This is a genomic window from Paenibacillus massiliensis subsp. panacisoli DSM 21345 (genome assembly GCF_000426545.1).
GTDB lineage: Bacteria > Bacillota > Bacilli > Paenibacillales > Paenibacillaceae > Paenibacillus > Paenibacillus panacisoli.
The window spans coordinates 288,356-346,026 of the sequence record NZ_AUFO01000010.1 but is presented as its reverse complement, the minus strand read 5'-3'; the positions used below and the strand labels follow the sequence as shown (position 1 = coordinate 346,026).

Genomic DNA, 57,671 nt, shown 5'->3' with positions numbered 1-57,671 from the left:
CACCAAAAAAATACCCGGCATGATCGCCAAGAAGCTGTATCCGATCAATGCGACTATGAATATTGTCGGGGAGGGCATTAGCCTCGCTGGCAAAATAAAAAATGGCACCATCACAGGTACTGATGTTGCCGTGTCCGCTTCGAATGTAGCGATTAAGACTGTCTCTACCTATGGTGGTGCGGTTGTCGGCGGCAGCATTGGCGCTGCTATTGGTGGCCCCATCGGTGCTGCTGTAGGCTCCTACGTCGGGGGTACAGTTGGCAGCTATTTGGGCGGCAAGGCAGCGAAACTAGCGGAAAGTGGCATTCGCTGGGCCAGCAAGCTGTTCAAATAGTGCAAGGCAGCTCTAACCTCACATTTGATATACAAATGGCGACCATTTACCTGTTTGAATAAATCGAAAATGTATGAAGGAGAATGACATGGAGAATCCAACCGTTGTACTCACACTGGAGGAATTAGGGTTCATGTTGACTGCGCTTGGCGCAGAGGACATGGCTTCAGGCCTGCTCAAATCCTACTATGGTGACCTGAGCGAGGACCGCTGGGAACTGCTCTTTCAGGCAGCTACACACAGCTTGATGTCCAAGGGCTTCATCGCAGACCTGAATGAGGAAGAGCAGCAGATCGAATTCGATCCTGAAATCGTCGGGATGCTCGCTCATATGGCCCAGAGCCGGAGCATGCTGCGGGGACATCGAGACAATCAGACGAAGGAACATACTTTGACACTTCATGAGCAAGAGGGCAAATACCTCTATCATGTATCCAGCAACAATGAGCTGCACTTCTTCCGGTGGTCCTCTCCTGACGAGTGGTATGGCCAGATTAATGAAGTGTTTGGGCTCCGCCCTCTTGCCTTCAGATCCGATAGCCGAGGCGTGAGTCTTAACGAAGCACAATGGGAGCAGCTAACATCCCCTGGATTTACGATGAAGCTGACCTCCGATTGGAATGTTGGCGAGCAGGGTGAGCAGGTGCTATTGAATTGGCATAAGGACTTTCACAACAATGGGAATAGTCTCGATAATCTGAGCCGGATGATCTATGATGATTCAGATACAGATGGCCCAACGGTCACGGGGCTACTCTTCCTTCTGCAAGGAAGCAATGATATCTGGGTGGTACGCAACACCGAGTCTGACATGCAGGCACCTCCAGCACTTCGCATCGAGAGCGTCACGGAGCGGGAGTGGAGGGCGCTGATCGCTGATTTCACCGAGCCATTCCGGCAGAAAACAGAGCTTCATGGATAATATCAGCTATCGCAAATCGCTAGCATTTTGGAAAATGATGGGCAGCCTGCTATTCGTGGTTGTCTGTATATTACTTGTGCTGATTGTATTTTGGGATCGTGAAATATCCAAGATCCAGATTTTCTTCTGCATTAGCTCAGCGATGCTAGGCATTCCGTTCTTTGGCGGCTATCTTGTCGCATCAGCCAGCAAATGGCTACGGAAGGATACCCGTCTGCTCATATACGATCAGCATCAGATCACAGACGGTGTACGCTCCGTCCCTTGGAATGCTGTGGCCAGACTCGATTACAGAGGAGCGTCCTTCCAAAAATGGATGCTACCGAGGTTTCCCGCTTATATTTTTCATTTGAAGGATGGGAGCAAGTGGGAGGTCAGCACGTATTACATGCTGAATGATGAGGAATTCGCCAGCAGCATCAAGCTACTGCGCTCACTGATCTCACGCAGCAGGCAGAAAAGCAAGAAATAATCGGATTGCACTCGTGCTCACACAGTAGCTTGCAAGTTAGCTATGCACCTCTCCCTCTCACATGGGTCCTGCATCTAAATCTTACACATAGACCATTCACATTACGCTCATTTCCTGACCAACACACACATGCCCGCAGCTGGACTTTATTCCAGACTTGCGGGCATGTCTTGTCTTATGTTATTCAGTCTTCCTCTATGACACCCAGCAATCTATTCTTCTCCTTGAAGCGCTCATTATGCGAGGATACATAAGCCTTCTTCGGGGCCTCCGGGTCGATGAACAGCTTGGCGCTGTTGACGGCCAGTACAGCATCAGTGATAGCTCCCGCAATGAGGTTAACCTTGCTATCGTAGACAGCAAAGTCACCTGCACCGAAAATCCCAGGCAGATTCGTATGCAGCTTGGCGTTCACGTACAGGAACCAATCATCCATGTTCAGCCCCCAATCTCGAATGCCACTAAAGTCGGAGGCTAGACCATGATTGACGATCACAGCATCTACCTGCAGGCTTGTCTGATCGCCGGATTCTTTGTGCTTAATATGGACCTGATCTATTGACTGACCATCTGAGCTGCTTAACTGGGTCACCTCATAGGGAGTAAGCACGGCTACCGAGGAATTCTTCATACGAGCCACCTGCTTCTCATGGCCGCCGAATTCGTCGCGACGATGGACAACTGTAACTTGCTCTGCAATGGGCTCCAATTCGTTGGCCCAGTCTACAGCCGAGTTGCCGCCACCAGAGATCAGCACCTTTTTATCACGAAAGCCTTCCAGCTCTTCCACTGTATAATGCAGATTCGTCACTTCATACCGCTCAGCCCCGTCCAGCTCCAGCTTGGCCAGCTTCAGAATTCCACGTCCGATTGCCAGAATAATCGTCTTGGTCCAATGCCGTTCCCCTGCTTCTGTGACGAGAATATAGGTCCCGTCTTCACAGCGCTCCAGATGCTTGACATGCTGCCCAAGCACAACCGTCGGCTCGAAGGTCTCCGCCTGCTGACGCATTTGTCCTATAAGATCATTGCAGAGGATCGGCGGAACACCACCCACATCCCATATCATTTTCCCCTTGTAAATGAGCATCCGTCCGCCCAATTCCTCCTGAGCCTCCAGCAACTTGGTCTTCATATCTCTCATTCCGCTATAAAAAGCCGCGTACATCCCCGCAGGGCCGCCGCCAATAATGGTCAGATCGTATAACTCCAGATTCTCCGTCATGATGAAAGAGTCCTCCCCTGAGCAAATGTTCAATCCAGTTGATATTGATAATTATTATCATTGTCATGAACATCATATAGGGGATTTGGTCCATTCGTCAATTATTGGATGAGACAGCTCTGGCAAAATAGCACTTATTTGGCACTAATCGTACTATCAGCATAGGCAAAGGACTGCTCATGCTGCAGGAGCCATTCCTTGCGCCACAATCCTCCAGCATAGCCTGTCAGCTTACGGTTCGAGCCGATAACCCGATGACAGGGAATGATAATGCTCAGCCGATTCTTGCCATTCGCGTGGCCAACAGCACGGTTCGCCTTGGTGTTGCCGATCTGACCGGCAATGTCCTGATAGGAGCATGTCTCGGCGTAGCCAACCGTACCCAGTGCTGTCCACACCTTTTGCTGAAATTCTGTCCCTTGCACCCTATAGGGAACAGTAAAGACTTGCCGCTGCCCCTTAAAATATTCATTAAGCTGGATCGCGCATAATTGCAGTGCCCCTGGCGCTCCCTCCATCCCGCTCATCATATCCATCGACGCAGGTTCATCAACGAACATAATGGAGAGCACCGCCTCCTCTGTACCTTGAATCTCAATAACACCGAGCGGTGATTCGTAATATAGCTTATCCACGTTCATCATATAGTGACCTCCAAAGGTAAAATGTAGCGTAGGCCTGCCAGCCTGTCCAGCGGGCGCCCCATGCCTCAAGCTCGACCATTTCAGGCTTATGCGGCAAGTTCAACTGGGCTTTCATTGCCTGATGCAGTCCTGCATCCGCTATGGGGAAGGCGGAAGGATCTCGCAGACATTTCATTCGCACATAATCTGCTGTCCATGCACCTACTCCCCGGATCGCCAGCAACCTGTCACGTGCCTGCTGTGGGCGAAGCTGTAGCAGCTCCGTTTTGGACAATGAGCCTTCTGCGAGCTCCCGGGCAATTCCGATAATATATTCGGCCTTGCGGGTCGTGAACTTCAACGGACGTAGATCCCCCGGCTCCAGAGCGGCAATCTCCGCTGGTTCCGGGAATAACCAGCACTGCTGATCATTGAAGTGGATAGCTCTTCCATACTGTTGTACCAGATTCCGCTTCATTCTATAAGCAAGTCCAAGGTGAATCTGTTGACCAGCCACTGCCCACACCAAGGCCTCGAACAGCTCCGGAATGCCAATAACTCTCAAGCCGCGATAACGCGCGACCAATGGGGCCAGCAGCGGATCGTTGGTACACAATTGATAATACGCAGCCAGATCCTTGTCCAGATCGAACCAATCCATGACATACTGCGCGGCTAGTGCCCGCTCAACAGCGCTCGGCTCCTGCTCTGGGAACGTTATATGAAGTGTGCGGTCGTTCGAGTAAGTAATCTTCAATAGCAGTATACTGTCTGCTTTACCAAGTCCTGACCGCTCTGACAAGGGTAGTGCCTTATAGATGCATTCCCCCTGTATCGTATGCATAATCTCTTCGTCCGATCGACTTAAGAATACAAGGCATTCGCTATAGCTGAAATCCAGCGGCGGTATAATCTCGATATATTCCTGTCTATCAATCCATGAGGGTTGGGTTGCACTCATTAGAATTCCTCCTGTATTCGCCTGGTGAGCAATGCTTCAGACGACGAAATGCCTTGTAAAAATGCGATGTGCTCTGAAAGCCGCAATCGTAGCCAATCTCCAGATTGGAGCGCTGCGTATGCCTTAGCAGATAAGCCGCCTTATCTATTCGTATCTGCTCCAGATATGTCCTTGGTGTCTCGTCCGTCTCCAGCTTGAACACTCTGTCCAGATAAAAAGGGCTCACCCCAACATGTGCGGCTACATCCTCCAGCAGGAGCCTCCGCTTGTAGTTCTGTATCAGAAATGCAGAGGCTTGGCGGACAAGAGTGACGCTTGGTGAATCCGCCTGATCAGGCTGACATCGCTTGCATGCACGATAGCCTGCTTGCTCTGCCTGCTGCATATTCGTGTAGAATTCCACATTCATTTTCTTGGGCTTTCGGGAGCGACAGGAGGGACGGCAGTATATTCTGGTAGTCTTCACTGCCGTATAAAAGATGCCATCATAATGACGGTCACAAGCCATAATTCGCTCCCACATCTCCTCAAATGACAGTACAGCCTCTCCCATGGTCCCCCTCCTCTTTGTGTGATGATTGATCCATCTGATGTGTCTATTCTAGCAGGGATGAGCGCCGCGTGTGTCCTCATTCTTGCGCTTATGGTCTAGACACCTCATGCTCAAGTGGCTGCCATCCGTCTTCCTAGCTCTTCCATGATTGACTTGATAAAGGAACGTGTGTTCTATATAATATACTAAAAAACTACACCGATTCCAGAATAGAGATCGGTAAGCGTTGCAGAGGCTACCGCGTTCATGTTACCAAGAGATATGCAGAGCATGTTATTGTTATTAAGTTGTAAGTCGAATTGAAGTCGGATAGCAATTCTATGTCTGATTGAGTCCTCACGCTGACATGCACGCCGATATTCTTATCGATAATCATATGGAGATGATGATGAGATGGATGACCAATTTATTAGACAGCTGCGTAATACCGGAAGGCAGGACAAGGAGAGATCCGAGCTGCTGATTACAGGCCTGAAGGAGGAGCTAAGGCAGCGCAAGCAGGAGAATCCACTCCAGCGCTGGCTGCGCAGCCGTAAGCGGCGGAAGAATATAGAGCACACCTTCAGGCAATGAACCCGTTACAGCGCAGCCTTTTCTATCTTAAAGTAAGAGCATAATTAAATAGTGACATGTCCATGATGAGGCTTCCCATACAGGGCGGATTGGATTAGTATAATCAGGTTCATGGACGATTTCCAATCACTTTTGCCACAGGAGCTGATTCAGTATGTTCAGTGAACAAGAAAAGGAAGCATTATACAAGGTCATCTATACCCGAAGGGATATACGAACGTTCGTGGATAAGCCTGTTCCCTCAGAGGCAATTAGCCGCATATTAAATGCTGCTCATCACGGCCCATCGGTTGGATTTATGCAGCCCTGGAATTTCATAGTCATCACTAACGAAGCTGTCAAAGCTCGTCTCGCCTGGGCAGCAGACAAGGAACGCAGAGCATTGGCCATTCATTATGAAGAGAATCGGAAGGAAGAATTTCTGAATCTGAAAGTGGAAGGTCTTATGCAGGCACCACTGACCATCTGCGTGACCTCCGATCCTACACGAGGCGGGTCTCATGTGCTGGGCCGGAATTCCATACCCGAGATGGATCTGCTGTCCACCGCTTGCGCGATCCAGAACATGTGGCTGGCAGCCTGTGTCGAAGGCTTGGCTCTTGGCTGGGTAAGCTTCTACAAGAAGAACGACGTTAGAGACATCCTGAGCATTCCACCTCACATTGAGCCTGTTGCCCTGTTGTCTATCGGATATACAGACCACTATCCCTCCAAGCCGATTCTAGAGTTGTCCAACTGGGCCAGTAGAAGGGATCTGCAAGGACTGATTTTCCATGACACATGGGGTCAAGGCCGAGCAGAAGACCTGATATAATCAGCATCCTGCTCAACTCGCTAGTACGCTAAGTCGCTGAGCGCTTCAGGATGTTGGATGTATGGCGACTAGACACTTCTACGTTCACAGTGAGCAGAGAAATTTAAGTGTACATAATTACAACAAGACCAGTCACGGAAGTCCATGACTGGTCTTTGTAGTGTGGACAAGCCTTTTGCGTAAATTCCACTCGAATTAACCCTTTATCGCTCCCTCAGCAATGCCATGCATAATGAATTTCTGGAAGAAGGAATAGATAACAATTACGGGAATCGCCGTCAAGACAAGCGCCGCCAGAATAAGCGACCATTCCTTAGTGTACTCTCCAAATAACGCATTGGTAGATAGAATCAAGGTGTAGTCATTGGAATCGGTCAGCATAAGCAAAGGTAGCAGAAAGTCATTCCATATCCACAGAAAGTCCAGTATGGCGATCGTCACCGAGATAGGCAGCAGTAGCGGGAAAATGACGCGGAAGAAGGTCTGCAGCTGATTACAGCCATCAATCACAGCCGCCTCCTCCAGCTCACGAGGAATCGACTTGACGAAGCCATGATACAGGAAGATCGCCATATTCACGCCCAGTCCGATATAGATCAGTGCCAGTCCGTAGGTGCTACCGCTAACATTCAACGTCTTGGCCATACGAGTCAACGGGATCATCATGGAGTGAAACGGTACGAGCATGGATGCGACGAACAGCGAGAAGATAAAGGCGCTTATTTTTCCCGGTGTTCGTGACAGCTTATAGCCCGCCAAGGAGGAGCACAGGATAATTCCCCCAATGCCTAGTACCGATACCACCGTCGAATTAATCGTGCTCTGCACCAGTTGGATTCGTTCGAAGGCTTGAATGTAATTATCAAAATTCAGTGTTGTAGGTAGAGAAGTAAAGGAAGCGAACATCTCTCCCTGGGTCTTGAACGAGTTAATAATTGCCATATAGACCGGGAAGAAAGAGATCACAGCCCCCACACTCAGGAATACGCTGATCAGTATGGAAGACAGTCTGCGAGCCTTCATGCCTCCACCTCCCGCTTCTTCATGGCACCAATCTGGATGAAGGTAATTATTAATACAATCACGAACAAGATGACAGACTTGGCACTTGCATAACCATATCTGAAGTTGTTAGAGAAGGCCTCCTCATAAATGTTCATCGTAATGACCTGCGTGCTGCGTCCTGGTCCACCACCTGTCAACCCATACACGACCTCGAATACCTTAAAGGCACCATTGAGTGTCAGGAAGAAGCAGATCGTAACAGCATGAGAGATCAGCGGCATCGTAACATGACGGAAGCTCTGCAGCGGTGTCGCACCGTCAATCAGTGCTGCTTCCTTGATACTTTGCGGTACACCCTGCAATGCTGCCAGATAGATAATCATCATATAGCCTACACCATTCCAGAGTGAAACGATGAGAATCGAGTAGAAGGATACGCTCGGGTCACCAATCCATAGCTGATCGAGTAGTGCCAGTCCTGTCTTCTCCGCCAGCTGTGGCAGCACTTGCGAGAAGATAAAGGTCCACATGAAGGCACTGATAATGACACTGATCATATTGGGCATGAAGAAGATGGTGCGAAAAAATCCTTTCGAGCGGGTTCTCGTCTCGATTAATGTCGCCAGCAGCAGTGCAAAAGCATTCTGAAGCACGACCATGAACAGTACATATTTCAAAGTGAACCATAGTGAATTCACGAAATCCGGGTCCTCGCGCAGTGCCTCCGTGAAGTTCTCCAGACCGATAAAGGAATAATTCTGATTCAGTCCGTTCCAATCCGTAAAGCTGTAGTACATGCCTCCCAGCGTAGGAATGAGCAGGAATAAGGCATAGATTACAAATGCGGGCGCCACGAAAGCGAGCAAGGAGAGTAAACGGCGATAGCTACCTCCAGTCACACAAATCCCTCCTTCTCACGATTAACGGTTCACCTTATTAAAGGATTTCCAAGCTTTGTCCAATGCGCTAATGACGTCATCCTGATTAATCTGTCCTGCATAATAAGACTGCAGTGCTTTTCCGGCCTCATCCTTTACAGCTTGCGGAATCGTAGGGTCCTGTACAGACTTGCCTTCCTTCACATAGGCTGTTGCTTCATCCACCCACGGGAAGTTCTTATACGTGTGAATCGTAGCAACTGGATTGAACTTCACGGATTCGAAAAAGGAATTCGACTCTTTGTCATCCAGCATAAAATTCAGGAATTCCTTGGCGAGCTCTTTATTCTTGCTTGCAGACGAGACAGCCAGCGATGTCGATGCACTCAGGTTAATCAGCGTTGCGTCCGGATTATCGTTCAGTGGCAGTGGAGCTACGCCAATCTGAAGATCGGGATTGGATTTGAGAATCGTCTCGGCGTACCATGGACCTTGCAGCCACATTGCCGTTTTACCTGCGGCGAAGGAGGCGGCACCGTCATCGGCGCTAGCTTCAGTAGCCTTCGCTGTTCCATTTGCATTAATCAGATCGAACACATCGAAGATTGCGGTCTTCATTTCGGCAAATGAGCCCTCATCCTTGCCCATCCGATCTACAAAATCAGGATTCTCTGTCTTCACCATCCCACCTACAGCCAACGGTAGTATGAGCTGAGGAACCCAAGCCTCCTTGTACGACAGCTCAAATGGAGTGATGTTGCTAGCCTTCAGCTTCGCAATCACCTCTTTCATTTCGGAGAGAGTCTGCGGTGGAGTTAAGCCTTGTTCCTCGAAAATTTTCTTATTATAGAGATATCCCCATGACAGCGTTTCCAAAGGAAGAGCGATGATCTTCCCATCTACACTGGTTACTGACGGCTTGACATTGTCGAGTAGCTTGGAGGCGAATGGCTGATCTGACAGATCCTCCAGATAGCCTGCTTTATAGAAGGAAGGAGACTCATTCACGGCATGCAGTGCGAAAATATCAGGCCCATCATTAGAAGCCAGTCGGGTCTTCAGGATCTGTGCTGCATTATCGGCTGTAGGCATCTCCAACTGAACATCTACATTTAAATTGTTCTCAGCCTTCTGCTTGGCAACGAATTTGGCAATATAGCTATCGTACTGCTCCTTGAAACGTGGCTGGGCAACGAACATTTTGAGAGTTACGTTCTTCACACCATCCCCGCCCTGACTGGATGTATCCGTACTGTCCGTTCCCGTCGAGCCGCACCCTGCGAGTAAGCCTGCTGTCAGAATCGTACACAGCATTCCGGTCCAAAGTTTTCTCATCTTGATGACCTCCCTAAGCTTTTCATTGTGATGTCTATTGTGTTTTGGTTACGCTTTCATTATAGCCGCTAGGGGATTCCTTGAAATTGGACAGTATTGTTCTCTTGGATTGGATATTATTAATTAGGCTTTATTAATCAGGCTTTATCCATTACGCCTCATCTCGCCAGGAGCTATACCGAAATGCTTCTTGAAGACACGATAAAAGTAAGTCACATCCTCATAACCCACCATTTCTGCTACGGCCTTGATCGGCATATCCTCATCAGCCAACCATTTGCGAGCCTTATTCATGCGCTGCCGAATAATATAGTCATTCACTGTGCAATCGAATCTCTGCTTGAACATTTTACTCAGGTACTCCTTGCTAACATGGAAAGCTTGTGCAATTCCTTCCAGCGAAATAGTCTTGGCAAAATGCTCATCAATATAGCCCTGCACCTCATCCAGATTCAGTCTGAATCTCATCCGTCGCTGCTCCTGCAACAGACGTAACGCCTTCAGATAAGCCTTGCACAGTTGCCTGTGCACAGCATCCAGCAAAGCTGCTGCCTCCAGCTCGCCCTGAACTTGAAGCTCCGCCCCCTCACGTAGCTCGCGGATCTCCGCCTCACATTCCACCTCGTTAGCTTGGCATAGCTCCTCCAGCTCCAGCCTTAGCTCGTAGATGACCTGCTTCAGGGAGTCGGGCGTGAGTGCAGTGCTGGCTGCTAATTCATCGTGAAGCTGGCGGAATACAGCTAGCAGCCCCTCCTCGTCCCAGTGCTTGAAGCCCGTTTGGAACAATCGCTTATAAGGAAGCAGCAGTGCCGTGACTCTGGAGTCATAGTTCAGTCCCACCGTTCGGACTAGGGTCTGCCGAATGTCCTCTCTACATTTGTTCAATACATTATTCAACTCCTGCGGGTCGATCGGCTTCAGCAAATAATCCACAGCACGATGCTTGATCGCTTGTCGTGCATATTCAAAATCATCATAACCACTAACGACGATCACTTTAGTGTCAGCATACCGTTCCCGGATACGGCCCATGAGCTGAACGCCATCCATGGCTGGCATTCTCATATCTGTAATGACGATATGCGGCCGCATAGCCTCAATTTGTCTCAGCGCCTCCTCTCCATCAGCGGCTTCTCCGACCACCTCCATCTCAAGAGCTTCCCATTGTCCCAGGCTGCGGAACAGCTCACGGTTCCAACTCTCATCATCGACGATTAATACCTTGATCATCCAGCCACCTCCACAACAAAATGTACAAGCTTGTCACATGCCGAACACGCAGCTCTGTTGAACCAAATGAATCTGTTCCATACAGATCACACAGAGAACGTAGGTAGATTGTGATTATCCATATGAAGTTCCCTTTCTGGTAGACCAAGAGTCCAAATGCTGATGGGCAGGAATATGAAGGTATACTGTCGTGCCCTGACCAGCGCTACTCTCCATGGAGATTCCATACTCCTCACCAAAATGCAGCCGAATGCGTGCAGCCACATTATGCAGCCCTATTCGGCTGCCCTGACGCCACAATTGTCCATCCTGCTGCTCAAGGCGCATACGCACCTCATTCAGTCTGTCTGCGCTCATACCAACACCATTATCGCGGATTGCTATCGTAAGCTTGCTTTCCTCTTTGTACGCCTTAATCTCCAGCTCCCAGGTACCTTGCCTAGGCTCTAAGCCATGAAAGAAAGCATTCTCAACCAGTGGCTGCAGGCTAAGCTTGGGAATAGCGGCCTTGAGCTCTTCCTCGTCTATGCTCACCGTATAATGCAGCTGATGAGCGAAGCGCTGCTGCTGAATCTTCATATAATTGCCCAAATGCTTGAGCTCTGCACCGAGATTTGTCAGATCCTCCGGCTCGCGAATCACATAACGGAACATATCACTAAGTGATCTGACAATCTCATAGCTCTCCTGCGGCTGCTTGGCAAAAAGCATGCTTCCGATCAGTTGTAGCGTATTCTGCAGAAAATGGGGATTAATCTGGGACTGCAGCGCTTTTAGCTCAGCTGTATTTTTCTCAAGACGCATAACGTATTCCTTGCGGACCTGCTCTTTGATTCGACGGGACATCTGATATAGTCTCCGCTCCAGCATACCGATCTCATCCGTGCGTGTACTACCTGGTCCTGTATTGCCATGAATGGGGTCCAAATCTCGCAAGGAACGTGCCAATGTGACAATGGGAGTTGCCGTTCGCCACGCCAGAAATGCCGCTACCACTACCGCAAGCGTCGCTGCAAGAGTGCCTACCAGCAGTCCTGATCGCATGGTTGTCCAGGCGCTCTGGTTAATTACGCTACCAGGAATCAGAGATACAATTCTAAGCCCAGTCGATTCAATTGCGCTGTAGAATACGTAATTCTCCCCCTCCTTCCTATATCCATCTTCAGGCTCAGTGATAAGACTGCTTGCTAGCCCTTGAGGTATCGAGGCCTCACCACGTGAGCGATATAATATTTGTCCATCGGTGTCGGTAATGAGTACGGTCATTTCATTTTGACGCCCCAGCAGCTCCAGTGTCTTGTCCACAGCATCCCAGCGAATATCCAGTGAGATCGCCCCCAGCTTCTCCTTGTTCTCGAATCGATTAATGCTGCGAATGAGCTGAAAGCGCCCAGCGTCCTGCGGGTCGGTACGAATAAGAACATCCTTGTGCTGCTCTAGCAAAATGCTGTATATATCCGGAAGCACGGCTGGAGTTCGCATCGAGCTGGTGGAGGCATTCACTACGAACAGATGGCGAGTGTCTTTGGCATAGAGCCTAACACCAAGCACCTGATTTCCGGCGGAGTAGTACATATTCGTGAGAGAATCGGTAATATCTCGTTGAGCCGCGAATTTTCTGGATAAGTCTGCTTCCTCGGATGCTCTCAGGTAGCCATCTAGATATGGATTGATTAGCATGGAATAGATGAGCTGATTCCAATCTGCGAATTGCTCATCCAGATAGGAGGCGGTCCATTTCATATTGGACAGGTTCGTTCCGATAATCTCCATTTCCATTGATCTGCGATTGTTCTCAGTAGCTACAATGGTCAGGATCGCAATGGGAATAACCGCTACCAGGATCATGGACATCAGAAGACGACTTCGTATACTGTGCCGAAAGGGAATGCCCAGCTTGCCGCGCCATAACCTCATCACCTCTCACTCCCATCTCATCTTGATTGCACTGCGAATGGCTTAATGGATACCTAGTTAATATTTTAGTTAAAAAGCTATTATTTTTATGTGTACGCTTACATTATAACTGTCACTTCTCTTTTTGGCGTTGGAAAATTGAGTGGCCTGCTATTGGACAATATTAATCTATATGGGCCGATGCGAGAGGATGATAGAATCTCATGAAATGGCGCCGCTATTGCACTAAATGATTGACAGAGATAGAGGGCTTTGATACATTTTATTATTGATAATGATTCGCAATATCATTTACCCCATTTGAGGCATCGTACTCTGCATAGGTACATTCTGTGTAGGAATGCTAGTAATTTGACCAGATCAACTGTGAGGAGATAGTCGCTTCAAGTAGGGAGACCTGTCGACCGCTGTTAAGCTGGTTGTTCTGCGAAAAGGTACTAACTTATCGGTATTCTTATTTTAGGAGGCTTATATGAATCACAATCGCTATCTGTTACCGCTATTCATGTTGATTTTTGTCTGTACGATCATGCTGTCCGCTTGCAGCGGTGGTGGTGCGAGCACCACACCTACTGCGGCTACACCTGAAGCTTCACCCACGACAGCATCCACTACTGAAGGAGCCACGCGTACCTTCGATACGGACAAAGGACCTGTCGAGATTCCACAGCACCCGCAGCGTATTGTCACAGACTACTATGCAGGCGAGCTGCTGTCCGTTGGAGGTAACGTCATTGGCGCAGAGCCACTCGCCTTCGACAGTCCTTTTATAAAAGACAAGCTCTCAGCGGCTCAGGATGTCGGTGCGCCTATTAACGTGGAAAAGGTACTTGAGCTCCAGCCAGACCTGATCGTCGTAATGTACGATGAGAGCTATGAAGCTTTGTCGAAAATTGCACCAACGGTACATATTCCATACGGAACTACGAAGAATATTCAGGAAACCGTTGCGCTCTTCGGTGATCTCATGGGACAGCCTGACAAAGCTAAGGAATTCCTAGCCGAATTTGATAAGAAGGCTGCTGAGGGGCGCGAGCGGATCAAAGGAATCGTGGATGAAAATACAACAGTTGGACTCTATGAACTGACTGACAAGGGAGATCTGTGGATATTCAACGATAATGCAGGTCGAGGCGGGCAGACAGTCTACAATGCGCTTGGACTCAAAATGCCAGATAAGATGGCCGGACAGGATCAGACCGTACAGCTCTCCATGGAGATGCTGCCTGATTATGCTGCAGACTATATGTTCTTGACGTTCTATAATCCTGAGAATAACAGTGACGCGTTGGATAAGTTGAAAGATTCTCCTGTATGGAAAAACCTTGATGCGGCGAAGAATAATCGTCTATTCATCAATGATTTTGACACCTTTTATCGCTATGACCCGATTGCCGTCATGGCACAGATCGACTTGTTCGTGGACATGCTGATTGAAGGCAGCAAGTAAGGCAGCTCCAAATAATCTGGTAATTTAACCGTATCAAATGCAAGTATAGAGCCACTTCAACGTGGGACTGTCAACGCCATTAAGCTTGTTGTTCTTTGACCTGTCATGCACAGTAGAAGAGCAGCAAGCTTTACGGCTATACTCTGGTGATTTAATATTCTGGTACATATATTCTGGTACTTTGGTACTTCCTTTAACTTTCTATAGCTTCTCCTTTTCGCTTGCTACAGACCACCCCAGTATCACTCCCCATTCCCTCCGATTCACATCTTACTTGCAGCTGGAAAAAACTAATTCGTATTGAGCGAAAATCATCTATTTCTGAGATTAATCGCCCTGTCAGAGCAATTATAATTTCAAAAAAAATATTTTTTAAAAAAGAGGCAACAACCCCCTGACCAAATTAAGCTCTTGCAATCTTGTCCCATTACACCACTAAAACTCACAAACCCTTGAACAGCTTACAATGTAGCGTTTTCCCAAAATATCACATTGAGTCTTAAATGATAGCTTTAGCAGCCACAAAAACAACTTGAAAAATGTAAAAAACAACCTCTTGTAAGCGCTTAATATATACGTTATATTCCCTGCCAAACTTGAACCATCTGGAAGGCTATGTTACGGTTTTTATAGCAAACAGCGATGATTTCAACCCATTCACTTCCAGAAAAGCTCGACTAGGAGCTTATGAGAGGTGAAGCGTGTGAGATTTGCTAACTAACTGCTTGAAGAGGAGATGGTTGAACTTGATCAGAGGAATGATCTTTGATTTTGACGGAACGATTATCGATACGGAGACAGCTTGGTACACCGCTTTTCGTGAGGCTTACCAGGAGCACGGAGTTGATCTCACCCTGGAGCAGTACTCTACCTGCATCGGCACAAGCCTGAACAGCTTCAACCCTTATGAGTATCTGATGACTGATCTGAATTTGCCCATTGATAAGGACGAATTCCGCACACTCGTGCAGGCAAGACACGCTGAGCTGATGGAGCTGGAGCAGATCAGACCTGGCATCCAGCATTATCTGGATTCTGCGAAGGATGCTGGATTGCGTCTTGGACTGGCAACGAGCTCATCTACAGCATGGGTCGAGAAGCATTTGGACCATCTTGGCATTAAGCACTATTTCGAATGCATACGTACCGCCGATCATGTCGCAAACGTGAAGCCTGACCCCGAGCTGTACGAACAGGCTCTGGCTTGCCTTGAGCTGTCCCCTGGAGAGACTGTAGCTATCGAGGATTCGCCAAACGGATCGCGAGCCGCGGCTGCAGCTGGTATGCATTGTGTAGTCATCCCTAACGAAATTACAAACTTCCTTGAATTCGACGCTCCGCATTACAAGACAGACAGCTTAAGCTCCCTCGATTTCGAGCATGTCATTTCCCGTGTATTTGCGAATAGCTCCAACATACTCGCTTAATAAGCTTCACGCGACTTTCGCGCGACAGACACTATTTCCATACAGCCTGCGGTGGAGCAGGACTCGGAAACAGTGGAGATGCTATTCGAGCATATCCTGTCCCTCTCCCCTGTCAGGCTAGCATTAGCAAGCTGAAGGAGGAACTCTATCTATGAAAGCAGTTCATTTTGGAGCGGGAAATATCGGCAGGGGACTCATAGCCCCCACGTTGACCCAATCCGGTTTTGATGTATGTTTTGTTGCACGCAATCAAAAGCAGGTCTCTCAGCTACAGCAACGTGGTAAATACCGGGTCACACTCGCGAATGACGACCGTGATAGCTTCATGGTCCATAATGTGACGGCTATCAGCATTAGTCACACGCAAGAAGTGGCACAAGCCATAGCCGAGGCCGATATCATCACGATCGCAGTTGGTATGTCTGCCCTCAAGGATATTGCAGAGTCGATAGCTAAAGGGCTGGAGTTCAGATTGAAGCATCGCCGTGACGCCGTACCTGTACAGATTATTGCCTGCGAGAATGGTCTCAAGGCAAGCGATCAGTTGAAGCAATATATTCTTCGTCATCTAAGACCAGCTTCAGCTGAGCAGCTAAGGTCCCTCATGGCGTACCCAAATACGTTAATTGACCGAATCGTTCCTGTTCAGAAGCATGCAGATCCGCTACAAATTATGGTAGAGCCCTTCAGTGAATGGGTCATTCATGATATTGATGCCATTCAAGGCTTACCGCGAATTGAAGGCGTACGATATGTGAAGACACTCGACCCCTACCTGGAACGGAAGCTCTTCACCGTCAATACAGGCCATTGCTGTGCAGCTTATTTCGCTTATCTGGAAGGCTGTACTACCATTCAGGAAGCGATGGGCAATCCATCCATCCGTGAGCGGGTACGTGCTGTACTTCAGGAGACTGGAGCACTGCTGGTGAGCAAGCATCATTTTGATCCGGAGATTCACGAGCGTTACATCCTTAAAATTCTACGTCGCTTCTCTAACGCCAACTTCACGGATAAAATCGAGCGAATTGGTAGATCACCACTGCGGAAGCTCTCTCCCCATGAGCGCCTGCTCAGGCCCGCACTCGATGCCCATGCCTTGGGACTTCCTACCGGCGCGATCGTCTCTGCTATAGCCTCAGCCCTCATGTTCGACACTGCGGAGGACCCAGAGGCTGTACGAATCCAGGAGCATATCCGTGCACAAGGCATCAAGTCCACAGTAACTGAGCTGCTAGGTCTTTCCAGTAGCCATCCGCTGCATCCAGATATCTGCAAGGAGTACCAGCGGCTATGCATGAAATATCCACATATGGCTCGTACCGGCTTTGAAGCAATGATCAGTGCATGGCTTCCCCCTGCCGTATCGGGCAAGTAACCTGGCCGTATACCACGCCTGGTTGCCATGAATGAATCAACGACTAACATCTAAGAGCTTAAGCTGTGCTTAAGACTATATTGAACTGATAAGACAATCAGCCCTTTCGTGTTCCCCGCAAGGAATTCGAAAGGGCTGATATGTTATTTCAATATGAGCGAATGAGTTCGTACGGATATCATTTATCAATCTAGTTATTCAACTTGCAGCTCATCTGGTAGGTGTCATCTGCAAATTCGGCGAATGTACCTAACCTTATGTTGTCTTTCAAGTTGTTCGTTTACTTGGAGCTATTGTAGCTTGCCAGCAGTTCCTTGACCTTGGCTGGATCTGCCTTCAGCTCATTGCCTGTCTCTACAAGTGGGCTCAGTGTGGATACAGCCTTCAGCTTGTTGCCTTCGTAGAATTGCTGAATCTCATCCTGATTGATGGAGTACAGCACAGCTTTTCTCAGATCCTCACTGTCCGACACAGCTCTACCTTTCGTATTGAATAGCAGATAAGCTACAGCGTTGCTCGGAATGGTGTTCAGCACCAGCTTGCTGTCCCCTTTGACCACATTGTACTTCGTCTCAGGAACATTATAGTAGTAGTAAATTTCACCGCTACGAAGGGCTGACAGAGCACTATCTGCATCGGCAATGAAGCGCAGCGAGATGTCAGAGATTTTAGGCTCATTCTCGGTTCCCTTCATGTAGCCAGGGTTCTTCTGGAACACAGCTTCGTAATCGTTCTTGAAGGTCAGGATGTACGGTCCGCTTGCATACAGTGTGTTGTTGTATTTGTCGCCCTCGGTCACGGTGTTCTGATCTCCATAAGGGATATCCTTATTGACATCGAAGGAAGCCACGTCATATGTGTTGATGCTCTCTACCTGCTTCTTGGATACAATACCAGCAGACTGGTGACCCAGATAATTCAGCACCTGTGGGAATGGCTCTGTCGTAGTCAGCTTCACGACCTGGTATTTACCCTCAGCATTGTTGGCTTGCTTTTTATCCGATACGAGCTGTGTAATACGACTATCCAAGCCCTTCTCCAGAGCTTCACGCACGCTACCACCATCATTGCTCTTCACAGCATCCAGCGCTGCTACATCGGTTACTACCTCTACATCCTTAATGTGCTCATGCAGAGAGAACGTACGGTGATCCGGTACAGAATCCTTGTTCTTCGCTCTGTTCAGAGAGAATACTACATCATCTGCACCGACACGCTCGCCGGTATCTACGGCTTTCTTATCTGTCACTTTGGCAAAGTTAATATCATCGCGCAAAATGAAGTAATACTCGGAGTTCCCATCAGCAATCGTAAAATTGCGGGACAGCGAACCATCGGAAGTAATCTTGTCGTCATCTGTCAGGTTGATCAGACGAACGTACATGTTCGTATTAATCGTATTGATGGAACCATCATTCCCTTTGATCGGGTCCAGAGAAGTCAATGTAGACGCGGTCTGGGTAATAACCAGCGGGTCTTTGGCATTCTTACTGCTATCGGCAAAGGTGATATGCTCCCAGGCCAGTGCACGAGATTTGGACAAATGCACCGATTCCGGCTGCAGGATATCCTTATTGATCGCTTGGCTCTTCAACGAAATGTACAATGGAGCTATGTAAGCCTTGTCGAACACCAGACGCTGCTCCAGCTTCTTATAGGTCTCTGTATACTGGTCTGGTGTCTGCGTGGAAGCTTCGTCAACGAGGGCATCAATGTCCGAATCAGCCAAAATGCTGTAATCGCCGCCTGTCTTGAACAGGGAACGGACCGCATAATCCGGGTTACCCGTTACAGTCGTCCAGCTGGACAGCGCAATATCATAGTTACCAGCGTCCTTCTGGGCTGTGAAGCCGCCGTAGTCTGGCTGCAGATTCAGCTTCACATTGAAGCCGTTCTTGGTCAACTGATCACGGATAATATTTACATCAGATTCACTGGCCGTCTGTGCCAGCAATTCAATCTCTACACCATTTGTATTAGCAGCAGTCTCTTCCGCCTGGGACTCGGTGTTACCTGCAACTTCTGATTTGGTAGCTACGCTGCAACCGCTAAGTACTATAGCGAATACGAGAAATAGCGATAATACATGTCTCAACTTCATGGTTGAACTCCCCCTATGTGTGTGTTCCTGTTTTTTATATTACCATTATCCCTATCATTTTGCTAGGTATAATTTCATTGACAAGCGGCCGCACTTTATGCAACCCCTTGGAGGCCGAATAATGCACGCTACCGCTAACTGAACTCCCTCTTGTACTACCATTTTCCGAAAAGGCGTTTACTGACTTCATCATGGCTTGATCCAATCACCTTCACTACGATAACTAAGCGATCAGAACAACTCACCGATTGCTGTGATGCACGCTTTGCTCGAATTTCACATTGGACTGTCTACGAGGACTGCTCCATGCGTGGGTCAAGCGCATCACGCAGGCCATCACCGAGGAAGTTGAATGACAGTACAAGCGCAATAATCGCCAGCCCTGGATAGATGGCCAGGTACGAATGACTCTCCAGATACGTACTGCCCAGCTTAAGAATGTTCCCCCATTCGGGAATATGCGGTTCTACGCCAAGACCCAGGTAGCTCAGACTGCTCGTGGCAATGACAGCACTACCGATGGTCAGCGTTGATTTGACGATCATCGGAGCCATGGAATTCGGTACGATATGCTTGAAAATAATCTTCAAATGTCCTGAGCCAAAAGCCCGGGCAGCATCGACGAACTCAAATGTAGATACCTGGAGCACATTAGCTCTCATAGTCCGAGCATAGGTGGGGATGGCTCCCACACTCAAGGCTACAATCAGATTCACCGTATTCGCACCGAAGGCTGCAATAATAGCAATCGCCAGCAGAATGCCCGGCACCGCATACAGAATATCCAATGCACGCATGATGATATGGTCTGTGTAGCGTCCGAAATAGCCAGAAACGGCACCAAGTATACCACCAATCAATAGCGGTATGAGTGTCGAGATCACACCGACGATCAGTGAGATGCGCGCACCGAAGATAATACGAGAGAACAGACAGCGCCCGAAATTATCGGTACCTAGTGGATAAGCCAGGGACGGCTGCTGCAGAATCGCACTGTAATTATTTTCGATCGCCATGCCGTAATCAAAGGTGAAGAAGCTGCCTATCGAGATGTTGAACAGAAAAATAACGAAAAATGCACCAAGCATGGAGGTGGTATTTCCCGTTAGATGCTCACTGATCCGCTCCCAGCTCCCTACTGTATGAGTGGCCTGTCTACGAATTCTGGAGATTAACGACAGCCCCAGTACGAGAGCAAAGAGATTGCCTGTTACGGCTGTTGCCATCAAGGGAATCGCCAGCCACATCATCCAGCCCGGGATATGATCCCTCTTCACTGCGAGGGCAATCAGCAGCACGGCTGCGAGATAGAACACCGCCACTATGATCAGAACCAGCATGCCTGTAATAAAGGTATCTGCCACGTATGGCTTGAACACATTCAATCCGGATACGGCAATGACAGCCAGCTGTGTAAGTAGCATGTAGATGCCTATCGTGTACTCCGGCACTCGTTCCTTCTTAATCAATTGACAGGCGGAGAGAAAGATAAAGATATTGCCTGTAAGCAAGCTCAGCAATTGCACGTACCCCAGCAGGCGTAGTCTTGAAGAGATACGTCCCTCACGAAGCAGGCTTCTGCGGAGTAGAAGCGTAAGACCTGCCTGTAGGAGCGTGAACACACCATATACGATGCCAGCAATGAGAACAAAAGGACGCAGCTGTCCATCTGCAAAATCATAACTGCCTAACAACCAGATCACGGTCACGACGAGCGAGCATATCCCAGCTAGACTGGCTTGCTGATACTCTGACGAGGATTGAAGTGCGATGGCTGCTCTGTGCTTGGAAATGTGGAGCATATCAGCCAATGAAGTCACCTGCTTTATCAATATTGTTTCATCCGGGAACGAATTCGCGGATCGAAAAAGGCATAAGAAATGTCAATGATTGCATTAATAATGGAGATCGTAATGGCTATATATACGACACCGCCCATAATACCCGGAATATCGGGTATGAACTGCTTATCCACAATATAGCTGCCCAAGCCGCTAATGTTGAATACCTTCTCCGTCACTGCCGCCCCGCCCATCATGGCTCCGAATTGCAGGCCGATCACCGTGATGATTGGGATAATCGCATTGCGAACTCCATGACGCCAGATGACCTGTCGTTCTGTGAGTCCTTTGGCTTTGGCCGTCAGCATGTAGTCCTCGTGAATGACCTCCAGCGTCGACGATCGGGTCATCCTTGCTACAGCTGCTGTTAGCCCTGTACCCAGCACCGCTACCGGCATAATCATGGATAGCCAGTTCTGTGGATTATAGGTCGGCGGAAGCCACTGGAGCTTAATGGAGAAGTTCAGAATGAAGATCAACCCCTGCCAGAAGTTAGGAATCGACAGGCCAATCAATGCTATCAGCATAAAGGAATAATCCAGCAGCGTATTCGGTCTCGTCGCTGACAAAATCCCGATTGGCAAGGCGATCACGACGGCAAGCACTAACGATAGCACTGATAATACGAGCGTCACCGGGAATTTGCGAGCAATCGCTGAAGCAATCTCTTCATTACCGGCGAAGGATTTACCCAGGTCAAACATGGCAATACCACGCAGATAGTTCCATAGCTGTACCCAATAAGGCTGATCAAGTCCATACACCGCATTAAAATTGGCGATCTGCTCTGGCGTCGCCGTCACACCCAGAATATTCGCCGCCGGGTTGAACGGGGACAGGTACAGGATCGTAAATACGAGCACAGATACACCGAAGATAACGAATAATGTCATGAATAGCCGCTCTAGCATGTATTTCAGATAAGGATTGCTATACATAAAAAGAAGGCCATACATCAGCAGGCCTGGCAGGAAAGACAAAATGCAGAACAATGGGCGTGTCAGCAGCGACTGAAACGTAGCCGCATAAGTCGGCTTCTCCTCGCCCTGCTCCTCCATCCTTCGGGCAGCCTGCTCCCGGACCAATGCCTCGATTCGTTCATCAGCCAGCTGTGCTGCCTCCTTGGCGAGCACTGCCTCATCTATAGTCCGCTGAAAGAACTGCTCCTTCAATTGCAGCTGCTCCTTGAATTCAGCAAGCAGCCGATCACGGATGCCTGCCTCCAGTAGCCCACGCCTCGTCTCCTGCTCAACTGCAAAGAAGGGATGATTCCTTTTACGTCCCAGATGCACGATGCCAGCATAGAGATGAACTGGAGCACCAAGCAGGAATACGGCTCCTTTATACAACGGGCTATGCAGCATTTTGCCAAAAGCTTCACTTATATTGCGACCTAGTAAACTGTGTTGAACTGCTCCCGATAATTCCATAGAACGACAAATCCTCTCCAAGATTGCTTGAAAGTCCATTCATAGCAGAACTCAAATTGACAATTCCGAGTATATTAGTATACTTAATTATTAGTCCATATTGTGGTGAAGTCAAGCATAAAATTTCCCAAGATCAACAATTTCATAACTCACTAAAGAATGGTTTTTGTAAATATATGTAGACAAATTAAATCGTTTTGATCTATATATATTCCAGATTGAAGCAGCTAAAGGTAATATGAAATTGATCCAAGTTCATATATTTTGACATGGTGCAGGTGAGAGAGATGACCCCGTTATTAGAAGTGAATAATTTAAGTATATCTTTCCAGACAAGAGGCGATGAATTCGAGGCTGTACGTAACGTCAGCTTCACGTTGAACAAAGGAGAAACGCTCGGCATCGTCGGCGAATCCGGTAGTGGAAAAAGTGTGACTGCACGCTCGATCATGCGTCTGCTTCCTTCTCCTCCCTCCTACCTGAAGAACGGAGAAATCCTTTTTAACAGTCAAAATCTGGCGGAGCTGACTCAGCCGGAAATGGAGCGAATCCGTGGCAAGGAGATCGGCATGATCTTCCAGGACCCGATGACTTCGCTGAACCCGACGATGAGAATTGGACAGCAAATTATGGAGAGCCTCCAGAAGCATCAAAAGCTATCCAATCAGGAGGCACGGGCACAGGCTCTGCAAATGCTGCAATCTGTAGGCATACGCGATAGTGAAGTACGGTTCAACCAATATCCACATGAATTCTCCGGCGGGATGCGGCAGCGGGTCATGATTGCGATCGCGCTGGCCTGTCGTCCTTCCCTGCTCATTGCTGATGAGCCGACGACCGCACTCGATGTGACAATTCAGGCGCAGATTCTGAATCTGATGAAGCATATGCAGCAGCAGTTCGGTACAGCCATCATTCTGATCACCCATGATCTGGGTGTCGTCGCAGGCGTGTGCGACCGCGTTGCTGTTATGAAGCAAGGGGAGATTGTCGAGACAGGCACGACAACCGAGATCTTCGCGAATCCGCGTCACCCTTATACACAGAAGCTGCTGAACGCGTTGCCCCGGCTGGACGAGCCCAAGAAGCCCAAGCCTGCATCCACAGTAATTTCCCGGGATGCGCGTCCATTGCTGGAGGTGAAGTCCCTCAAGCAGCATTTCAATCTGGGCAAAGGCAAGGTGCTCCGTGCGGTTGATGACATCAGCTTTCATATCCAGCGTGGGGAGACACTTGGAGTCGTAGGAGAATCCGGCAGTGGCAAGTCTACAACGGGACGCTCGATCCTGCGCTTGCATGAGCCGACAGGCGGAGATATCCTGTACCAGGGGATGGCGATTAATCGTTTCTCACGAAAGGATATGAAGGCCATGCGCCGGCATATGCAGATGATCTTCCAGGACCCCTATGCTTCGCTGAATCCGCGATTGAACGTGCTGGATATTATCGGAGAGTCAATGGATGTGCAGGGGCTGTCCGGCAGCAAGCAGGAACGGCGCAAGCGGGTAGAGGAGCTATTGGATATGGTCGGCCTTGAGCCCAGGCATGCCCTGCGTTATCCGCATGAATTCTCAGGCGGTCAACGCCAGCGGATCGGAATTGCAAGAGCGTTGGCAGTAGAGCCGCAGTTCATTGTCTGCGATGAGCCGCTATCCGCACTTGACGTCTCCATACAGTCCCAGATCGTCAAGCTGATGGAGGAGCTGCAGCAGCGTCTCGGTCTAACCTACCTGTTCATTGCTCATGATCTGTCCATGGTCAAGCACATCAGCGATCGGGTCGCTGTCATGTACATGGGCAAAATTGTAGAGTTGGCAGAAAGTGAAGAGCTGTACACGAATCCACAGCATGAGTATACGAAGTCATTACTGGCCGCTGTACCGATTCCTGATCCTGTCAGAGAAGCTGCCAAGAAGCGTCTGGCACCAGAAGAAGCACGCACGCCTGACAACTACCAACTGGATCGTTCAGAGCTGGTGGAGGTATCCAAGGGCCACTGGGTAGCCGTTCCGCAATCCTGAAAATTTATTATGTATGCGTTAGGAATTTCGATACTGATGATTTTCATAAGTGTTCATGGGATAACGTCCCCTATGAAAGAAAATGAAAAAGTGGATGTGGATTGAATGATATGTATAAATAATTATATGAATTTGAAATATTCAAATTTTCGTAACTTTCCAGTGATCGCAGGGCACTTTCTATAGGATATATTATAAAAAAATAACATTCTCATCGTATATGATCTCACCATAATCATGTACGGTCATTTTACATATCCTCTCTCAAGTGCATTGCATTTCAGGGAGGTTGTAAGATGCTGAAAGGGGCTGCCTGAATTGACTGGTCGTGCACTACCGATTCTTCGTGTTGTAGGTATTTTTGAAGCCATATCCTATCTGCTGCTTGTATTTGTTGCTATGCCGCTCAAATATGGATTGGATCTGCCGCAAATGGTCAGCTGGACAGGGATGATCCACGGTATTCTATTCGTGATGTATCTTGCAGCCATCTTGTTCGCACTGGTCGTACGCAAAATTACACTGTGGCAATCCTTTCTGGGCGTGCTCGCATCCCTGCTGCCCTTTGGTCCATTTGTATACGATCGCAAGCTTCACCGGGATCACAATCAGGCAAGCACCAAGCAGGCCGAAGCCCATTAATATTACGCTGAAGCAGTAAGTCCAGAGCAATGAACTCTAGAGCAATAGAAATGAATTTTAGAACAATAGCAATAACGTGTTAAGAAAAAGAGCACCTTGATGGAAGATGAAATGAGACTGCCCCGCATGTGAGACCGGGTAGTCCATTCATTTGCCCATCGAGGTGCTTTTTGATTAGGAATACGCATCCTCATTAACTCGATAACTCATTGTTACATGCATTTTATTTATGATTAAGTGCTTGGCCACTGCCCCAATTAGCCTGCGATCAGTCCCATATAGAGGAACTCGGAAGGCTTGGCAGGATTGGACGCAAGCCCTACAGTATCGCCTGCCCGAGGAATCTGGAGCTTGGATACCAAGGTCTCCATCGTCTTGTTATAGCAACTCCCACCTGTCTCCGTCACACTCAGCTCCAGAATGACCACCGGATCAAAGTTAATCAGCTTACCGGTATCTGTAACGCGCAGCACCTTCGCAGTAGCCATTAACGGCAGACCACCATGAGCCGCAAGCTGTGCATCCTTAGCTGAATTAAGGCTTTGATTAATCGTGTCCCGATGCTCCTTCGGCACGAAGCCCTTCATCATCAGCCCCGTTAATCCTGTATTCATGACGCGGTCGGCATGCTCCAGAGCATCTTCATTCTTTTTCTTTTTCCCGAACCATCCTAGCATGGCTGCACCTCTTTTCATTAGTTATAGCGTTTAGCTATGTTTCTGGCTTAATTCAAGTATAAACACCCGCGCAGCCTCACGACAATACATCGCGGGACATCCAATAAAACAGCAAAAATCCCTGCTTTACAGGGATCTTCGAGCTTGATATTTGGGGAAATAACGATATTAGCGCAATAAAAGTGCCACTCGCGGGATCTATACACATCCATTAGGAGTAAAGTTTTGTGACTTGGTGCAATTGATTCGTGTGATTGGTAAGTCTAGTCCATGCTTCCAGGCGCGTTGTGTCTTCTAAGCAAATACACCAGCTTGCGATAGTAGGTAGCGGCTTCCTTATATTTTCGCCCCTCCTCAGATATGGTCGCAAGCGCTTCATAGAGCTGCTCCAGTCGAAGCTCCTGCTGCGTCTCTTCATAGTATTCCAGACACGCAAGGGCCTGCTCTATGAACTGTTCATTGGCTCCGTAAGATAGAGCTAATTGACTCTGGTAAAACAGCAGTGTCATGTGCTGATCTCGGCTCAACGGCAGCTGTCCCAGCTCCTCCACCGCGGCAGACAATGTAGGCCAATGCTTGCGGACTAATGCCAGCTCACAACGGTAGATCGTTAGCGTCGGCCTAAGCAACTGCCTCGTCTCCTCCGGCTCCTTCTCCACCATTGACTGCAGCCGCGTAATATCCTCTAGCGCCTTGTCATATTTTCCTGACATCGTCTCTATAATAATGCGGTTGTTCATGATCGAGAGCATCACTTCACCAGCATTGGGAGCATAGACCAGATGAGCCTCAGCCATACTCAAGGCAGACAGAGCTTCTTGCAGCCAGCCTACAGCATAGCAATATCCACTATAGGCTACATACAGACCTGACAGTCTGTGGAATAAACGGTCATCGTATACCCGTCGCAGCGTTTCATCGAACACACGCTTGGCCTGCTCGAATTGCTTGAGGGATACATACGCTTCCATTTTCATATTTTGTGTAGTCAGCCATATCTCTGTCCCTGGCTCCACCTTGCTCAATAGCTTCTCTGCATGGTGCAATACATCATGATAGTGACCTTTCGAACGATAATGCTGTATTTTATAGAACAATAATGCCTTCTGGAGCGGTCCTGGCACGCTTACTTCATCCGGGCGGCCATACTTATCCAGGTAAAAGTTCAGATACGAGCTATGTATATATTCATAGGCTGCCAGATCATTCAATTGCTGATAGTAGACAGCCTTCATAAGGGCCGTGGTCAGCTCGATCGTCAGGGCAGGGGCCCGATCCGGCAGCTCGTGCACGTAGCTCTCTGGCACGAACGAAGCTGTCTGGGATAGCTGTTGGAAGATGTCTTCAGCCTGTGCTAGGACGGATTCGTCGGCTCGTGCTGCCTCTGTCAGATGATCCATTGGCACATTCAGCCTTGGAGCTAGCTGCTCCGCCAAATCGTCTGGCAATGGATAGCGGTCCGCCAAAATATTAGCAAAATGCGCCTGCGTAACCAGCCCGTCTACCAGTTCCTTGCGGGTAATTCCTCTTCGTTTGCATAAGTATTCTACTCGTTCCTTCAGCATGTGTGTCTGCCTCCTCCTCCTGACAAGCCCAATCAAGCGCCTCGCTGCTTGGGTGTTCTTGCTTCGTCATTGACATCTCACTGCGGTATGCTCTGCTTTATTATAAATTGCTGGGGCTCACTTTTCATGTCACATCCTAAAAAAAAGCTGCCCCCAGCAGCCAGCATTGGCCGTGAGAACAGCTTCTTCTTGAACTCGATGGATAGGTTTCATATCTCTTACCCAACGGGTCGGAGCAACAGCATTAGCCCTTCAGCGTGTAGAAGGCTTCTAGCTGATTCACAATCTCAGCCTTGTCGTTATCTACTACAACCTGATATTGAGGCATGGAGGACAAGCGAGCAATCGGCTCTGGGAATTGCTGTTCAATTCCCGTTAGTTCGATGGCTTCGTTGAACTTGGCAGGATGAGCCGTAGCAAAGGTGATCGTGACCTCGTCTGGCTCCTGATTCGCCTCATACGCAGCAATGCCACAGGCCGTATGTGGGTCTAGCAGATAGTCATACTCGGATTGGTACGACTTGATGATCTCCAGGCATTGCTCATTACTGGTACCATAAGCTGCAAAATCAGCCTGGACCTTCGCAAGATCCTCAGGACGGATGACGATAGCCCCCCGCTCCTTCAGTTGTGCCATATACTCTGATACCTGTACGGCATCCTCACCCAGCAAATAATACAGATAGCGCTCAAAGTTGCTCGCCACCTGAATATCCATAGAAGGACTATATGTGCTCTTGAAGCCACCCGGACGATATTCGCCAGTCTTCACGAAGCGCTCCAGAATGTTGTTCTCATTCGTGGCAATGATCAGCTTGTTCACCGGCAGCCCCATCTTCTTGGCCAGGAAGCCAGAGAAGATATTACCGAAGTTGCCAGAAGGTACACTGATGTTCACCTTAGAAGACTGACCGCTCTGCTCAATGTGCAGATAAGCGTAGAAATAATACACCGTCTGTGCCAGAATCCGTACAAAGTTAATGGAATTAATAGCCCGCAGATGATACTGACTCTTGAAATCAAGGTCAGCGAATAGCTCCTTGATCACGCCCTGGCAATCGTCAAAGTTGCCCTTAACCGACAGATTCAGTACATTCTCGTCCTGTACAGTCGTCATCTGCAGCTCCTGCACCTTACTTACCTTCTGATGCGGATGTAGGATACAGATCTTGATGCCTTCTTTACCACGTACACCCTGAATGGCGGCAGCTCCGGTATCCCCGGATGTTGCACCCAGAATGTGAATGATCTGCCCCTGCTTCTTGGACACGTAGGAGTAGAACTCACCCATGAACTGCAGTGCTACATCCTTGAATGCGAAGGTAGGGCCGTGGAACAGCTCCAGAATATACAAAGAGTCGTGCACCTTGTGCACCGGAGTCACCTCTGGTGTACGGAAGCTGGAATAGCTGCGACGCACCAGCTCTCTGAGGTCCTCACGCGGAATCTCATCATTGATGTACAAAGCGAAAATTTCCAAGAATAGCTCCTCATAGCTCAGCGTCTTCCATTGTTCCAACGTGGCGGCGGTTACCATCGGAATCTGTGCTGGTAGCATAAGACCGCCATCATCCGCCAAGCCCATCAGTACTGTCTCAATAAAGCCTTTACCTGTTACCTGTCCTCTTGTGCTTATATATTCCATGAACAAAGCATCCCCCATTGCTGATTAGATCTCTGCTGGTTATGACCAGTGAAGTCAACGTTACGCTACATACTTTCTGATATTATAGAATAAGAAAGTCCACAGCACAAGAACTATATTCCTCCATGGAGAGACAAATTCACATGGTATGCTCGGATGCCCTCTTCCAATTTCACCAATGAACACGGCGGCAAAGCCGGAAGCAGTATCACCTCCTTAGCTCTTCCGAGTCCCAGACTTTGCAAAAAAATCTCTGAACCGCAGTCTGCGACTCAGAGATTCATCTTATTCAGCAGACCATGCATATCATTACTTCATTGCTATTTCACCAGCTGCTGATGGAACATGGTCAGCATCGTACGCAGCTCTGAGATAGCCACCTGTCCTGGAGCAGAGGCTTGCTTGGCTGCGCCAAAGGTGACCGCCGAGCCAAATAGCTCACCAGATAACCGGCTGATCACCCCGTTTGCCGCCATCGACATCGTAATGATCGGACGATCCGCGTACTGCTCCTTCATCGTGTTGGTAGCGTCCAGCAGAGTAATCACATCCGCTGTGGAGGTTGGCATGACGGCGATCTTGGGCAGATCAGCACCAAGCTCCTGCATTTTCCGCAGGCGCCCTACCAGTTCATCCTTGGCTGGGGTCTTGTGAAAATCATGATTGGACATGATCACATGCACCTGATGTGCATGCGCCGTATCTACCAACAGTCGGACATCCTGCTCCGCATGGAACAGCTCGACATCGATCAGATCCGCTTGACCCGACTGTGCAATCGCCTGATTCAGCTTTACATAATAGGAAGAGCTTACCTCCTTCTCCCCACCCTCCTTCGCGCTGCGAAAGGTGAACACGAGTGGGGTGTCTGGCAACAGGGCTCGAATGGTCGCCAAGGCTTCTCTGACACGATCGATGTCCTCTACCTGCTCATAGAAATCCACCCGCCACTCGACAAGATCGGGGCTCAGAAGCCGCAGCTCCGCTGCTTCCTCCTTCAGTCGCTCCAGATTAGCGCCTACTATGGAGACACAGATTTTCGGGATGCCCGCGCCAATAGTTATGCCCTTGATGGTTAGTGTGTTTGCCAAAATGACCTACTCCTTCTTCCTGATGTGGATATGGATATGGATATGGTATTACGTACTCTCAGTTGCCTGCTGCTCCTGACTACTATTTTTGGAAGAGCCATACAGCTTCAGGATTGCCTGGGCGCGCTCAGCAATGGTATCTATTAAATGCTCTGGCTGTACCAGCTTCATCCGCTCACCAAAGCCCATGACGTATTCCACAATCTCCTCTTCATCATTGAAATGTAGACTCACACGAGTCCAGGCATTCTCGTCCGTTACTCCCTCTCCACCACGCTCTTCATGAAGATGTATATGCTTGACGAATTTCCCTGTAAAGGTAAGACGCCCCAGAATAGAGCGATGTGCCAGCACGTCGGCCTCATAGACAGGAATGCCCTGTACGAACTCATTCTTGCTCTGGTGCCAGTATGCACGCAAGGAAAATTCTGCTGGACGAACGATGGCATCAGAGGTGATCTGAACAGACAACATCCGCGACAATCTATAGCTGCGCAGTTGATCTTTCCCGGAGCTTGCTACCAAATACCATGTATTCCCCTTAGCTACCAGCCCGAGTGGAGCCACGCTACGCTGGATACGACTGCCGTCGGCTTTCTCGTATTCCATTTGTAGCTGAAGCTCCTCCCATACTGCCTCATACACAAGTGCGAACCGCTCAGCCTGCTCCTTACTCTCTACAGCAGGTGCCCAGGTGCCTGTGTCGATATAGATTTTGTCCAGAAACTGCTCGGCCTCACGCTTCATCGGTGAAGGGAGGGCATGCAGCAGCTTGGCGCGGACTTCATCCTCCCGAGCAGGTAAACCTAGTTGTCTCATAATTGTATCGGAAGGAACGATGAACAAGGACTTGATCTCATGCAGCCTCATCATTCCTAATCGACTGCGGAAATCCTCCATCAGCCGCCAGCCTCCATCCGGCCCGCGCTCCGAATAGACGGGTAGGCCCGCCACGCTTAACGCCTCCAGATCACGTATGACTGTACGACTGGAGACCTCAAGACGCTCTGCCAGTTCACGGGTGGTCAGCTTGCCATGAGTCTGTAGCAGTAGGAGCAGCGCAAGCAGCCGATCGGCTCTCATAGGCTCCCTCCTTGCTGATTCGTATTATATATGACAATAGATGACATCATTATAGTGTAAAGTGAACGGTAAGACAACGAAAGGAGCTGTACACATGCAACCATTACAGGGAAAAGTAGCTTTAGTAGCCGGAGGTACTCGTGGTGCCGGAAGAGGCATAGCCGTCGAGCTAGGTGCAGCCGGAGCCACGGTATACGTCACTGGCCGCACGACGCGTACGCAGATTTCGGAATACAATCGGCCCGAGACCATCGAGGACACGGCAGAGCTGGTGAACGAGGCTGGGGGGATTGGCATCCCCGTGCAGGTCGATCATCTACAGTCAGAGCAGGTGAAGGCTCTGATCACCCGCATTGAGCAGGAGCAAGGCCGATTGGATATCCTCGTGAACGATATTTGGGGTGGTGAGCTGCTCACAGACTGGAACGTCCCGGTCTGGGAGCATTCGCTGGACAACGGACTGCGTCTGCTTCGTCTTGCACTTGATACCCATTTGATTACAAGCCACTATGCCTTGCCATTGTTAATCCGCCAAGCAGGAGGTCTGGTCGTGGAAATGACGGACGGTACCGCCGAATACAACCAATCACACTATCGTCTGTCGCTCTTCTACGATCTGGCCAAGACGGCTGTAAGCCGGATGGCATGGGGGCTAAGTCATGATCTGAAGCCGCATGCTTGCACAGCTGTCTCACTGACACCAGGCTGGATGCGATCCGAGATGATGCTGGAGCATTTTGGCGTCACCGAATCGAATTGGGAGGATGCGACGAAGCAGGAGCCTCATTTTGCCATATCCGAGACGCCGTTCTATGTAGGTCGCGCCGTAGCAGCCCTAGCCGCCGATGAAGACAAGGCTCGCTGGAATGGGCATTCGTTGTCCAGCGGCCAGTTGGCCCAAGTCTACGGATTCACTGATAGGGACGGGTCCAGGCCCGATTGCTTCCGTTATCTGGTGGAGGTGCAGGAGGCAGGAAAGCCTGCTCAGACCGAAGGCTACCGCTAGACAGTCATGGCGAGCAGTACCTTGATCGAATCTGATTTCAGTGTGAATGATTTGAAGAGATCGTGACTTAAAGAGATCGTGATTTGCGGAAAGCGGGGAAGCCCTGGAGAAATGATAGTGGCCGCCCTTAACCTTGCTGTTCATCCGCTTTTCAAGGTCGTTCGAAAGAGCAGCAAGTTTAACAGTGATCAACAGCGCTCCCCGCTTGCAGCAACTCTACACTCACATTGGATCTGGTTAAACTGGTCAAGGTACTAAGAGGTCTGGGAATATGATGTTTGGTGTGAAGTGTGTAATGTGTAACGTAAAGCTAACGCTCCGTCCTAAGCTCAGAGGGGGACAGTGATTTGTATTTCTTGAAGGTCCGGCTGAAGTAGGACACGTCCTTGAAGCCAATGGCCCAGGCAATCTCGGAGACCGTCATACTGGAATGACGTAGCAGCTGCTCGGATCTATTGATGCGAAGCTGATTGATGTACTCCGAGATCGTCCTGCCCGTCAGGCTGCTGAACAGACGACTGAAATGATAACGGCTCAGCCCGATCAGGTCAGCGAGCTCGCTGGCCGTAAGCTCCTGGTCCAGATGCCCGTCAATATAGTCGAATACCGGAGCGAAGCGCTGCAGATTCCTCGTTCGAGTCTCATGCTGCGGGAGCTGACTACACTCGGTGACATAGCTACGAACCAACAAGGTCAGCAGGCGATACAGGGACGACTTGATCGACAGCTCATAGCCCGGCTCCTGCTCTCTGAACTCCCCAATCATGGCATCCATGCATCGATTCAGATTGGCATCACGCTCAATCCGATTCTGGAACAGAATCTGGTTCCGGGCGATCGGGGCTATGTATTTGGTCTCAATGGCATCTGGCGACAGGCTATGCAGCAGCGCAATATCCACAATGAGCACATGGTATGCCAGCTCGTCGGATTGGCAGACACCCATATGCAGATCATTGCTATTTAGCACGACAAGATCCCCGCCCTTTACACGCAGAGGTACTCCATTACATTCAATAACCGCTTCTCCTGATACAAAATATTGCAGCTCCAGATGGGCATGCCAGTGGTGCTGGAATATGACCTGCCCTTTGGTATCGTAACGCAATGAATTAAGCTTGGCTGGAAAATGAGGATCTGGCATATTCATTTCTTCTCGTAACGCTGTCATTCTGCTCACGTCCATCCCTCCTGAAGCGCACAATTATTCAAATAAACAGCACATGGCTACATAGCCTAGAGATTGCTCTCCCGCTACAATGAAGTCAATCCTCATGGAGTTGTACATCGTTTATGTCTACATTTGAAGCAACAAGCATCCCGAAAGGAGCTGGTTCAATTGAAAAAAGTACATATCGGTGTCATTGGAGCAGGAAGTATATCCGACTTCCATCTTCGACCCTACCGTAATCATCCGGACGTCGTCATCGAGGCCATTTGCGATAACAACAAAGCACGAGCGGAGCAAGTAGCCACGGCGAACGGCGCTACGAAGGCTTATTCTGACTACCGGGAGTTGCTGGCTGACAGTGCCATTGATGCCGTCAGTATCTGCACCTGGAATAGCACCCACGCCGAGATTAGTATTGCCGCACTACAAGCGGGCAAGCATGTACTCATCGAGAAGCCGCTATGCCGCACCGTTGATGAGGCTATTCGTATACAGGAGGCAGTACGCAGCTCTGGAAACATTTTGCAGGTTGGCTTCGTTCGACGCTATGATCCCAATGTTCAAATGCTCCGTTCGTTCGTCGAGGCTGGAGAATTCGGAGAACTGTACTATGCCAAGGCATCAACCATTCGCAGATTGGGGAATCCAGGGGGTTGGTTCAGTGATGTGGATCGTTCAGGCGGAGGCCCCTTGATTGATATTGGCGTGCACGTCATTGATCTATGCTGGTATATGATGGGCCGCCCCAGAGCCGTATCCGTCAGCGGAAACACCTATTACCGTCTGGGCAATCGCGCACATATCGCGAACCTCTCCCGTTACCAGGCTGCGGACTATGACGCTAGTAAGAACAACGTTGAGGACATGGCCAATGCCTTAATCCGATTCGAGAACGGAGCGTCTCTATTCGTCGATGTTAGCTTCTCGCTCCATGCACAGCGTAACGAAAGCTCAGTCAAGCTATATGGAGATCAAGGGGGGCTGGAGATTGATCCTCAGCTGGTGATGGTCTCCGAGAAAAATAACACTATCTTAAATATTCATCCACAGACAGATAGTGCCACTTTCCAGGTGGACACCGCATTTGCGAATGAAATTGCTCACTTCATCGAATGCATTCAATCAGGCAAGGAGCCGCTTAGTCCTGTTGAGGATGGTGTGGAGATTACGAAAATTCTTAATGCCGTCTACACATCTGCCCAGCTTGGGAAGGAGGTACAGCTGTGAAGCTTGGATTAAGCAGCTATAGCCTGTATAACGCACTGCGCAAGGGTGAAATGGATATCGGCGGCTTCATTGATTATGCAGCTGAGCTCGGAAGTGAGCATATCGAAATTGTGCCTCTCGGCTTCGATCTGACAGAGCAACCGGAACTAATTGATCGGATTCGCTCTCAAGCGCTTGCCGCCGGGCTGGAGATATCCAACTATGCGATCGGAGCCAATTTCCTGACGAACCATGATGACGCTTACGAGGCGGAAATTGAGCGTGTCAAGAGCCAGGTGAATATCGCCGCTCGTCTGGGTGTCAAGCTTATGAGACATGATGTGGCCTCCAGTAAGGATGTCTCTATTGGACATTTTAACAGGCAGCTCGACCGTCTGGCCCACGCTTGCCGTACGGTAGCACGATATGCTGCTGCCTTCGGAATCACTACGAGTGTAGAGAATCACGGATACTTCATTCAGCATAGTGATCGTGTCCAGGCGCTGGTCGAAGCAGTGGAGGAACCCAATTACAAGACAACACTGGATATTGGTAATTTCATGTGTGCCGACGAGAACCCGGTGGTTGCTGTCCGCAATAATCTTCCCTATGCATCCATGATTCACATCAAGGATTTCTATCTTCGTCCCGCTCGTGCAGATTCACCAGATGGCCCTGGAGAAGGCTGGTTCCGAACCACTGGCGGCAACTATCTGAGAGGGGCTATTGCCGGACATGGAGATCTGGATCTCCGAGAGGTGCTGCGCTCCATTAAGCAATCAGGCTATGACGGCTATCTGTCCCTCGAATTCGAAGGGATGGAGGATTGTCGCACAGGCTCCAGGATTGGCATGGCCAACGTTCGCCGGATCTGGAATGAGCTATAGGCGGAAGACGCGTGTAGTCAGGCATCACGATAGCGGCGAACGAAACGGATGGCAGCCTCAAGCTCGATATGTGGCTGCTGTCCTGCTTCCCGCTCAATCGTCAAATATCCGGCATATCCAATCGCCTGCAAGGCTGCAAAATAGGCTTCAAAATCAACCGCCCCCTCCCCCAGCGGAACCTCCCGGAAGCCAGCTCCTGTCTCAGCCATTGTCGCGATCTGATCATGACTTAACTTCCCATATACCTCATAAGGATCAACCTCCCTTAATCGGATACCGTCCTTCACATGTGTATGAACAATATAATCTCTCAAGCTATATACGCCTTGGACGGGATCATCGCCTGTCACCATCACCATATTGGCCGGATCAAAATTCACCGCAACACCAGGTGTGTTCAATGAATCCAGGAACTGCTTCAATCGGTCGGCAGGCTCGGGTCCTGTCTCAATCGCAAAATATCCCCCAAGAGCCGAAGCCGCGCGTCCCAGCTCATTGCATGCCTCCTGAAGCACTTTATATTCATCATGATTCGTATCTTTAGGAATAATGCCAATATGGGTCGTCACGATCCGGCAATCCAAGTCAAGCGCCATCTCCATCACCCGCTTGGATTGCTCGATTCGGTGCGGATTGTCCGCAGCATGTCGGAAGCCCCAGCCGCCATAATCGGCGCATAGTGCAGAGATATCCAGGCTAAGCCCTGCAGCATATTGGCGCAGTTCCTTGCGCCTGTCCGTTGCCATCCGTATGGGGTCCATTTCCCCTTGGGTTGCCCAGATCTGAACGCCCTCCGCTCCTACCTTTCGGGCTTCAAGCAAATCCTGATACACCCCTCGACCGAAGCTGTCCGAGATGACTCCTATTTTGTTAGCAAATGCTGCCATTGTCCTCACGCTCCCTGTTCAGAATATGATTAGCCATATAGCCTTCATGTCAACAAGTGAATGTGAATCGCGCTGGAACTATATTCTATTTTAACTTTTCGTTGTTCATTTTCCTACTCATGTCTGGTACAAAGCTCGCTTGCATCTGCAAACGATGAGATCATTACATGTATGATTACATATATACGGATAGCAAAAAATGAAAAAAAAGGTGGTGCACCGTCGTTATGACAGTACACCACCCGAGACACAGCAACCTTATGAGCTCATAGGCCGCTGTTGCTATTCAATTATTTCAACAAAACGCATTCTATAGATGCAATACCGTCAGGGGCTACTATCCCCAGCAGTCTGACCTTGCATTATAATCCGTTTGTCTTACAGCTCGTAAGCATCCACCATGACAGGCTCAGCATAATTCTGCTCCAGATCGCGACGCTTGGTCTTCACGACTTCTGGCGGCTCTACCGCTGGAGACATCGGATGAAGCAGCCAGGACTTCACATAATGCGTATCCGATACCTTGAACAAAGGTGGCTCCTTCTCAAAGTCAATATTCATAGCATAGGAGCTTCTCAGCGCAAATGCATCACCTTTAGGCGGATGCAGCAAGTCTGGTGGCGTTCCTGGAATCGCAGTCAGCTTGCTACCTCTGCTGTCCAGATGCGGCATGGATGCAAGCAATCCCCATGTGTATGGATGACGCGGATCGTAGAAGATTTCCTGTACCGTTCCAGTTTCCACAATCTGACCAGCATACATAACCGCTACGCGGTCTGCCATTTTAGCTACGACACCAAGGTCATGGGTAATGAAAATAATGGCTGTCCCAATCTTCTTCTGCAGATCCTTCATCAGTTCCAGAATCTGAGCTTGGATCGTAACGTCAAGAGCCGTTGTTGGCTCGTCCGCAATCAGCAGCTTAGGGTCAGCAGCCAGTGCCATTGCAATAACGACCCGCTGACGCATACCGCCACTGAATTCATGCGGATATTGATTAAAGCGTTGCTCCGGCAATGGAATACCTACCAGATCCAGCAGCTCAATTGCCCGCTTGCGCGCTGCTTCTTTATTCATTTTTTTGTGCTTGAACAGCACCTCTGTAATCTGCTTACCTACCTTGATTGTCGGGTTCAGAGAGGTCATCGGATCTTGGAAGATCATGCCGATCTCATTACCACGAATGCTCTGCATCTGCTTGTCATTCTTCTTAATGATTTCCTGACCGTCAAACATAATCTGTCCACGCTTGTACATTCCTTGTGGCTCAGGGATTAGCTTCATGATGGCCTGTGAGGTAACGCTCTTGCCTGAACCGGATTCACCTACGATGGCAAGTGTCTCCCCTTTGTTCACGTAAAAGCTGACTCCGCGGATCGCCTGCAGCTCGCCGCCACGAGTCTTAAATGATATAGCTAAATCCTTAACTTCCAAAAGACGACTCATATGTTATATCACTCACATTCATTATTTAATAAGAAAAACATCAATCGACGTACTTGCGTAGAAGATAGACCGCTTTAAGCAGTTGTTTTTCTTGCGATTATACAAATGACCAGCTCCGCTAAAGCTGTTAGGTTGTATAATCTAAAGAAAAACATCAATCGACGTACTTGCGTAAGAAGATAGACCGCCCTAAGCGGATGTTTTTCTTGCGATTACAAGATGACTCAGCTCCACTGATGCTTGTGCATGCTGCTCACAGTTATATAGACACAACTTGCACAATTATTTAATTTATTCTACCCACTCTCTGACCTGACGTCAAGAATTAAACAGTGGATAAAAAATAATAAAAACAACGGATTGACAGTAGCATAACTGCAAATAAACCAAATATTAGGTAATGATACCTATCTGATACATTGCACGATCTCTTACATTCTATACAATAATCCCTATGAACGTCAAAACAATCTTTGACATGTAACACTATTATGTCATGTTTATTAACACTCAAAAACACATTCAGAAATAACAGCTCCATCATGGGCTCACCAACCCAAATAATGACTAAATCCTGTTGAATGGAGACACAAGGTTTTCGTTTTTCAAAAAAATCGTTAAAATAGGATAGTACATCAAAGAATACAATGATGGTTTAGAAAGAGATTGTGAATCAGACTTCACGCTTTCGCTTGTACAATTTACGGATCTGAAGAGAGGTAATGAATACACATGATTATTAAACCAAGAACCAGAGGTTTTATCTGCACAACGGCTCATCCAGTCGGATGTGCTCAGCAAGTACGCGAGCAGGTACAATATGTACAATCCCAGCCAGCCATTAGCGGACCGAAAAATGTATTGGTCATCGGAGCTTCTGCAGGCTATGGACTGTCCTCACGCATTGTAGCAGCCTTCGGGGCTAATGCAAATACAATTGGCGTCTATCGTGAAAGCTCCGCAGGCAAGGGGCGCACAGCGTCTGCTGGCTGGTACAATTCGGCTGCCTTTGAAGAGGCAGCTCAGGAAGCTGGCCTCAAATCCTACAGTATTACAGGAGATGCCTTCTCAGCTGAGCTGAAGGCTGAAACGATTGAACTGATTCGTCGTGAGCTGGGCCAGGTTGATCTGGTGGTATACAGTGTAGCTACAGCTCGCCGTACCGATCCAGCTACAGGCGAGACCAAGACTTCCGTACTGAAGACACTCAATGGGACCTACACGAACAAAACGGTTAATTTCCATACCGGAGAAGTAAGCCAGGTTACTTTGGAGCCCGCTTCGGAGCAAGAGGTTGAGGATACTGTATTTGTCATGGGCGGTGAGGACTGGCAGGACTGGGTTAACCGCTTGCTCGAAGCTGGAGTGCTCGCAGACAACGCCACTACCATTGCCTATTCATACATTGGTTCGGAGATTACGAAGCCGATCTACCGCGACGGAACTATTGGCAGAGCCAAGGACCATCTGGAAGCTACAGCTCTTACAATGACCAACAAGCTCTCTTCTATTGGTGGACGCGCTTATGTTGCTGTCTGTAAGGCACTGGTTACCCAGTCCAGCTCGGCGATTCCAGTCGTTCCTCTCTACATCTCCGCACTGTATCGTGTAATGAAGGAGAAGGGGATTCATGAGGGCTGCATCGAGCAAATGTATCGTCTATTCGCAGATCGCCTGTATGCTGCTGACGGAACTCCAGTGGATGAGAAGGGACGCATCCGAATTGATGAACTGGAGCTGCGGGCTGATGTCCAGGAGGAGGTAGCACAGCTCTGGGCCGAAGTGGATACAGATAACATCTATGAGAAGACTGATCTGGAAGGCTATCGCCGTGAATTCTTCCGACTGTTCGGCTTCGAGATCGATGGTGTAGATTATGAGGCCGAGGTTGATCCTGAAGTAACCGTTGCAAATGTTATCAATAAATAAAAATAAATAACGAATACTCGATAATGCTAAGTTCATGCAGGCTCTCGGCCATGCCAACTAGCATGATCATGATTCAACAAAAGGATGCCCCGCTTGTACGACTTCGGGTCATCCTTTTTGGTCTTGCAATTAGCATGGTATCAACAACGGTCAAGCAGGCTCAACAGCAATGCAGATATCATAGTCAAAGCTATCTATTTCCTCTGGTGCAATTTCGAAAGGATTTACAGGCTGCAATCGATTCGCCTCAATCCAGTATACTCCCTCTTCCGATATAGCCTTATAGCCACTGCCGTCAATCCAGGCGAATAAATCCTGATAGATCGTGTTCAGGCGCTCACGGTCTCCCTCGAACCGAAGGATTACATACTCACGGGTGGGTACCTCCAGAAGCTCTGCAGGTTCCGGGAGGGGAGCATCATGAGACACCTTGACACCCACCTTAATTTTCATCGTACCGTCGCCCTCGTCCGTGTTCCACTGCGGAGAAAATACATATCCGATCTCTGCATCGAGGCGCAGGGAGTGTTCGTCAGGTAGCATGGCCTCAATACGCTTCCACTGTCTACGAACCTCATGCCCCAGCTTGGCGAAGGGTGCCTCCACGGTCAGTACAGCCGCCTTGAAGCCATCCAGCTTCTTGATCTCTACATCTTGGCTTGTGATCAACTGAATCTCCCCCTATCCAAATGTCATGTTCATTACTTCGGAAATGAAATCAACTGTGCCCAATTGCCGTCCAGATCCCAAAAATCAAAGAACTACATGGTGTACATAAAAACAGACTGACGGCGGATAAATACCGACGTCAGTCTACAACATTGATATGTTATTCGGTTCAAGAGTTGCCCTTCACCTACAGGCACGCTCATCAGGCATCATCCTGCATACCACTCTTGAATGACAACCTGAGAAGACTGAGTCATTGACTGTATCCTAGTTCAGATCGGATTAACATACAGCTTGCCTGGCGTCTCAATTTCAGCTTCATTTCCGGCTGCATCACGTATCCGAATGACGATAACACCACCCGAGAGACGAAGTGTATTCGGCGTATTGTAGTAGGCTTCATACCGTCCTGGAGCAGCCTCGAAGAATGAGATTTCATTCCGTGCGCTGCTGGAAACCAGCGGGACCTCAATCCGGAACGAGGCCTGCAGTCCCGGATCACTATCAAACGTCACACGCAGGGCTTCCCCCGGTGTAATCCGCACATCCTCTGTCGGCGTCACATTGCGAATCTCTGGCAGGGCTTGCTCCAGATGGACTGTACGGGTAATGCTAGTCTCGTTGCCAGCCAGATCCCTTGCTGTAATGGTAATCTGATTCTGCCCTTCTTCAATCAGCAAGCGATGACTGAAGCTTCCGTCCTCTTCCACCTGTACCTCTGCGCCGTTAATCGTCAAGGTGTGCAGGTAGGTGTCCTGGACTTTACCCGTCACCCGCAGATCCCCAGCATTCGTACGTGTACCGTCCACAGGTGCCGTGACCTCCAGCACTGGTACTGCTTGATCCAGAATGACATGCACTGGTGCGGAACGATCCGTAAGCTTGCCGTCTACCAGAGCCTGCACGCTCAGAGCATTGTCACCCGCTTGCAGCGTAATTGGCAGACTGAATTGCTGGTTCTCAACTGTCGTAGTGCCGACCAATTCCTCACCGTTGAAGAGCTGCAGCTCAGCTCCATCGGCAGGAGATGTACCCGTGACCGTCAATGTCTCCTCAGCTGTATAAGTATCCGCAGTTGGAGTTACGATGACCGGCGCATTGACCGGGTAGCGTACGAGCGCACGTATCATGTAGTTGCCTTCCTCAACAGGTGAGAGACTCCACGTTCCGCTGGCACGCTGCCAGCTGCGGAGTGCATTCGGGCTACTCTCGTCTGTCGCCAGACCCGGAGCTGCCGTCCCTGCTGGTGTCTGAATGTAGACAATGTAGAAGTCGCCCTCTACCGTTACGGGCTCTTCAAGCTCCAAGCGTGTCCATTCGTCATTCCGCAAGGCTGTTGCATCAAATGGACCTGCCAGCAGCCGTCCCGGTGCTCCACCCTCACCAGAAGCATCATATACCGCATACTGGAAGGCAGTACCACCTGGCTGCGGCCATTCTGTATTCCAGAACCGGATGGCAGCCCCCGTCACCTGAGCATGCTCCGATGCTGGAGTCATGCGTACAGCCCAGGCATTGCCTCCAGCATTGAAGGCACGTGCATTCTCTGGTGTACCGTCATCATACGCAATCTCACCCGGAAAGCCAATAAACGGCTTCAGCGCAATGGTTACCTCCTCGGTATCATTACCCGAGACTGTAACCGATACCGTATCAGCATAATAATCCTGTGCTGCCAGGGACAGCGTATAGTTACCCTCAAGCAATTGCAGTGTAAAGCGACCTGCTTGATCCGTAGTCACCACGGGAGCAGTTGCATCCTCCAGCACCACAACTCTGGCACCGACGATCGGTTGACCGCTGCGCTCATCTGTCACCACACCTTCAAGGGTACCTTGAGGAATAGCCTCCAGGTTAAAGGTAGCTCTCGTCTCTGTACCATCAGTAATGTTGACCTTGCGAGCCTGTGGATAATAGCCGTAGGCTTCTGCCTTCAGCGTATATTCTCCGGCCGTATGATGGAGTGTATAGCGGCCAGTAGCCGGATCTGTCTTCACGGAGCGTCCAGTCTCGACTACTGTAACCGTCGCGCTGGCTGGAAGGCTCTCCAGTCCAATCTCTCCTTTGTCTAATTCTGTGCTCACTGGTGTTTTGGTGGAGAAGTCTTCCTTGCCCGTAATGGTAATTTTGTAAGGAACCTCGTTCTTCTCTTGCTTCTCTTTGTCAGAGCTCAGCTCCAGCACAATGTCACGCGTCTTCGCAACACTTGGCAGAGCCGTATCCACGATCCGGAAATTATCAATGTACCAGCCCGTCTTTACCACACTACCGTCGGACTGTAGGCGGAAACGAACGATGACTTCCTCTCCGGTGTATGCATCCAGGCTATAATCGACAGGAGTCCATTTCTTGCCGAGCGTATTGTGCGAGAATTTGCCCAGCTCTGACCATGTATCTCCTCCATTACGAGAAATCTCGACATACCCGTAATCGTATCCTCCCTCTATCTCGAACCAATGCGAGAAGGACAACGTAGCATGCTCACGATCAGTCAAATCAATGACTGGGGAGGCTAACCAGAAGTTGGCACTACTCTCGTAGGTCCCGTCCAGATCCGTACCCCATACATTAGGCGGTGATACCGCTTCTACTGGACCTGGTGCTACAGGGACACCGCGCTCCCACTCATCCTTTGTTCCACCATGTGTCCAGCCATTGTCAGAGCCGGAATCAAAATTATCACTATAAATCACTTCAGGCAGACGATACTCAACTACCGCAACGTTGGACCGTTCACCTACATTTCCACTGTAATCCTTCGCTGCAACCGTATAATACGTCGAGCCTGTGACCGTAATGACATCATTAAAGGTCAGCCCTGTTGTCGTTCCGATCGCCGCGTAGTTAGTAGCTTCATAGGTTGCCCGAAACACCGTATATTCCTTCACATCCTCGTCCTGAGGGGCAGTCCAATTCAGACTAACCTGACCGGTAAAATTAACAGACGCACGTAGATCCTGAGGCGCACCCGGTGCAATGTCGTCCAATCTCTCAACAGCGAAGTCGTCAATATACCAACCAGCCTTCTGGGTCGTATTATCACTGGTAAGAGTGAACATCAGCTGTACCTGCTGTCCCGCATAAGGCGTCAAATCTACATACTGCTTGCGCCAGTCGCCGCTAGTACCCGTAAAGGTCAGCACAGGCTCGAAGGCGAAGTCATTCTCCTCAGCGGCTACAAGCACTTTGCCATAGTCAAAGTTGTTCTCAAAATCGTACCAGTGCTGGAATGACACGAGAGCCCCCTTCGCACTGTCACGCAGATCAATCGGAGGTGCAAGCAGGAAGGAATTCGCTCCAGCAGCATAAGTACCGCTCAGGTTGCTGGCGAATACCTTACTGCCCGAATAAGCTGATCCAGGCCCGCTTACCGGCTCTCCCCAAGCCCATGTATTTCCGGTCCCACCACTAGTGAAGCCGATTCGATCCGTCTCAAAATCCTGCGTATATCCAGGCTTCACACCACTGGATACCGTCACCTTGTACACTTCGCTGGTTACGCTGTTATTTCCATAATCATTTACACGAAGGTAGTACTCAATCTCTCCTTCATTCAGAATGAACGAAGGTATGGACGCTGTGTATACTCCATCTGTGCTATTACCCGAAATCCGTTCAAAAGGAAGGTACAGCCAATGCGACGAGCCAGCTTCTCTTACAAAGCCTTCGACAGACAGCACCGAGACGTTATCTGTCACCTTGGCCGTCAACAGAGCATCAGTCCCCTTGAAGACAACCTCCAGTGGTGTATGCTCCAGCACAGGCTCCTCCAGATCATCACCTCCGGTAACTACTCTACCGGATACACTACCCATTCCCTCCAGCACAGAGTTGACAGCATCTCTGGCATTGACAATCCCATGACCATAGCCGTTATTCGGTACCTGTGGATATTGACTATCCGTTCTTGGTACGGCTGTATCTATGATGATCTGTTCCAATTGATCGACCGTAAGTGAATGATTGGCTTGCAGCAGCAGAGCCGCAATCGCAGTCGTATGCGGTCCAGCCATTGATGTACCATCCCAATCCTGATTCTCATAACCGCCCCCAGGGACAGAGGAGCGGATATTTACACCTGGAGCGGATACTTCAGGTTTGATCTCTCCATACGGAGATGGTCCCAGCAGGGAGAAGCTCGCTAAATTACCATTGATATCCGTTGCACCTGTAGCGAAGGATTCAGGATAGTTCGCAGGATTCGCTACCGATCCAGGTCCGCCCGGGTTGGTCGGACGAGTGTTTCCAGCCGAGAATTCAGGGAAAATCTGAGCATCACGCCAAGCCTGGACGACAGGTCTGAACCACTCATCCATACCTGCGCCGCCTCCCCAGGAGTTGTTCACGACATCCGGGGCCAGCTCAGGATGAAGATTCCCTTCAGCGTCTACTGGAGCCAGCAGCCACTGGCCGCCATCCAGAATAATCGCATCGGTCGTCTCCGGGTTAAAGATTCGTACAGCCATCCATTTGGCTCCCGGGGCAACCCCGATGTAATTGGTACCGTCTGGTTCCGAGCCAACCATTGTACCCATCGTATGTGTACCATGACCATCCGTATCCTGTGGCAATCTGGAGCCGCTATGAGGGTCATACCAGCTCAGCTCAGGATTTACGATATTGCCTTGGGCATCAATCCCGCGCCATTTGCTGCGCAGAGCAGGATGTGTATAGTCCACGCCGGAATCCAGGTTGGCAACGACGATTCCGGTACCGTCAATTCCACGCTCCCATACCTCTGGGGCATTGACATATTTAATGTTCCACCATAGCGTTGAGGGGTCCACAGCATGCTTGACTGTGCCGTCAGGTAGCTTGTCTGTTACAGCGCTTTTGCCTCCGTCCTGAACGGCTGCATCTGTCGCTGGCTCTTTGGCTGGAGCAAGTGCTCCTGCTGCCCCTTGTTCATTCGCTGACTTCTGCTCAACATCTGCACCTTGAGAGGCCTTATCCTTCACAGCCTCTGCCTTAGTCTTTGCTGAAGCTGCCTCGACTGCTACCGGATCTGTCTTCGATGCAGCCGGAGTAGCATGATCCACTGCCTGTACAGGCTTGGCAGCTGTAGCTTGCGGAGCCCGATCGAGATAACGCGTCTCATTCGGCAGTAGCTTCTCTACCTCCGGAAGCTGTGCGATATTCTCCATTACTTCCTTGGTGCTTGTGATTGCAAGGGCATTGACGATGAAGTAGCTCTTATACTCCTTGACCTCTCCCTTTTCAAGCTCCTGCTCCAGATATTGCTCCAGCTCATACTGTGTCCGCGAAGCCGTATTCCGCAATGAGCTGATGACATTGCTGCGAACTGACATCTTGACCGCAGATGGCGTTAATTTCTGTAAGGTCGCCTGTTGCAGGCTATTCCGGGCAACCGACTGTGTATCTACCTGTTCCTTCATTTTGACGAGATAAGTGACGTACTCCCCTTGATCAAATTGCTTGCTTAGCTTGGCATCAATGCGACTGGATGCGGCGGGCGCCGAGCTAGATTTCAGCTCAATCTTGTCGGATGCTCCGGCATAGGCAGGCTGATACAATGTCACGGTAAGTAGGACAACCATTAGTAGTGCTACATGCTTTCGCAAAGCGGCGGCTGACTTGTTCACTCTCTCCACTCCCTTATATTTAGTGATTACTGTAAACCTCACAAAGTCCATATAGATTCCATACAGGTTCCATATAGATTCCAAGCTGTTTCTAATGCTGATTCTAAAGCTGCTTCAAAGGTGTCCTTTCCGTCGGCTGCGCCGGATGTACGCAGGGGTATATGTATCTGTCATTCACGCTGAACTCGCGTATCACCGGGTCAAACTTCTTGCTCCAAGCTTCTGTCTGTCGTTAAAGCATCACCTCCCTACAGTCATTGACTACTGAACACTTCTCGCAAGACAAAATTAATCTCCTAGCAGTACTACCAAAAAAGAGCTGAAATAGAGACGCAATGAAGACGCAATAACTGGAGAAGAGTAAGTAAACCTCAAAATATAACACTGTTATGATAGGTTTACTAGGTTTAATGTCGTGAGATATAGCTGAACATGGGGTCACTAGTAGCTCTTCATCAGAAATAACTGACATTGTCGTTGATGTGAACAGGAATAGAACCATTCTGGGATGCTGAAGCAGGCATGAGTGTGAAAGATGATTGAGACGGAACGGATAGGTAGGAGTATCTAACAGATATGCGGGTTGATCTTATCTTACACTGCCAACTCTAGTAGATCGGCGTGTAGGTATTCTAATTCTTCTATATCTTGGGATAGATTAACAATTTTACAAGTATTATAATGTCGAACAAGGAAGTGCACAAGAGGTTTATTCAAATAATTTCAAAATAATCCTTTATATTCATTTCATTTGCGTTTTAAGATAAGTGCAGGCCCAGTATTCAAGACCTATTGCATGTTTGCGAAAAAAAAGAATCATCATGTCATCTGCGGCATGACAGCAAGCAGCAAAAAAGCCAGGAAACGAATGCTTGATTCGTCATCTGGCTTGTATTGGACTAATTTGAATAGACTTTTAGGGAACAATTTAGGATGCTGTAGGTCGCTTTAGGTCGCAAAAATGGAGTCAATCCGCTGAATCTCATCTGAGGTCAGCTCCACGTGCAACGTCTTCAGATTCGACAGCACCTGATCGGGGCGCTTGGCTCCTGGAATCAGAGCATCAATACCCTCTACTGTCAAATACCAAGCCAATATGACATGAGCTACCTCTGCGTCTTTGGCCTTAGCAATGGTACGAACCTGATCCACCTTAGCCAGATTGCGTGCAAAAGCCTCCCCTTGGAACAGAGGGTTATTCTTGCGAATATCCGTGAATGTATCCCCAAGTCTATACTTGCCTCCTAGCAGGCCGGCCGCAAGTGGAAAATACGGCACGAATGAGATTCCATGCTCGCGGGTATAAGGCAGCAAATCATGCTCCGCATCTCGATGCAGTAGATTGTAATGGGACTGAAGCACATCCACATGGCCCTCCTTGTTCGCTTCCCGTAGCTGCTCGATGGAGAAATTCGACACGCCAATCGCCCGAATCTTGCCCTCATCCTTCAGACGCTTCAACTCCCCCACCGCTTCGTCCTTCGGTGTATGCTCATCTGGAAAATGAATGTAGTACAGGTCAATATAATCCGTCTGCAATCGTTGCAGGCTGTCCTCCACGGACTGTCTCAGGAACGCCGGAGAATTGTCGAACGTCATGCTCCCCTTCACGGGCTTATGTCCACCCTTGGTTGCAATGACGACACGATCACGTCCTCCTTGCTCCCTCAACACTTCACCGATGAGCTCCTCCGAACGCTCGGGTCCATAAATATAGGCCGTATCCAGAAAATCGATGCCTTGCGAGAGTGCTGTCCGCACAATATCTCTGCCCGTCTCGTCCTGCAGGCCCTCGAACAGATTGTGACCGCCTACAGCGTTGGCGCCAAGCCCAATCGGCAGCACCTGCAGGCCACTTTTTCCAAGCTGATGCTTCTTCTCTGTCATCTGAACTTCACTCCTTCAAGTTAGAGATTTATCCTCAGTGACTAACCTATCAACACTACTTTATTATACCCCCAACTCTACCAGCATCCAAATTACGGATGATCATGCTATCTTTCAGACTTTTTCAAAAAAGGGTTGACATCTTCCACAGATTGCCATTAACATAAGATTTAACTTTTGAAAAGGGAGGCCGATGAACATGACCGCAGTCTATAATTTGCATACAGGACACTTGCTAACAGACATACAATACGTGCAAATTGAACATCATTGTCTAGTCGGCCTCTTACGGACGACATAATCGCTGGCAGCCGGACCTGATTCGGAATGGCTGACTTCGAGTATCTGTGACCTTGCTTCGACGTGCCTTCGGCTTGAATGGCGGACTGTCGAAGCTTGGATTTGCGCAGAAGCCATAGACAATATGTCTATGGCTTTTTTGCGTCTAATTATTATAACGAGCAGGCCTCTGGGCCCTGCGGCCGGAGGCTGGAAGCATAGAGAGGATTTTCAACCTATATGGATACCAACAAACAAGCATCAAAACATAGCAATCAAGATAACAAATGCAATCAAGCAACGAACCTTGACATGACCACGAATGAACCGAATCTATTTCAGGCTGAGGGCGGGGCCTACAGACACGAAGTCAAGCTTCCTTCTGGTGATTTGACTGTTTATGCAAGCCAGCAGCTCTTCTCCTCCCTTGACTATAAAGTATTCGAGATGGCCAACAACAATCTGCAAATTCCGAACATTACGCATATGAGCTATACTCCGGACGTACATGTGGGTGTGGGTACTTGCATTGGTACAACAGCGGTATGGAATATGACGGATGGATATGTCTCTCCCTCCATCGTCGGCAGTGACATTGGCTGTGGCATGCGTGTCCATCTGACACCACTGCATCGGGATGATCTCAAGGACGTTAAGCTACGACGCAAGCTGGTGAAGACGATCGAGAAGTACCTGCCGATGGAGGCCAACCAACGTGGACACTATTCGGATATACGATTGGAGCATATCGTGCGCAAGGGTCTTCACGGCCTGCCGAACAAGTACATTCCAGATAGCTATACACCCAAGAAATCCACTTCCTTGACCCATGTGGAATCCAGCAAATTCAATTTTGATGAAGAGGTGCTGAACACAATTCAGGATATGACCTGGCACCGGGCACACCGTCAGCTCGGAACTCTTGGTGGAGGCAATCATTTTGCTGAGGTGCAAGCGCTGGAGATCGCCGAGGAGCAGCGCCATATTGCTGAAGCCTGGGGCATGTTCGATGGACAGATCGTCGTCATGATTCATTCCGGCTCACGCGCCTGGGGCGGCGCCGTCAGCCAGACAAGCTCAGCAGCGATTGCCAAGGCCATGCAGCGTCTTGGCATCGGTACAGCTGATCCGAATCTCAAGTTCATTCCGCTGGACCACCCGGAAGGGCAGCATTATGTTGACATGCTGTACTCTGCGTTGAACTATGCCGTCGTCAATCGTCATCTGATTGCCTACTCCATTCGTGAGGCATTCCGGGACGTATTCGGGCCAAAATGTGAATTCAAGACGCTGTACGACCTCATGCACAACTATGCCTGGAACGAGCAGCACGAGCAGTATGGTGATGTCTTTGTCCATCGTAAAGGTGCGACGCGTGCCCTTCCAGCGGGACATCCCGCCAATCCCAAGCCTTATCTGGAGACTGGACACCCTGCACTTATACCTGGCTCAATGGGTACGTCCTCCTATATTATGCTTGGACAGCCTGAGGGCGCAGACAACTTCCACTCCATCTGTCACGGAGCTGGCCGGGCTCGATCACGAAGTGCTACAAAACGACTCGTACGTGTCGAGGACTTTGCTACCGCACTTGGAGTGGGAACGGATGATGAAGTGGTCGTGAACCAGCGCTCGCTGGAATCGATTATTGACGAATCACCACAAGCCTACAAAAATGTAGATGACATCATTGACAGTGTGACCGGGGCAGGACTCGCCCGTGTTGTCGCCAAATGCAAACCATTGGTCGCAGTGAAAGGAGCCAAATAAGAATATATGAAGCAACAGACTACAATTATGGATACCAGAGTAGATGCAAGATTACCTCATAGTGAATGTCAGACCGCCGACGAGCATCGGGAAAATAGTATGAAGGAAGGCAAAGGAGCTTCTTCCCGTTCGGGGCAGCAAGCTTCTACTCCAGTGGTCTACCGATTCGATGGTGACACGGACGGACGCATCACTGGCTACGCCGATTATGCCCGTCTGATTGACGGAATCAGCACCATTCTATTTGAGAAATACGGAGTCACCTACGAGCTGTACGCCAGTAATGATCCGAATATGGAATATTGGAGCCTGCTGGAGGAGGATGTGTGCAAAAACAATCCAGAGGTAGAGCATGTAGCACGCATCTATGATCGCCTTGAGGAGCGCACCCTCAAGTATGATGACGAGGGAGAGGTACCAGATTATGGCGTTCACCTGTCCATCCATAACAATGTATTCGCATATCCCGAATGGGGAGTGGCATTGGCAAGGGTTCCGTTTTTCCGAGAGCATGGCATCTATAAAGAGGATTTCGTGTTCTCCATCGGAGATCAGCAGCTGCTTGATTTTCTCAGTAATGTCCGGGCACGGGAACGCCGTCAGAATATGAATCGGGTCACGGTCTTTACGGACACAACTCATGGAATCAATCGTAAGAGTGAGCCCGTCACAAGAGCGGTCAGCCGCGAGGAAGTCATCATGGACCCTGCCATCAAGCAGGAAATCTTCCGTTCGTTGGATCAGTTCTTCGAGGCGGATCGGACCTTCTACCGGACCTACAATATTCCATACAAACGGGGAATTCTGCTCTACGGACGCCCGGGTAACGGCAAGACTACACTCGTTAAATCCATTGCTGGTACCGTGAACGGCCCAGTGGCCTATTGGCAGATCACGGAGCACACCGACAGCGGCTCCATCAAGGAGGTATTTGAAGCAGCCTCGCGTCTGGCGCCGATGGTGCTCGTCATTGAGGATATTGATTCCATGCCGCAGCATTCTCGCTCCTTCTTCCTGAACACGCTTGATGGAGCGACCTCCAAGGAAGGCATCTTCCTGATCGGAACGACTAACTATCCTGAGAAGATTGATCCGGGACTGATGAACCGGGCAGGTCGTTTTGATCGTGCCTATGAGGTGGCCTTACCGGATGAAGAGCTGCGCAGAAAGTTCTTGGAATTGCGCGGCATCGGAGCCTTCGTGGCGACCGAGGAGGTTCAGAAGGCAGCCAAGCTGGCGGACGGTCTCTCACTCGCTCAGCTTGGCGAGCTGTACGTCACGGCAGCACTGGAATGGCATGAGCAAGGACAGACGGACCTTTTGCGCATCATACAAGGCATCAAGGGAGAGCTCGATAAGGAACGCAAGCAAGACTGGATGGCTCGCCCGGATGACCATCGTATGGGATTCTTTTAAGCAGTAATCAGCTTGATGAAGGGATCCTTCGAAGCTGTTGATATTTCAACAGGTATAAGTCCGGCCGAGATCGTGTAAGAACGACCCAAGACCCCTCTGTATTGCTGGAGGGGTCTTGGCGTATCATGTACAACAGATGACATAACATAGATGACAGACTGTGGAGAAACAAGCTCATACCCAAAGCTGAGGACTAGCAATTAGTATGGATAATAACCCGTATTGATCACAGCACACTGTCTCTAAATGCAATAAGGTAGAATAACTAACGAAATAGGATAAAGGAGAGTTCACATGATACACCTAGAACGTTCCATGGGAAGAATCCATCTGACATTGGATGCCATCCACATGGGAGAGGATATCGTCGTATGCATCAGTGGTGGGGATCGCCCTCATCTGGGCACGATTACAGCAGGTGCACGTCTGGAGCCGATTCGTACCGTTCAGCTGCAGACGCACAAGGAATTTTATATTACGGAGGAGATTGCTGTGCGTCTGCGAAGGCAGTTCCGCGGGAATTTTGCCATCTGCTGCGGTGCCCATCTGGAGCAGATTACGAAGGAAGAGATCACACAGCTAACGGAGCTGGGCATCCAGCTTGGGGACGAGCTCATCCAGTTCCTGAAGCAGTCCTCCTAGCTACACAGTCATCACCAATGCTCCACAGCGCATACTGGAATGTACACGTATATTAATCGCATGCCTGCACGGGAAGACAGATCTTCATACGCATACGATCCGGGAAACGCGATTGCCGTACATCTGTAATCTCGAAATCGGGTCCTTCTCTTCTGGAGTAGTTCGAATTCGGTAGCCATACTCCATAAATATATCTTCGAATGTCCTGAGCCATGGCTGCCGGTCCATCTACCGTAAATTCGGCATACAAGCCAGCTGGGAGCTCCATACTGATCCAGTTCCCGTCGTCCGGTGCAGGCAGCAACTGCCGAGTCTGTTCTCCAACTACGAAGGAGAAGGTCCCTTCATCTTCAAAATGACACGCAATACCATAGCTGAAATCAGGGGCTGCTTTCTCCGGTATGCGCATAAAGTGGCCTTCCTCGCCGAATTGTCGATAGAAATCAGGGATATCTCGATAGTATTGCTCCTCCAGCAGCGTTGTTCGGTATTCGACGCCCAGGATCGGGATTGCGTCCAGCTCACGTATGACTGGCTTGTTCATAGCTATGTCCTCCTTCGTATGTGTTCGATAATTCAGGAAATCAATAGGCTGCTGCCCTCGTCCGTTCCATGGGTCCTGTTTGCGGCGGAATTGTCCTGGAGTAATCCCCCAGTACTGCTCGAATGCACGGGTAAAAGCCTCCTGGGATTGATACTGCACCTCAAGCGCAATACTCAATATCCCACGCTCGGTATGTACCAGCTCTCCAGCAGCTATTGTCATTCGGCGCTTTCGTATGTATTCCTGAATAGAGAACCCGGTAATGGCCTGAAATAATCGTTGAAAATGAAAGGGAGAAAAGCCTGTTGTTGCGGCTATTTCCTTCACCCTCAAATCCTCCTTCAAGTGCTCCTCCATGAATACCACTGCCTTTTGCATAAGACGATAATACTCCATATCTGACTCCTCCTTAATCAACAACCGGTATACTCTTACTTACTTGTTCTTACTTGTTCTTACTTGTTCTTACTTGTTCTTACTTGTTCTTACTTGTTCTTACTTGTTCTTTCTCCCCTTCACAGCCCTACTCCTTTTATTCCCTCTACTCTCTCTATTCCCCTCCATTCTACTAGGTATGAATTTGCAAGTTTTGATTTATTGTGCTCAAATGCATGTCCCGTGCAGCATCGTAAATACAACGCAAAAAAACCTGTCACTAGAATGAAGAAGCTAACCGAGAAAGTTAGTCTACCGTCATCTAATTACAGGTACTACTGGCAATATAGCCGTACTGGATTTACGGACCTTACTTTCCATCTGACAAAGCACTCTCAACAGCTTCTTCCCCACGCAGCCTGCCCAGGAACTGAACAGCTCTTGGACTGACAGGGTTTCTCAGCACTTGAGCAGGCGGTCCTTGCTCCACAATGACACCACCATCCATGAAGATTACGTGATCAGCCACATCCGCAGCGAACTTCATCTCATGCGTTACGATAACCATCGTCCGTCCCTCAGCAACGAGCTCCTTCATGACTTTGAGCACCTCGCCTACCAATTCTGGATCAAGCGCAGAGGTTGGCTCATCGAACAGGAGCACCTTGGGGTCTACGGCCATTGCCCGGGCAATACCGATCCGTTGCTGCTGTCCGCCAGAGAGCTGGTGTGGGTACACGTCGGCCTTATCCGACAGTCCTACCTTCTCTAGCAGCCCAAGGGCACGCTTACGTGCCTCCTCCTTGCCCTTCTTCTGTACCGTAACCTGCGCCTCCATTACATTTTGCAGCACCGTCATATGCGGGAACAAGTTATAGGATTGAAATACCATGCCTGATTTCTTGCGAAGCGCGAGCATATCCTTCTTGCTTACCTTCGAGCCTCGTTCAAAATGTAGAGATAACCCACCTAGCTCTAACGTTCCCTGGTCGGGCATTTCCAACAGATTGAAGCAGCGCAGCAACGTCGTCTTGCCGGAGCCCGAAGGGCCAATGATGACAAGTACCTTGCCTTTCTCCAGGGAAAGATCTACTCCCTTTAGGACCTCCAGTGAGCCGAAGGATTTGTGCAAATTATGAATGGTAATCATGAAGTTCCTCCCACCCGGATGGTATGGCGACCTACACGCTTCTCAACATAGTTCTGAAGTGCCGACAGTACTGTACTGAACAATAAATAAATAACGGCTGCTTCTGAATAGACCAGTAACGCCTCATAAGTGGTCGCAGCGATCTGCTGGGATACACGGAACATCTCCAGATAAGCGATACCTGCTGCCAGCGATGTATCCTTCACGAGACTGATAAAGGAGTTCCCAAGCGGAGGAACCGACACCCGTGCGGCCTGTGGCAAAATAATACGTCGCAGCGCCTGCGTTCGGGTCATCCCAAGTGACTCTGCTGCCTCCCATTGACCATGATGCACGGACTGGATCGCCGCACGGATAACCTCCGAATTGTACGCTCCCACACTTAGGCTAAAGCCGATCAGTGCCGCAATGAATGGGTCCAGTACGATACCCACCGTTGGCAAACCGTAGAAAATAATATAAAGCTGCACCAAGAGCGGTGTACCGCGAATGATCCATACATAAAATCGAGCGACTGCTATGAGAGCTCTTACGCCCGATAGACGAGCAAGTGCCGTCATCAGCGCCAGTACTAAGCCAAATGCAAAGGATAATACAGCGAGTGGCAGTGTAAAAGCAACCCCTGCTTTTAGCAGGGGCCAGAAGGAATCCATTAGAATTTGAATATCGCGATTGTCCATCTTTCATGACATCCTTTGAATAATATTCATCTTTATATAGAGGTTGCAATGCTTAATGTTGTCACATATTGTCACGGTGTATTGACATCACTATCTTATTTTTATTATTCACTTTATTGGGATACATCCGTACCGAAGTATTTCTCGGAGATCGTCAGGTAGGTCCCGTCGCTCTTCATATCGACCAAGGCCTTGTTCACTGCCTCCACCAGATCATCATTGCCTTTGTTGAACAAGGCTGCACTCTCGGAAGCTTCCTCTACTTCATCTACAGCCTTCAATGGCACATCTGGACGCTGCACCTTCAGATCAAGGAAGGATAGCCCATCATTTACTGTCGCATCTACACGCTTGGAGGTTAACAGGTCAATTGCCTGATTGAAGCCCTCTGTTGCTACGATCTCTGCACCATTGCTCTTCGCAATCTCCGTCAGGTTGCTCGTCAGCGATTGGGCAGCCTTCTTGCCTTTCAGATCAGCGAATTGCTTAATCTCGTTATTGTCCTCACTCACGATCAGCACCGCTTTGGAGACAATATAAGGATCGGAGAAATCATACTTGGCTTGGCGCTCATCATTGATAGACACCTGATTGAACACCACATCGAACCGCTTGGCATCCAGTCCTGCGAACATTCCGTCCCACTGGGTCTCGACGAATTCTGGCTCTACACCCAGACGCTTGCTGACTTCACGAGCGAGCTCTACATCAAAGCCTGTCAGTTGGCCTGACCCATCACGGAATGTGAAGGGAGCATAGGTACCTTCCGTACCGATCCGCAGCTTACCACTTGCCTTGACAGCTTCCAAAGCTGACTGGGCTGTCTCCTGATTGCTAGCAGCTCCGTTATTGCTGCCTGCTGTATCCGTAGTCTGACTCGTGCTATTTCCGCATGCTGCCAACACCAGCAAGAGAATAACCCATGTTACCGCTAAGAAATGTACCCTTTTCATATCTACTTCACTCTTTTCTCTATAAAGTATACCGCTGTGAACCCCTTGCATTAATCAACCAATCTGACGATTAACGAGGCAGCAATTGAATACTACACCATGTTACGGTAAAGCGTCAATTAAAAAAATATAATAATTCCGATGAATTTAATGTATTTTAAAACAATCTATACAATCTCTACTTCAGGAGCTGTCAGTAGCCTTGAGAAATCCCTAAGCTACAATAGCTTTTCCTGAGAGAAATAGATTATTCACTTTCATCGTAGGCCCACGTACCAGCACAAAAAAACGTTCCTGAGCCTTGAAAGGACTCGGAACGCTTTCTTGAGATTACAAGAGTTTTGTTTACTTGTTAACTTTGCGAACTCGTCATCTTTGTTTGCTCGGTAATCCGACTATGATGTGATGTCACATTCATTTAGCCTGTTACTACATCGTACACAAGCTGCGGCGCTACCGCGTGATCAGCAATCTGGATGTGCTCACGAATCATACGAATGACCTCATCAACCTCTTCGCGGTTAGCGTGAATCGTGACGAGCGACTCACCTTTACGCACCGTATCCCCGATCTTCTTGTTCAGCATGAGACCTACAGCCAGATCAATATCCGATTCCTTGGTCGCCCGTCCGGCTCCAAGCTTCATGGCGGCAGTACCAATCTCATCTGCGGTTATAGCAGCGACGACGCCATCCTGCTCAGCTGGTACTTGGATCTGATAGGCTGCTTGTGGCAGCAGCTCAGGACGATCCACTACCTGTTCGTTGCCGCCTTGATTGCGGATGAATTCCTTGAACTTATCTAAAGCCTTGCCATTTCGCATAACCTCACGCAGCTTCTCCTCGGCTTCCTCCAGCGACGTTGCCTTGCCTGCCAAATAGACCATCTGGCTTCCCAAAGCCAGACACAGCTCCTCCAGATCGGCAGGTCCCTTGCCCTGCAAAGTGTCGATCGCCTCGCGAACCTCCAGCGCATTGCCAATAGCGTAACCGAGGGGCTGGCTCATATCCGAGATCACAGCCATCGTCTTGCGGCCTACACTATTTCCGATGCTTACCATAGCCTTGGCCAGCTCCTTGGCCTCCTCGACCGTCTTCATGAAGGCACCTGCGCCTGTCTTGACATCCAGTACGATTGCATCCGAGCCTGCTGCAATCTTCTTGCTCATGATGGAACTGGCGATCAATGGAATGGAGTTGACGGTTCCTGTGACATCACGGAGTGCATACAGCTTCTTGTCCGCTGGAGTCAGATTGCCGCTCTGGCCGATTACTGCAATCTTGTGCTCGTTGACCAGCTTGACGAACTCCTCCTTGGAGATTTCAACATGGAAACCCTCGATCGCCTCCAGCTTGTCGATCGTTCCACCCGTATGCCCGAGTCCTCTTCCAGACATCTTGGCGACAGGAATATCCAGTGCTGCTACCAGAGGAGCAAGCACCAGCGTCGTCGTATCACCGACACCACCTGTAGAGTGCTTATCAACCTTGATACCGTCAATTGCGGATAAATCAATCGTCTCGCCCGAATTCACCATCGCCATCGTCAAATCTGCACGCTCGCGATCATTCATATCCTGAAAGAAGATCGCCATTGCGAGGCTACTTGCCTGATAATCCGGAATGTCCCCATTGGTGTACCCTTGAATGAAAAATTGTATTTCCTCAGCAGTCAGCTCCTTGCCGTCCCGTTTTTTTGCAATAATATCGACCATTCTCATTGTCTGATTCTCCTAGTCGTGATTGAAGTAAGCCTACTCAGGCCTGCTCTAGATTCCTTATAAAGAGATCGCCGTATCCAGCGCCACTTCCATCATCTCGTTGAAGGTCGTCTGGCGCTCTTCTGATGTCGTCTCTTCACCTGTGATCAGATGATCGCTGACCGTCAGAATGGTCAGTGCCTGCACACCATGTCTCGCTGCCAAAGTATATAGCGCAGTCGTCTCCATTTCTACACCAAGAATACCGTACTGCATCAG

General features: G+C 49.3%; 46 protein-coding genes (2 of these 46 running past the window's edge). 17 read left to right on the top strand and 29 right to left on the bottom strand.

Annotation, left to right across the window (positions count from 1 at the left end):
- The 3 genes from K331_RS0109720 to K331_RS0109710 all read left to right on the top strand — a co-directional run.
- On the top strand, nt 1–334 hold the 3' end of the coding sequence (locus tag K331_RS0109720; RefSeq protein ID WP_028590158.1) for a WXG100 family type VII secretion target. Its footprint begins 746 nt before the window's first position; only the last 334 of its 1,080 coding nucleotides appear in the window; its start codon lies beyond the left edge, outside the window; its stop codon occupies nt 332–334.
- A gap of 88 nt (nt 335–422) precedes the next feature.
- On the top strand, nt 423–1,256 hold the full coding sequence (locus K331_RS0109715; RefSeq protein ID WP_028590157.1) for a hypothetical protein: 834 nt from the start codon (nt 423–425) through the stop codon (nt 1,254–1,256).
- Nucleotides 1,249–1,728 (top strand): hypothetical protein, encoded by a 480-nt coding sequence (locus K331_RS0109710; protein ID WP_028590156.1) that lies wholly within the window; start codon nt 1,249–1,251, stop codon nt 1,726–1,728. Before K331_RS0109715 ends, K331_RS0109710 begins: the two co-directional genes overlap by 8 nt.
- A 184-nt stretch (nt 1,729–1,912) precedes the next feature.
- Here K331_RS0109710 and K331_RS0109705 read toward each other — a convergent pair whose 3' ends face one another.
- The 4 genes from K331_RS0109705 to K331_RS0109690 all read right to left on the bottom strand — a co-directional run bounded on the left by K331_RS0109705 (nt 1,913) and on the right by K331_RS0109690 (nt 5,090).
- Nucleotides 1,913–2,953 (bottom strand): NAD(P)/FAD-dependent oxidoreductase, encoded by a 1,041-nt coding sequence (locus tag K331_RS0109705; RefSeq protein ID WP_028590155.1) that lies wholly within the window; start codon nt 2,951–2,953, stop codon nt 1,913–1,915.
- A gap of 134 nt (nt 2,954–3,087) precedes the next feature.
- Nucleotides 3,088–3,597, bottom strand: a complete 510-nt coding sequence (locus K331_RS0109700) for a methylated-DNA--[protein]-cysteine S-methyltransferase (protein WP_028590154.1) — start codon at nt 3,595–3,597, stop codon at nt 3,088–3,090.
- A complete protein-coding gene (locus K331_RS0109695) occupies nt 3,581–4,537 on the bottom strand; it encodes a DNA-3-methyladenine glycosylase family protein (RefSeq protein WP_084165424.1) in 957 nt (318 codons plus the stop codon). The genes K331_RS0109700 and K331_RS0109695 overlap by 17 nt, the downstream gene beginning before the upstream one ends.
- Nucleotides 4,509–5,090 (bottom strand): bifunctional transcriptional activator/DNA repair enzyme AdaA, encoded by a 582-nt coding sequence (locus K331_RS0109690; protein ID WP_028590152.1) that lies wholly within the window; start codon nt 5,088–5,090, stop codon nt 4,509–4,511. The genes K331_RS0109695 and K331_RS0109690 overlap by 29 nt, the downstream gene beginning before the upstream one ends.
- A gap of 393 nt (nt 5,091–5,483) precedes the next feature.
- On the opposite strand from K331_RS0109690, the gene K331_RS0109685 reads away from it, so the two are divergent.
- Nucleotides 5,484–5,663, top strand: coding sequence for a hypothetical protein (locus tag K331_RS0109685; RefSeq protein ID WP_028590151.1), 180 nt, complete (start codon nt 5,484–5,486; stop codon nt 5,661–5,663).
- 154 nt (nt 5,664–5,817) lie between these two features.
- Nucleotides 5,818–6,477, top strand: a complete 660-nt coding sequence (gene bluB, locus K331_RS0109680) for a 5,6-dimethylbenzimidazole synthase (RefSeq protein ID WP_028590150.1) — start codon at nt 5,818–5,820, stop codon at nt 6,475–6,477.
- Nucleotides 6,478–6,672: 195 nt separating this feature from the next.
- Here the strand turns inward: bluB and K331_RS0109675 are convergent, their stop codons facing one another.
- The 5 genes from K331_RS0109675 to K331_RS29225 all read right to left on the bottom strand — a co-directional run bounded on the left by K331_RS0109675 (nt 6,673) and on the right by K331_RS29225 (nt 12,842).
- Entirely contained in the window at nt 6,673–7,500 is an 828-nt protein-coding gene (locus tag K331_RS0109675) for a carbohydrate ABC transporter permease (protein ID WP_028590149.1), read from the bottom strand.
- Nucleotides 7,497–8,381, bottom strand: coding sequence for a carbohydrate ABC transporter permease (locus tag K331_RS0109670; protein ID WP_018884899.1), 885 nt, complete (start codon nt 8,379–8,381; stop codon nt 7,497–7,499). Before K331_RS0109670 ends, K331_RS0109675 begins: the two co-directional genes overlap by 4 nt.
- A 21-nt stretch (nt 8,382–8,402) precedes the next feature.
- Nucleotides 8,403–9,695 (bottom strand): ABC transporter substrate-binding protein, encoded by a 1,293-nt coding sequence (locus K331_RS0109665; RefSeq protein WP_028590148.1) that lies wholly within the window; start codon nt 9,693–9,695, stop codon nt 8,403–8,405.
- 144 nt (nt 9,696–9,839) lie between these two features.
- Nucleotides 9,840–10,925, bottom strand: a complete 1,086-nt coding sequence (locus K331_RS0109660; RefSeq protein WP_028590147.1) for a response regulator — start codon at nt 10,923–10,925, stop codon at nt 9,840–9,842.
- Nucleotides 10,926–11,039: 114 nt separating this feature from the next.
- Nucleotides 11,040–12,842: a cache domain-containing sensor histidine kinase gene (locus K331_RS29225; protein ID WP_036634516.1), complete on the bottom strand. Its 1,803-nt coding sequence runs from the start codon at nt 12,840–12,842 to the stop codon at nt 11,040–11,042.
- Between the two features lie 472 nt (nt 12,843–13,314).
- Between K331_RS29225 and K331_RS0109650 the strand changes: the two genes are divergently transcribed.
- From K331_RS0109650 to K331_RS0109640, 3 genes are all read left to right on the top strand, one after another.
- Entirely contained in the window at nt 13,315–14,292 is a 978-nt protein-coding gene (locus K331_RS0109650) for an iron-hydroxamate ABC transporter substrate-binding protein (RefSeq protein WP_028590146.1), read from the top strand.
- Between the two features lie 746 nt (nt 14,293–15,038).
- Nucleotides 15,039–15,719, top strand: coding sequence for an HAD family hydrolase (locus K331_RS0109645; RefSeq protein WP_028590145.1), 681 nt, complete (start codon nt 15,039–15,041; stop codon nt 15,717–15,719).
- Between the two features lie 151 nt (nt 15,720–15,870).
- Complete coding sequence (locus K331_RS0109640; protein ID WP_028590144.1) at nt 15,871–17,097, top strand: mannitol-1-phosphate 5-dehydrogenase; 1,227 nt, start codon at nt 15,871–15,873, stop codon at nt 17,095–17,097.
- Nucleotides 17,098–17,377: 280 nt separating this feature from the next.
- Here the strand turns inward: K331_RS0109640 and K331_RS0109635 are convergent, their stop codons facing one another.
- The 3 genes from K331_RS0109635 to K331_RS0109625 form a co-directional block, all read right to left on the bottom strand.
- Entirely contained in the window at nt 17,378–19,198 is a 1,821-nt protein-coding gene (locus K331_RS0109635) for an ABC transporter substrate-binding protein (protein WP_028590143.1), read from the bottom strand.
- Nucleotides 19,199–19,488: 290 nt separating this feature from the next.
- Complete coding sequence (locus K331_RS0109630) at nt 19,489–21,000, bottom strand: ABC transporter permease (protein ID WP_036634577.1); 1,512 nt, start codon at nt 20,998–21,000, stop codon at nt 19,489–19,491.
- 26 nt (nt 21,001–21,026) lie between these two features.
- A complete protein-coding gene (locus K331_RS0109625) occupies nt 21,027–22,469 on the bottom strand; it encodes an ABC transporter permease (RefSeq protein ID WP_028590141.1) in 1,443 nt (480 codons plus the stop codon).
- 287 nt (nt 22,470–22,756) lie between these two features.
- On the opposite strand from K331_RS0109625, the gene K331_RS33035 reads away from it, so the two are divergent.
- Nucleotides 22,757–24,490: an ABC transporter ATP-binding protein gene (locus K331_RS33035; protein ID WP_028590140.1), complete on the top strand. Its 1,734-nt coding sequence runs from the start codon at nt 22,757–22,759 to the stop codon at nt 24,488–24,490.
- A 318-nt stretch (nt 24,491–24,808) separates the two neighbouring features.
- Entirely contained in the window at nt 24,809–25,132 is a 324-nt protein-coding gene (locus tag K331_RS0109615) for a DUF3817 domain-containing protein (RefSeq protein WP_028590139.1), read from the top strand.
- A 257-nt stretch (nt 25,133–25,389) separates the two neighbouring features.
- Here the strand turns inward: K331_RS0109615 and K331_RS0109610 are convergent, their stop codons facing one another.
- The 5 genes from K331_RS0109610 to K331_RS0109590 form a co-directional block, all read right to left on the bottom strand.
- Nucleotides 25,390–25,809, bottom strand: coding sequence for a hypothetical protein (locus K331_RS0109610; protein ID WP_028590138.1), 420 nt, complete (start codon nt 25,807–25,809; stop codon nt 25,390–25,392).
- A 263-nt stretch (nt 25,810–26,072) separates the two neighbouring features.
- A complete protein-coding gene (locus K331_RS0109605; RefSeq protein ID WP_028590137.1) occupies nt 26,073–27,374 on the bottom strand; it encodes a helix-turn-helix domain-containing protein in 1,302 nt (433 codons plus the stop codon).
- Nucleotides 27,375–27,618: 244 nt separating this feature from the next.
- Entirely contained in the window at nt 27,619–29,019 is a 1,401-nt protein-coding gene (gene thrC, locus K331_RS0109600) for a threonine synthase (protein ID WP_028590136.1), read from the bottom strand.
- A gap of 320 nt (nt 29,020–29,339) precedes the next feature.
- On the bottom strand, nt 29,340–30,110 hold the full coding sequence (gene aroD / locus K331_RS0109595; RefSeq protein WP_028590135.1) for a type I 3-dehydroquinate dehydratase: 771 nt from the start codon (nt 30,108–30,110) through the stop codon (nt 29,340–29,342).
- A gap of 48 nt (nt 30,111–30,158) precedes the next feature.
- On the bottom strand, nt 30,159–31,193 hold the full coding sequence (locus K331_RS0109590) for a helix-turn-helix transcriptional regulator (protein ID WP_028590134.1): 1,035 nt from the start codon (nt 31,191–31,193) through the stop codon (nt 30,159–30,161).
- A 94-nt stretch (nt 31,194–31,287) separates the two neighbouring features.
- On the opposite strand from K331_RS0109590, the gene K331_RS0109585 reads away from it, so the two are divergent.
- Nucleotides 31,288–32,199 carry an SDR family oxidoreductase gene (locus K331_RS0109585; RefSeq protein ID WP_028590133.1) on the top strand — a complete coding sequence of 304 codons (912 nt, stop codon included), beginning with the start codon at nt 31,288–31,290 and terminating at the stop codon, nt 32,197–32,199.
- Nucleotides 32,200–32,509: 310 nt separating this feature from the next.
- Here the strand turns inward: K331_RS0109585 and K331_RS0109580 are convergent, their stop codons facing one another.
- The gene (locus tag K331_RS0109580; protein ID WP_028590132.1) at nt 32,510–33,385 is read right to left on the bottom strand and encodes an AraC family transcriptional regulator; all 876 of its coding nucleotides are present in this window, start codon (nt 33,383–33,385) and stop codon (nt 32,510–32,512) included.
- A 153-nt stretch (nt 33,386–33,538) separates the two neighbouring features.
- Between K331_RS0109580 and K331_RS0109575 the strand changes: the two genes are divergently transcribed.
- Together K331_RS0109575 and K331_RS0109570 are read left to right on the top strand one after the other, a co-directional pair.
- Nucleotides 33,539–34,597: a Gfo/Idh/MocA family protein gene (locus K331_RS0109575; protein ID WP_028590131.1), complete on the top strand. Its 1,059-nt coding sequence runs from the start codon at nt 33,539–33,541 to the stop codon at nt 34,595–34,597.
- On the top strand, nt 34,594–35,463 hold the full coding sequence (locus tag K331_RS0109570) for a sugar phosphate isomerase/epimerase family protein (RefSeq protein WP_028590130.1): 870 nt from the start codon (nt 34,594–34,596) through the stop codon (nt 35,461–35,463). Before K331_RS0109575 ends, K331_RS0109570 begins: the two co-directional genes overlap by 4 nt.
- A 17-nt stretch (nt 35,464–35,480) precedes the next feature.
- Here K331_RS0109570 and K331_RS0109565 read toward each other — a convergent pair whose 3' ends face one another.
- Together K331_RS0109565 and K331_RS0109560 are read right to left on the bottom strand one after the other, a co-directional pair.
- A complete protein-coding gene (locus tag K331_RS0109565; RefSeq protein ID WP_028590129.1) occupies nt 35,481–36,350 on the bottom strand; it encodes a sugar phosphate isomerase/epimerase family protein in 870 nt (289 codons plus the stop codon).
- A 378-nt stretch (nt 36,351–36,728) separates the two neighbouring features.
- Nucleotides 36,729–37,796, bottom strand: coding sequence for an ABC transporter ATP-binding protein (locus K331_RS0109560; protein ID WP_028590128.1), 1,068 nt, complete (start codon nt 37,794–37,796; stop codon nt 36,729–36,731).
- 732 nt (nt 37,797–38,528) lie between these two features.
- Between K331_RS0109560 and fabV the strand changes: the two genes are divergently transcribed.
- Nucleotides 38,529–39,725 (top strand): enoyl-ACP reductase FabV, encoded by a 1,197-nt coding sequence (gene fabV, locus K331_RS0109555; RefSeq protein ID WP_028590127.1) that lies wholly within the window; start codon nt 38,529–38,531, stop codon nt 39,723–39,725.
- A 150-nt stretch (nt 39,726–39,875) separates the two neighbouring features.
- On the opposite strand, the gene K331_RS0109550 is transcribed toward fabV, so the two are convergent.
- From K331_RS0109550 to K331_RS0109540, 3 genes are all read right to left on the bottom strand, one after another.
- Nucleotides 39,876–40,394: a GyrI-like domain-containing protein gene (locus K331_RS0109550; RefSeq protein WP_028590126.1), complete on the bottom strand. Its 519-nt coding sequence runs from the start codon at nt 40,392–40,394 to the stop codon at nt 39,876–39,878.
- 272 nt (nt 40,395–40,666) lie between these two features.
- Nucleotides 40,667–45,952: a S8 family serine peptidase gene (locus K331_RS29220; RefSeq protein WP_226383570.1), complete on the bottom strand. Its 5,286-nt coding sequence runs from the start codon at nt 45,950–45,952 to the stop codon at nt 40,667–40,669.
- Nucleotides 45,953–46,945: 993 nt separating this feature from the next.
- Nucleotides 46,946–47,884 (bottom strand): aldo/keto reductase, encoded by a 939-nt coding sequence (locus K331_RS0109540; RefSeq protein WP_028590125.1) that lies wholly within the window; start codon nt 47,882–47,884, stop codon nt 46,946–46,948.
- A gap of 591 nt (nt 47,885–48,475) precedes the next feature.
- On the opposite strand from K331_RS0109540, the gene K331_RS0109535 reads away from it, so the two are divergent.
- The 3 genes from K331_RS0109535 (at nt 48,476) to lpdD (ending at nt 51,991) form a co-directional block, all read left to right on the top strand.
- Nucleotides 48,476–49,933, top strand: a complete 1,458-nt coding sequence (locus tag K331_RS0109535) for an RtcB family protein (protein WP_028590124.1) — start codon at nt 48,476–48,478, stop codon at nt 49,931–49,933.
- A gap of 99 nt (nt 49,934–50,032) precedes the next feature.
- Nucleotides 50,033–51,349: an AAA family ATPase gene (locus tag K331_RS0109530; protein ID WP_051289752.1), complete on the top strand. Its 1,317-nt coding sequence runs from the start codon at nt 50,033–50,035 to the stop codon at nt 51,347–51,349.
- Nucleotides 51,350–51,643: 294 nt separating this feature from the next.
- On the top strand, nt 51,644–51,991 hold the full coding sequence (gene lpdD / locus K331_RS0109525) for a prenylated flavin chaperone LpdD (protein ID WP_028590122.1): 348 nt from the start codon (nt 51,644–51,646) through the stop codon (nt 51,989–51,991).
- A gap of 52 nt (nt 51,992–52,043) precedes the next feature.
- Here the strand turns inward: lpdD and K331_RS0109520 are convergent, their stop codons facing one another.
- The 6 genes from K331_RS0109520 to deoD all read right to left on the bottom strand — a co-directional run.
- Nucleotides 52,044–52,931 (bottom strand): AraC family transcriptional regulator, encoded by an 888-nt coding sequence (locus K331_RS0109520; protein WP_028590121.1) that lies wholly within the window; start codon nt 52,929–52,931, stop codon nt 52,044–52,046.
- A gap of 349 nt (nt 52,932–53,280) precedes the next feature.
- The gene (locus tag K331_RS29215) at nt 53,281–54,060 is read right to left on the bottom strand and encodes an amino acid ABC transporter ATP-binding protein (RefSeq protein ID WP_036634509.1); all 780 of its coding nucleotides are present in this window, start codon (nt 54,058–54,060) and stop codon (nt 53,281–53,283) included.
- Nucleotides 54,057–54,740, bottom strand: a complete 684-nt coding sequence (locus tag K331_RS0109510; protein WP_028590120.1) for an amino acid ABC transporter permease — start codon at nt 54,738–54,740, stop codon at nt 54,057–54,059. The genes K331_RS29215 and K331_RS0109510 overlap by 4 nt, the downstream gene beginning before the upstream one ends.
- A gap of 113 nt (nt 54,741–54,853) precedes the next feature.
- Complete coding sequence (locus tag K331_RS0109505) at nt 54,854–55,693, bottom strand: amino acid ABC transporter substrate-binding protein (protein ID WP_028590119.1); 840 nt, start codon at nt 55,691–55,693, stop codon at nt 54,854–54,856.
- A 418-nt stretch (nt 55,694–56,111) separates the two neighbouring features.
- A complete protein-coding gene (locus K331_RS0109500; RefSeq protein WP_028590118.1) occupies nt 56,112–57,413 on the bottom strand; it encodes a pyrimidine-nucleoside phosphorylase in 1,302 nt (433 codons plus the stop codon).
- Nucleotides 57,414–57,470: 57 nt separating this feature from the next.
- Nucleotides 57,471–57,671: the end of a purine-nucleoside phosphorylase gene (gene deoD / locus K331_RS0109495; protein WP_018885006.1), read on the bottom strand. 507 nt of this gene lie beyond the right edge of the window; the window shows 201 of its 708 coding nt (coding positions 508–708); its start codon lies off the right edge, out of view — the gene reads right to left on this strand; its stop codon occupies nt 57,471–57,473.

Bases quoted from the DNA above. Each gene is read 5' to 3' on its own strand.
- K331_RS0109715 (WP_028590157.1), top strand. From the start codon at position 423: ATGGAGAATCCAACCGTTGTACTCACACTGGAGGAATTAGGGTTCATG.
- K331_RS0109710 (WP_028590156.1), top strand. From the start codon at position 1,249: ATGGATAATATCAGCTATCGCAAATCGCTAGCATTTTGGAAAATGATG.
- K331_RS0109705 (WP_028590155.1), bottom strand. From the start codon at position 2,953: ATGACGGAGAATCTGGAGTTATACGATCTGACCATTATTGGCGGCGGC.
- K331_RS0109700 (WP_028590154.1), bottom strand. From the start codon at position 3,597: ATGATGAACGTGGATAAGCTATATTACGAATCACCGCTCGGTGTTATT.
- K331_RS0109695 (WP_084165424.1), bottom strand. From the start codon at position 4,537: ATGAGTGCAACCCAACCCTCATGGATTGATAGACAGGAATATATCGAG.
- K331_RS0109690 (WP_028590152.1), bottom strand. From the start codon at position 5,090: ATGGGAGAGGCTGTACTGTCATTTGAGGAGATGTGGGAGCGAATTATG.
- K331_RS0109685 (WP_028590151.1), top strand. From the start codon at position 5,484: ATGGATGACCAATTTATTAGACAGCTGCGTAATACCGGAAGGCAGGAC.
- bluB (WP_028590150.1), top strand. From the start codon at position 5,818: ATGTTCAGTGAACAAGAAAAGGAAGCATTATACAAGGTCATCTATACC.
- K331_RS0109675 (WP_028590149.1), bottom strand. From the start codon at position 7,500: ATGAAGGCTCGCAGACTGTCTTCCATACTGATCAGCGTATTCCTGAGT.
- K331_RS0109665 (WP_028590148.1), bottom strand. From the start codon at position 9,695: ATGAGAAAACTTTGGACCGGAATGCTGTGTACGATTCTGACAGCAGGC.
- K331_RS0109660 (WP_028590147.1), bottom strand. From the start codon at position 10,925: ATGATCAAGGTATTAATCGTCGATGATGAGAGTTGGAACCGTGAGCTG.
- K331_RS29225 (WP_036634516.1), bottom strand. From the start codon at position 12,842: ATGAGGTTATGGCGCGGCAAGCTGGGCATTCCCTTTCGGCACAGTATA.
- K331_RS0109650 (WP_028590146.1), top strand. From the start codon at position 13,315: ATGAATCACAATCGCTATCTGTTACCGCTATTCATGTTGATTTTTGTC.
- K331_RS0109640 (WP_028590144.1), top strand. From the start codon at position 15,871: ATGAAAGCAGTTCATTTTGGAGCGGGAAATATCGGCAGGGGACTCATA.
- K331_RS0109635 (WP_028590143.1), bottom strand. From the start codon at position 19,198: ATGAAGTTGAGACATGTATTATCGCTATTTCTCGTATTCGCTATAGTA.
- K331_RS0109630 (WP_036634577.1), bottom strand. From the start codon at position 21,000: ATGCTCCACATTTCCAAGCACAGAGCAGCCATCGCACTTCAATCCTCG.
- K331_RS0109625 (WP_028590141.1), bottom strand. From the start codon at position 22,469: ATGGAATTATCGGGAGCAGTTCAACACAGTTTACTAGGTCGCAATATA.
- K331_RS33035 (WP_028590140.1), top strand. From the start codon at position 22,757: ATGACCCCGTTATTAGAAGTGAATAATTTAAGTATATCTTTCCAGACA.
- K331_RS0109610 (WP_028590138.1), bottom strand. From the start codon at position 25,809: ATGCTAGGATGGTTCGGGAAAAAGAAAAAGAATGAAGATGCTCTGGAG.
- K331_RS0109605 (WP_028590137.1), bottom strand. From the start codon at position 27,374: ATGCTGAAGGAACGAGTAGAATACTTATGCAAACGAAGAGGAATTACC.
- thrC (WP_028590136.1), bottom strand. From the start codon at position 29,019: ATGGAATATATAAGCACAAGAGGACAGGTAACAGGTAAAGGCTTTATT.
- K331_RS0109590 (WP_028590134.1), bottom strand. From the start codon at position 31,193: ATGAGAGCCGATCGGCTGCTTGCGCTGCTCCTACTGCTACAGACTCAT.
- K331_RS0109585 (WP_028590133.1), top strand. From the start codon at position 31,288: ATGCAACCATTACAGGGAAAAGTAGCTTTAGTAGCCGGAGGTACTCGT.
- K331_RS0109580 (WP_028590132.1), bottom strand. From the start codon at position 33,385: ATGGACGTGAGCAGAATGACAGCGTTACGAGAAGAAATGAATATGCCA.
- K331_RS0109565 (WP_028590129.1), bottom strand. From the start codon at position 36,350: ATGGCAGCATTTGCTAACAAAATAGGAGTCATCTCGGACAGCTTCGGT.
- K331_RS0109560 (WP_028590128.1), bottom strand. From the start codon at position 37,796: ATGAGTCGTCTTTTGGAAGTTAAGGATTTAGCTATATCATTTAAGACT.
- fabV (WP_028590127.1), top strand. From the start codon at position 38,529: ATGATTATTAAACCAAGAACCAGAGGTTTTATCTGCACAACGGCTCAT.
- K331_RS29220 (WP_226383570.1), bottom strand. From the start codon at position 45,952: ATGGTTGTCCTACTTACCGTGACATTGTATCAGCCTGCCTATGCCGGA.
- K331_RS0109540 (WP_028590125.1), bottom strand. From the start codon at position 47,884: ATGACAGAGAAGAAGCATCAGCTTGGAAAAAGTGGCCTGCAGGTGCTG.
- K331_RS0109535 (WP_028590124.1), top strand. From the start codon at position 48,476: ATGACCACGAATGAACCGAATCTATTTCAGGCTGAGGGCGGGGCCTAC.
- K331_RS0109530 (WP_051289752.1), top strand. From the start codon at position 50,033: ATGAAGGAAGGCAAAGGAGCTTCTTCCCGTTCGGGGCAGCAAGCTTCT.
- lpdD (WP_028590122.1), top strand. From the start codon at position 51,644: ATGATACACCTAGAACGTTCCATGGGAAGAATCCATCTGACATTGGAT.
- K331_RS0109520 (WP_028590121.1), bottom strand. From the start codon at position 52,931: ATGGAGTATTATCGTCTTATGCAAAAGGCAGTGGTATTCATGGAGGAG.
- K331_RS29215 (WP_036634509.1), bottom strand. From the start codon at position 54,060: ATGATTACCATTCATAATTTGCACAAATCCTTCGGCTCACTGGAGGTC.
- K331_RS0109510 (WP_028590120.1), bottom strand. From the start codon at position 54,740: ATGGACAATCGCGATATTCAAATTCTAATGGATTCCTTCTGGCCCCTG.
- K331_RS0109505 (WP_028590119.1), bottom strand. From the start codon at position 55,693: ATGAAAAGGGTACATTTCTTAGCGGTAACATGGGTTATTCTCTTGCTG.
- K331_RS0109500 (WP_028590118.1), bottom strand. From the start codon at position 57,413: ATGAGAATGGTCGATATTATTGCAAAAAAACGGGACGGCAAGGAGCTG.